A 57,396-nucleotide genomic window follows, 5' to 3' on the forward strand; every position below is an offset into this window, starting at 1 on the left:
CGATGGCGCGCTGGAGCGCGCGATCCGCGCCGGCGTGCGCAAGGATCGCATCGTGCTCGATCCCGGCATCGGCTTCGGCAAGACCTTCCCGCAGAATCTGGCCGCCATCGCCCGCCTGCCGGAATTGCGCGTGCTGGGCTATCCGCTGCTGCTCGGCACCTCGCGCAAATCGCTCATCGGCAAGGTCATCGACAGCCTACCGGCGGAGCGCGTGCCGGGAACCATCGCCTCCAACGTCATCGGCATCATGGCGGGGGTCGAGATCATCCGCGTGCATGACGTGGCCGCCCATGTCCAGGCGGCCCGCGTGGCGGAAGCGATCCGCGACGCGACATGAACCTCACCCGTGCCTATCTCTGCCTTGGCGCCAATGTGGGAATGCCGCGCGAGACGCTGGCCCTCGCGGTGGCGACGTTGGCGCGGGCGGGGCTGACCATCGTCGCGCGCTCGGCGCTCTATCGCACCCCGCCTTGGGGGCCGGTGCCCCAGCCGCCTTATCTCAACCAGGTCGTGGCGGTGGACTGTCCGCTCGACGCGCGCGGCCTGCTTTATCTCGCGCTGCTGGTCGAGCGCATGCTGGGGCGCGACCGCGCGCGGGAAGTGCGCTTCGGCCCACGCACCATCGATATCGATATCCTGGCGTTCGGCGATGCGCGGATCGAGGACAGCGATCTCCAACTGCCCCATCCGCGCCTGATGGAGCGCGCCTTCGCCTTGGTGCCGCTGGTGGAAATCGCGCCGGAGCTGCGGATCGCAGGCGTGCGGGCCGCCGACGCGCTGGCGCGGCTCGACGCGAGCGCGATCGTCAAGCTCGCCTGAGGCGCGCAATAAAAAGGCGCCGCGGCCCTGCGGCACGGCGCCCTTTCCAAACCATGCGGCGATGGACCAACCGGTCCGCGCGCCTCAATTCATGCGGCTGTTGTCGGCCCACGCATCCACCTGGCGCTTCACTTCATCCTTGGCGAGGCCGTAGCGCTCCTGGAGCTTGCCTTCCAAGATCTCGCGATTGCCCTTGATCTCGGCGAGATCGTCGTCGGTCAGCTTGCCCCATTGGCTCTTCACATTGCCGGTGAATTGCTTCCAATTGCCTTCGATGCGGTCCCAGTTCATGGGGGAACTCCTGTGTGGGGGAAGATGCCCCTACAACGCGACCCGGCCCGTGATGTTCCAGCTTCGCCCATTGAGCGCGGGTCGCGAAGCCGGCATGCTCGGCGCCGCAGCATCGCGCAAACGCGGGAATCACAATGACCGGGGCCGTCGAAGGGAACGTCATGACGCAGGTGAGGGACGACGACGCCATGCTCGCGGAAGGCGTCGTTCGCGGTGAGCGCGCCGCCCTGGCGCGGGCCATCACTCTGATCGAATCGCGTCGCCCGGATCATCGCCGCCGCGCTGAAATTCTTCTGCAAGGCCTGCTGCCGCGCACCGGCAACGCCTATCGCGTGGGCATTACCGGCGTGCCCGGGGTGGGCAAATCCACCACCATCGATGCGCTCGGCACCTATCTCACGCAGCAGGGCCACAAGGTGGCGGTGCTGGCGGTGGACCCCTCCTCCACGCGCACCGGCGGGTCCATCCTCGGCGACAAGACGCGCATGGCCCGCCTTTCGGTCGATCCCAACGCCTTCGTACGCCCCTCGCCCTCCAGTGGCACGCTCGGCGGCATCGCCGCCAAGACGCGCGAAACCATGCTTTTGTGCGAGGCCGCCGGTTTCGATGTGGTGCTGGTGGAAACGGTGGGCGTCGGCCAGTCGGAAACCGCGGTGGCGGATCTCACCGACACCTTCCTGGTGCTGATGCTGCCGGGCGCGGGAGACGAACTGCAAGGCATCAAGAAGGGCGTGCTGGAACTGGCGGACATCGTCGCCGTGAACAAAGCGGATGGCGACAATCTGATCCGCGCGCGCGCGGCGGCCGGGGAATATCGCGCGGCGCTGCATCTGCTGGGCGCACGCGCCGCCCATTGGTCGCCGCCGGTCCTTACCTATTCCGGCCTCACCGGCGAGGGCATCGAGCGGCTGTGGGCGGAGGTGATGAACCACCGTACGCGCTGCGAGGCCGCCGGTGCCTTCGCCGCAACGCGCCGCGCCCAGCAAGTGCGCTGGATGTGGACCCTGCTGCAGGAGAAGGTGGCGGAACGTGTCGCCAGCGATCCCGCCATCAAGGCGCGCGTGCCTGCGCTGGAAAAGGGCGTCGCCGAGGGCACCCTTTCCCCCACCTTGGCCGCGAACGAGATCGCGGCGCTGCTTGGGCTTTAGCGCACGTGCGCCAGGCTTTTGTTTTGACGCGTTTTTCTTATCGCAAAACCGGAATCCACATTTGCTGAAAAGGCTCTCGCGCATGGACCGGGCACAGCGGCGGATTCTGATCTGCGGCTTCGGGCCGTTTCCCGGCGTGCCGAAAAACCCCTCCGCGCAAGTTGCGCGCCGGCTCGGCCAGCTCGCCCGTCCCATCTTCGCGGACATGGAGCGGCATGTGGAGATCCTGCCCACGCGCTGGGCGGCTCTGGATCGGGCCGAGGCCCGCATTCGCGCGCTCAAGCCCGACGCCATCCTGTTGCTTGGCGTCGCATCCCGGCGGCGCGTGGTGTGCGTGGAAAGCCGGGCCGTGAACGCCGCCGGCTCCTTTCCCGACGCGAGCGGCGCGGCGATGACGACGCGTAAGCTCAGCGAAGGGCCTGCGGAAATCCGCAGCAGCGCGGATCTGCCCCGCCTGCTCGCCGCCATGCGCACGGCGGGCCTGCCGGTGGCGCTCTCCCGCGATGCCGGCCGCTATCTCTGCAATGGACTCTATTACCGCGTGCTCGCGCTCACGGCGGGGCGCGACGTGCCGGTGGTGTTCGTGCATCTGCCCGGAGGGCCCGGGACGCGCGGTCGCGGGTGGGAGGACCGGCTCGTGAACGGACTCGGGCAAGGCCTCGCGGTGCTAGCGAGCCGCCTCAGCCGTCGCGGCGGGGCGGCTTGGGCGGGGTGACGTCGATCATCTCGAAGTCGCCCGCGCGGAACTCGCCGGCCCGATAGGTCTGCCTGCGGACTTCCACTACCCCCTTGCCGGTGAGCAGATAGCGAATGCCACCGATCACCACCAAGGCGGTGACGAACAAGCCGACCGCGATCAGAAGGCTTCCGAGCAAGGTGAACAGCAACACCGCGCCGAGGGCGACGGCCAGGAGAATTCCAACGCTGCGGAAGGTCGAGAAGAAGCGGGTCATGGATCCAATCCTAGTAGGGTTCGGATCCTAGTCCAAGCTTTTGGCCGCGGTGTGGCGAAACAGCAACGGAGCGCGCGCCTGCGGCAAAGACGCCGCAGCATAGGCCTTGAGCCGCGCCGCAGGGAACTCAGGCGTGGCTTTGGCGTTGACCTTGAGACATCTCAAGGAGCTAGAAGCATGCCCCGCAGTGCCCTGTATGCCGTGATCCTCATTCTCGTGTTCGTTGTCGGCGCCGGCAGCTACTACGCCTACCAGGAATATGAGCGTAAACAGAATTCCACGGAAATCACCATCGGCCCCGGCGGCATCAAGGTCGATCCACCGGCACGGTGAGGGCGTCGGGGCGAGGGGCTGGAGCGAGGGCCACGCTCTTCACCCGCCCTACCTCGCTCCGGCACGCGGCACCGCGCCGCTGCGCTCCCTTCATGGTGAAGCGCAGCGGATCCCCTGATCTTCAGGCCGCACCCATCTCCTCGAACGCCGGTCGGCTTTCGGCAGCTTCCCGCGCGATCTGCGTGATGCGTTGATCGAAGAAGTCCTTGGCCGCCGCAAAGGCGAGAGGCAGGTCGTCGGCAATGAGGGTCAATACCTCGCTGGAGAGCACCTGCTTCTTCTCGGCTTCGCTCCACCCCTCGGCAGCATTGCGCTTGGCCAAGCCATAGACCACCGCGCGCCCGAGCCGCAGGACCAGGGCGTTCTCGGCGGCAGCCCGCGCGGCAGCCCCGACAAGCACGGGAGACGCCTTGAGCGGAGCCAAGACGACCAGTTGCTCGACGAGCTGCTGCACACTGGGATACAGCAGGTTCACATAGAGCTGGTGGGATTCGGGATAAAACCGCGCCGCCCGATACCGAAGATTGCGATCCGCCACCTCTTGCGGGCTCCGCAGCAGCAACAATTCCGGCATTTCCTCGAAATCCTCGACCTTCTCGAGCGATTCTTTCGGCGCGGGTGGCTCCTTGGCCTTGTCTTCAGGCGGTTTCGAAGCCGTGGGCTTGGTGTCGCTTTCCGCCTTTGGCTGAACCGGCGGCTGAACGGGGGCCGGAGCCTGCACCTTTTCGCTGACCGGTGCCGGTGGCTTGGGGGCCTGAGGCGGACTGCGGAACTGAGGCCGCAGCCGCTTGAGGCCGAGCGCCGCGATCAGCTTCTCCAGTTGCTGCCTGACGCTGCCGATGAGCGCCTGATCGGGCGAGGCGCTGCGCATCATCTCGCGCAGCCAATCGGGATGATTGGCCCGCACCATGGCGGCGAAATCCATCATCCGCACCTGATCCTGCGCGCCGTTCTTGTAGCGCAGGAATTGCCGATATCCCTCGGGCTGAACCGGATAATCGTCGGCCAGCTCGACGAGAAGCGATACGTGCCGGGCATGGGAGCTGATGCCATAGTTGGGCGCCTCGCTGGTCCAGCCTCCCCACATGCGCACTTCGTAGATTTCGTCGGCATAGAGCAATCCCGCCAAACTGATGCCGCGGCTGAAACTGTCCTTGAAGGAGGCGTTCACATCAGAACGCTCGGGATGGATCGGATCATGGCCGAAATGCACTTTCACACCGTCCGCGACCTGCACCGTATCCCAGCGGGCAAAGCTCTCGCCAACGATCCGGGCCATCGGAATGAATGAACGCACACCGGGAAGGTCATGCAGATCCGGCCCGATCAGAACGTCCACATCGCCATGGATCTGGAAGAAACGCAGTTGCAAGCCGAGTTGAAGCCACCATTTGGGCACCTTCGGGTTTCCGTCATAGGGATCGGCAACGGTGTCCTGGCTCTCGCGATTGCCGAGAAGCACCACCTCGGTCCAATCGCTTGCGGTTTCTCCCCCCTCGATCTTCACCGCGTCGGTCACGTCGACCACGGCCGACGGTTCCCCGGTGAGCGGATCGCGGCGCAGGACACGCCCGTAGACGCCATTGCGCTTGCCGAGCAGCACTTCGCTGACGCGGCCGTCGCGGCAGGAGCGATAGCGCACGCCGTGATGGTTGGAGGGCAGCGAGGCCACCTTCGCTCCCATGCCGAAATTTCCATCCAGCCCCTGCATCTTGCCGATGGAGGAGGCGATGTCGCACATGCGGAACAGCTCTTCCGCATTCATCCCAAGGCCCGTGTTCCAGATGCGCAGCTTGCGCACGCCGTTTACAAGGCAGGCATTGATCTCAACCCGCCGCGATCCGAGAGGGGCGGACGTGGCGGCTTCCAGTGCATTCTTGACCAACTCCCGCAGCATCATGCTCTTCGGGCAGCGTTCTATGGTACTCGCCACGAAAAAATCTTCGTTGTGAACGCGAATTTTCGTCACCAACTCATTCATGCCCGCCCCCGGAAATAGATGACTTACAGATCGTTTGAAAAATACTTAACTCACATTATTTCTATTATATGTTTAGAACTTATCTTGGTGCAGCGGGCGCGCCAGCGACGGAGATATTCGTAATATAATAATGCCCATGCCCCGCCCACCAGGTCCGCGCGATCCAGCTGGGCCATGCACAAACCAAGCCAGATGGGCGCCACACCTGCTTGTCACCTGACGGCCGGCTCCCTGGGCGCGCGGCGCCGGCATGCCCTCTTGCATGCGACAGGCAGGGACTGGAGACATTGCTCACGCGAGCCGCAGGACGATGGCTGGGGCGCCAGGATTCGAACCTGGGAATGGGGGAATCAAAATCCCCTGCCTTACCACTTGGCGACGCCCCATCGCGATGGGCGCGGACCATATCCGCTAAAGCGGGGCGAATGCAACGCCCTGGCGTGCCTTTTCCAAGTGCGAAAAGGCACGCCAGGGCGGCTCAATTGCCGCTGAAACGGGGCATGCGTTTTTCGGCGAAGGCGAGGCGCCCCTCGCGATAATCCGCGCTGGCATTGGCGAGCGTGGTCAGCCGGCGCGCTTCCGCCGCAACCCCGTGGCCTGCGCCTTCCGCCGCGCGGATCGAGGCTTTCGCGGCGCGCAGTGTGAGCGGTGCATTCTCGCCGATGCGCAGCGCCACTTTTTCCGCGAGCGCGTCCACCTCGGCGGCCGGGGCGATCTGGTCCACCGCGCCGGTCTCATAGGCGCGGGTCGCCTTCAGCCGCTCGGCACCGAAGAACAGCTGGCGCGCGCCCTGGCTGCCGAACACCCGCACGAAGCGCGCGACGCCGCGCGGATCATATCCAAGGCCGAGCCGGGCGGCGGGAATGGCGAAGAAGGCTTCTTCCGCGACCACCCGCAGATCGCAGCTCGCCGCCAGCGCGGCCCCGGCTCCCACGCACGCGCCATGGACCAAAGCGATGGTCGGAAAGGCCACCGCCTCGATGGCCGCGCAGGCGCCTTCCACCAGTTCGTCATAGGTTTGCGCACCCGAACTATCCGAGCGCGCCGCATCGAAATCGGAAATATCCGCGCCGCCGGAGAAGGCGAGCGTTCCCTCGCCGCGGATGATCGCGACGCGGATGTCGATCCGCTTGGCGGTATCGGACGCAAACGCGGCGAGGGCGCGCCACATGCCGCTGGAAATGGCATTGCGCCGTTCGGGATTGGACAAGGTGAGCCGCGCGATGCCGCCCTCGATGGAAACAGAAACATCACCCGAGGCCATGTGTCCCCCCATGCGCGCGAAACGCCGCCGCCCTGCATTGAAACGCAAGGATTGCCTAGCGCATCTCGAAGGCGTGCGCCAACCTTCTTGCGGTCGCCCCGCGCGTTCAGTCGCGCTTGAACAACAGGTTTGCGACGAGGCCCACCATCAGCGAGCCGATCGCAACCGCGAGGCCGTAGAACAGGGCGTGATCCTCGGCGAACCGGGCCAGTTGCTGCTCGAAACCGCCCTTCTCGACCACCACCGAGGTCGCGGCTGTCTGGAGCAACTGCCCGTCGGAAAACAGCTTCACGCTCACTTCATAGGTGCCGACCGGGGCACGGGCGGGAATGCGGAAGGCGGTGCGGAAGGCGGTGGCGGAGAGCAGGTTCACCCCGTTCGGCGCCTCGCCATAGAGCCCTTCGTCGGTCTTGATGCGCAGGAAGGCCAGGCGAAACGGATCGTCCGGCACGACGTCGGCAAAATCCGGCCCGACCCGCTGGACGAAAATATTGCGTTTCAACCCGATCTGCTCGCGCCGCAGCACTTGCGGCGGGGCGATCTCCTCCGCCGGGCGATTGGTGGCCACCGCCAGCACCGCCGGACAATCCACGAAGGTGCGGCTGTCGGTGTTCACATAAAGCCCGAGCACGCGCGACTTGCGCCAGGTGACGAAGGTTTCCTGCGGCCCGCGCACGGTCACCGCGAAATCATAGCGCGGCGGAGCATCCGCCTGCGGCACCCCCTCCACAACCCCGAACAGCACCAGGTCGGCGCCGGTGAAATTTGAATGGATGAGCACATGGGGCTCGGACACCGACAGGATCAGGCGTTCCGCCCGCGCGCCCGCGCAGGCCAGCAGGAACAGGCCGCAGGCGAGCAGGAGACGGGTCAATTCCCCCTCCCCTTCGCGGTGACGGCGAACGGGTCGGCCGGCGGGCGGGCGAGATCCACGCCCATGCGCAGCCCCACGGCGAGCACCAGCAGGCCGAGCAGCAGGCGCAGGTGCTCCGCCTTGAGGGATTGTCCCGCGCGCGCGCCGAACTGGGCGCCCATGGTCCCGCCCACCATCAGGATCAGCGCCAGCACCGCGTCCACGGTGCCGTTGGCCACCGCCTGGAGAATGGTCGCCGTCGTCATGGTGACGAGGGTCAGCACCAGCGAGGTGCCGACCGCCGTCTGGGTCGGCACGCGCAGCAGATAGATCAGCGCCGGCACTAGCAGGAACCCGCCGCCCACGCCCAGCAGCGCCCCGAGGAAGCCGATGCCGAAGCCGATCACCACCACAGGGATCGCCGAAACATAAATGCGCGACCGGCGAAAGCGCACCTTCAGGGGCAGGCGCAGCAGCCAGCCGTGGGTGCCGGGACGGCGGATGCTCACCCCCTCGCCGCGCCGCGACCGCACGATCGCCCGCACGCTCTCCACCAGCATCAGGGCGCCGACGCTGCCGAGCAGGGTCATGTAAGACAGGCCGATCACCAGATCGACCTGCCCATAGGCACGCAGCAGCGTGAAAGTCGCGACGCCCGCCGCCGTGCCCACCAGGCCGCCGGACAGCAGCACCCCGGACAACGGGAGGTCGATCAGCCCCTTGCGCAGATAGGACAGGGCACCGGAAAAGGACGAGGCGGCCATATGGGCCGAGACGCTCGCCACCGCTACCGCCGCCGGCACCCCGGTGAAGATCAGCAGCGGGGTCATGAGGAAGCCGCCGCCGACCCCGAACATGCCAGAAATGAACCCGACCGCGAGGCCCATCGCGAAGATCGCGAAAATGGCCACCGGCAGTTCGGCGATGGGGAGATAGATCGTCAAGGCGGTGGCGTCCGGTCTGCGAGGCCGCGCGCCGAGGCGGCCGTTCCCCGCCATCCCCGCGGGTTCCGCCCTCGCCTATAGCAGATTCCCCGCGCTGCGGACTCGTTTCCCGCCCCTATCCCTTTGGGGATATGGGCACCCTTGCCCCATGCTCGAACAATGCGCGCACGATCTGCCGCGGACGTGGACGCGGTGCGAGGAGGCAACCGGATGGGACAAGGATACACAGGCGAGCCGCGCGAAGCCGCGCGGGCGCGCAGGGCCGCCGGCCAAGCTCCGGCATGGCGCGTTTCCCGATGAGCGGGCGTCTTTCCGGGCGCGTCGCTTTGGTCAGCGGCGGCGCCGGGGGATGCGGGCGCGCCGCTTCCGAACTGTTCGCGCAGGAAGGCGCGAAGGTCGCCATCGTCGATCTGCCGGGCAGCGCGGGCGCGGCGCTGGCGCAGGAGATCAATGCCGCCGGCGGACAGGCCATGTTCGCCGCCGCCGACGTCTCGGACAGTGCGGCCGTGACGGCGGCGGTCGCCGAGGTGGAGGCGTCCTTCGGTGCCATCACCGCTTTGTTCAACCATGCCGGCACGCTGGTGGTGAAGCCCTTCCTCGACACGACGGAAGAGGAATGGGACCGCCTGATGGGCATCAACGTGCGCAGCATGTTCCTGATGACCAAGGCGGTGCTGCCGGGGATGATCGCGGCGGGCGGCGGCGCCATCGTCTGCACCTCGTCCATTTCGGCGGTGGCGGGCACGCCCATGGAAGTGCTGTACGACACCACCAAGGGCGCCTGCCACATGTTCGCCCGCGCCATCGCGGTGGAATTCCGCGACCGCAACATCCGCTGCAACGCCGTGTGCCCCGGCTTCATCCGCACGCCCCACGGCATCCGCGAGGTGGAGGAATTGACGCGCTACGGCATCGACGTCTCCGACGCCGCCCTCGCCGCCCAGCAGGGCCGGCTGTGCCGGCCGGACGAGGTGGCGAAAGCCGCCTTGTTCCTGCTGAGCGATGATGCAAGCTTCGTCAGCGGCACGCATCTTTTCGTGGACAATTGCTTTACCGCCATGTGAAGGGCGAAGTGAGGGGGAGATCATGGAACTCGGAACCGGCGGCCACTGGAACAATTGGGTCGGCAATCAATCGTTCATTTCCCAGCACGCCGCGGTGCCGGAGAGCGAGGACGAATTGTGCGCCCTCGTGGCGGAGGCGGGCCGGCGCGGTCTCAAGGTGCGGGTCGCCGGCTCGGGCCATTCCTTCACCCCCGTGGTGGCAACGCCGGGATTGCGTCTGTCGCTGGAAAAGCTGGCCGGCATCCGCAAGGTGGACATGGCGCGCAAGCGCGTCTCGCTCGCGGCGGGAACGCGGATCGGCGATGCCGGCCGCGCGCTGAAAGCGCTGGGTCTTTCGCTGACCAACCAGGGCGACATCGACACCCAGGCGTTTGCCGGCGCGCTCTCCACCGGCACCCACGGCACTGGGATCAAGCTCGGCAATCTCGCCTCGCAGGTGGTGGGCATGCGGCTGGTGCAGCCGTCGGGCGAGATCCTGGAAGTGACCGACGAGGATCCCGACCTGCTCAATGCGATGCGGGTTTCCATCGGCCTGTTCGGGGTGATCAGCGAAGTCACGCTGCAGGTGATGGACGCCTATAATCTGCGCGAGCGGCTGTGGCGCGACGATTTCGAGACGTGCCTTGCAAATCACGACGCGCTGGCGGCCGAGCATCGCCATTTCGGCTTCTTTTGGTGCCCGACGCCGGAGAGCCGCCATCTCTATTGTCTGCCCGATACCGCCCCGGTCTCAACCACGTCGAAACTCTCCGACGTGTGCGAGATGAAAGTGATGGACATCACCGACGAGCCGCCGGAAGCGGCCGAAGGCGAATTCGACCGCATCGCCTATTCCTCGGAAATCTACCCCATCGAATATGTGCCGAATTTCCACGAGCTGGAATATGCGGTGCCGCTGGAAAAGGGAAAGGACGCCCTGTGCGAGGTGCGCGCGCTGATGCAGGCCAAGCACCTCGACTGCATTTATCCTCTGGAATACCGTTTTACTGCCAGTGATAAAGGCTGGATCAGCCCATTTTATGAGCAGGACAGCGTGACCGTGTCCGTTTCAGGCGGGCCCGGCATCGCCTATTGGCCCTATCTGCGGGAGGTGGACGCGATTTTGCGCCAATATGCCTCCCGTCCCCATTGGGGCAAGCTGCACTTCATGAACCGGGAGGATGTGGACGCGCTCTATCCCAAGGCAAACGCCTTCCGCGACCTGCGCCGCAAGCTCGACCCGGACGGCATGTTCCTCAACGATCACTTGGCCTTGCTGTTCGCCTGACCCTCAGAGCCGCGCGGATGCCGCCCGCTGGACCACCATCGGGCGTCGGTTCATGTCCTGGATGAACAGGTTGAACAATTCGGTCTGGCTGGAGATGTTCAGCCGCCGATAAATGTTCTTGCGGTGGATCTTCACCGTGCCCTCCGACAATTCCAGGATCTCGGCGATCGAGGTGCTGGAATGCCCGCGCAGGATGAGCTGCACGATGCGCCGTTGCTGGTGCGTCAGGCTGCTCTCGCAGAACCGCTCGAACGCCGCTTCCATAAGGGTTTGCCGCGGTACCGGAAAATCTTCCAGCGAGCGGAAATGGCTCCGCAGCGTCTGCCGCACCACCGGTTCGGTGGCCCGCAGCATCTCCATCTCGGCATCGGAAAATGCCGCGTGCCCGCGCATGCGCATCAGCGAATAGACCGTCGAGCTGCCGCCCCGCAGCGGCACGATGAAGCCGATTTCCTCCACCAGCGCGCCCGGTTCCATGGACACGCAGGGATGGACCTCGGCTGAATTGAAGAAATCGGACGAAAAGAAATCGTCCGGCGCCAGTTCCGCCATGCGCCAGAGGCCGGACGTATGGCCATGCGTGCAAGCGGTATAAAAAGGGTCAAGCAAATAGGTGCCGCCGAGATAGGCATCGAGCGCCTGCGCGGAGGCGTAATGCTGGTATCCATCGTGCAGAAACAGCGGGCGACGCCCAAACGGATAAGCGAATATCGTCGAGAAATCAAAACTCACGACTTCGCAAAGCATCTCATCCAGAACCTGGATGAGGCTCTCTTCGCCGATATGCTCGATCAAACGCGCCGTCTTTTCGGGAGTGAACACGTTCTGCCCTCCGTTCACCTGGCCTTTCCGGCCTTGCAAGAACGGGGCCTTTTTGCGTGAGAAGAAAAAAATCTTCGCCCAAAGAGGGGGCGACATACCCCTTTAGGGATATGGCTCGCCTCCGATCGAGCGCGAACAATCCCCTTCAGAAGGCTCGAACCGGGGATTGGCAGGCCGTCAGAGCAGGCCGCCCGCCTCCCCCACACAACGGCCCAGGCATTGCATGGGCCATGTCGGCGAGCCTCGACGACCGTGAGCCGCGATAGCTCGCGTGGCATCCGACGATCTGAACCAAGGGGACAACAGATGCTGGGTAAATATGTGAAAGCTGCGGTCGTCGCCGGCGGGCTGGTGTCCGCCCTGGCGGGCGCACCTGCGGCCTATGCCGCCGATTCCAAGGACCCGATCATCATCGCCCTGCACGACTGGACCGGCCAGGCGATCACCTCCCACATCGCGGGCGAGATCGTGAAGTCCAAGGGCGACAAGGTCGAATACGTCACCATTGACTATCTCACCGGCCTCACCGCCATGGAAAATGGCGACATCACCTTCATGTCGGAGCTGTGGGCGACCACCGCGGGCGACGCCATGAAGGCATCGGATGCCACCGGCAAGACCGAGAATCTCGGCCCCCTCGGCCCCAAGGCCAAGGAGGAATGGTGGTACCCCATGTATATGAAGGAGAAGTGCCCCGGCCTGCCGGATTGGCACGCGCTGCTGAAGTGCGGCGAAGCCTTCGCCGTGCCCGAGACCGCGCCCAAGGGCCGCTACCTCGGCATGGAAGCCACCTGGGGCGGACACGACCCGGAGCGCATCAAGGCCCTCAAGCTGCCGTTCGTCGCCGTCGACGCCGGCACCGAGGCCGCCATGTTCGCCGAGCTGAAGTCCGCCTATGAGCGCAAAGCGCCGATCATCCTGTGGGTGTATTCGCCCCATTGGGTGCCCTCGGTGTTCGAGGGCGAATGGGTGCAGTTCCCCGAATATACCGACGCTTGCTACACCGACCCGAAATGGGGCGTGAATCCCGATCTCGCCTTCGACTGCGGCAAGCCGCACGGCGACATCTTCAAGTACATCTCCGCCAAGGCCAAGACCAAGTGGCCCGACGCCTACAAGGCCCTGAAGGACTTCAAGGTCGACGGTCCCGAGCTGAACCTGATGGTCAAGGCCGTGGACGTGGACGGCAAGTCGATCGACGACGTGGTCGCCAAGTGGATGGCCGATCACAAGGGCCAGTATTGAGCGCCCTCGCCTGAGGCAGTGAACCGCCGGCCCCGCGGGGCCGGCGTCTTTTCCCTTTTGATCTTGGAATGAGAGCTTATGGCCGCAGCCTCCCAGGCCGCCACCGTCGCGCCGCCCTTCGCAGCAAAGACCCTGGCCCCCGCCGAGCGCCCGGTGGCGCTCACCTGCCGCAACCTCTGGAAAGTCTATGGCGACGGCGCCGCGGCCTTCATGCAGGCGAACGAAACCCCGAGCGCCGAAGACATCCGCCAGGCAAGACTGTTCGCCGCCGTACGCGACGTGACGCTGGAAGTGGGACGCGGCGAGATTTTCATCATCATGGGCCTGTCCGGCTCGGGCAAATCCACGCTGGTGCGCTGCATGTCGCGCCTCGTGGAGCCCACCGCCGGCGGTGTGTTCTTCGAGCATAAGAGCCTGCTGCGCATGACCGACGAGGAGCTGATCCAGCTCCGCCGCCACAAGATGGGCATGGTGTTCCAGAATTTCGCCTTGCTGCCGCACCGCACCGTGCTGGGCAATGTGGCCTTCCCGCTGGAAGTGCAGGGCATGGGCAAGGCGGAGCGCGAGGCGCGGGCGCTCAAGGTGATCGAGCTGGTCGGGCTCGGGGAGAAATCCGGCCATTACCCGCGCGAACTCTCCGGTGGCCAGCAGCAGCGCGTGGGCATCGCCCGCAGCCTCGCCGTCGAGCCGGACCTGTGGTTCCTCGACGAGCCCTTCTCCGCCCTCGATCCCCTGATCCGCCATGAGATGCAGAACGAATTCCTGCGGCTGCAACGCCTGCTCTCCAAGACCATCGTCTTCATCACCCATGATTTCGACGAGGCGATCCGCCTCGGCGACCGGGTGGCCATCATGAAGGACGGCGCGGTGATCCAGGTCGGCACGCCCGAGCAACTCGTGATCTCCCCCGCGTCCGATTATGTCTCCGCCTTCACCAAGCACGTCTCGCGGGCCAAGGTGCTACGGGTCGGCAGCATTGCCGTGCCGGCGCGCGAAGGCGAGCATCTCGGCGGCGCGGTGAGCGCGAGCGCCCGCGTGGCCGAAGTCGCCGCCCTCTCCGTGGACAGCACCGCCCCGCTCGCGGTGGTGGACGAAGCCGGGGCGCTGGTCGGCAAGCTTCAGCGCGCCGACGTCATCGAGGTTCTGGTCAGCGGGGCGCGGGCATGAGCGATATCGCCGTCGCGCCCGCCCGCAGGGGCGTGCGTTTCTCGCCCGGCTGGCTGATCGCCATCGTCGTCACCGCTTTGCTGGTGGCGCCGCTTGCCGCGCCGGACAGCTTTCGCTGGGCGCTGAGCTATCCCACCGCCTGGGTAGTGCCGGTTTCCGACTGGCTGCGTGCCTTCCTCTATTGGCTGGTGCGGGATCTCAGCTTCGGCCTGTTCACCTTCAAGGACATGACGCGCTTCGTCGCGTCCCTCTTCGCCGCTGCGCTTCAGGTGCCGAAGGCGATCTTCTCCACCGGCTTCACGTTCGGCGAGAACGGTTTCCATATTCCCCGCCTGTCCTGGGCCGGCATCATCTGCGCCATGGGCATCTGGGGCTATATGCTCGGCGGAATGCGCCTCGCGGCGCTTGGGGCGCTCGGCTTCGGCTACATCGCTTTGTTCGGGCAATGGGACAGCGCCATGGTGACGCTCTCCCAGGTGGTCCTGGCGGTGGCGTTCGGCGTTTTCTCCGGCCTGATGCTGGGCATCTGGGCGTTCCGGACCCCGCGTGCGCAGCCCGCCGTGGTGGCGACGCTGGACTTCATGCAGACGGTGCCGACCTTCGCCTATCTGGTGCCGCTGATTTTCCTCGTGGGCGTCGGCCCGGTCTCCGGCCTCATGGCCACCATTCTTTATGCCATGCCGCCCATGGTGCGCGTGACCATGATGGCGCTGAAGGCCGTGCCGCCCGAACTGGACGAACTCGGCCGCATGACCGGCTGCACCACCCGCCAAGCGCTGTGGAAGGTGCTGGTGCCCTCGGCCCGGGACGACCTGCTGATCGGCGTCAACCAGGTGATCATGCTGACCCTCAACATGATCATCATCGCCGCCATGGTGGGCGCCGGCGGGCTCGGCTTCGACGTGCTCAACGCCCTGCGCCAGCCCAACGGTCTCGGCAAGGGCCTGGAAGCCGGCATGGCCGTGGTGGCGCTCGCCATCGTGCTCGACCGCATGAGCCGCGCGGTGGTGGAACTGCGGCCGGTGCACGGACATGCAGCTGTGGTCCGGCGCCGCTATGTCTGGGCCGGGCTCGCCGCTTTGCTCGGCTTCACCCTGCTGTCATTCGCCATACCTGAACTGGAGGTCCTGCCGCGCGACTGGCGCGTCTCCACCGGCAGCATGTGGTCGGAAGTGGTGAGTTTCGTGAACACCCATCTGTTCACCACCGCCGAGGCCTTCCGCACCTTCATCCTGCTGAACCTGCTGCTGCCGGTGAAGAAGGCACTCATCGGCATGCCCTGGCCTGCGCTGATCGCTTTGGTGGGCGCCGGCGCCTGGCGGCTCGGCGGCTGGCGCTTCGCCATCGGCATGATGGCGCTGATCGCCTTCATCCCGGTGGCCGGGCTCTGGGAGCGCGGCATGACCACCATCTATCTGTGCGGCATCTCGGCGATCATCGCCATTCTCATCGGCGTGCCACTGGGGGTGCTGGGCAGCCGCTCCGACCGGCTGCATAAGATGCTCGGCACTTTGTGCGACACGCTCCAGACCATGCCGGCCTTCGTGTATCTGCTGCCGGTGGTGATGCTGTTCCGCATCGGCGACGTCTCGGCCATGGTGGCGATCGTGCTTTATTCGCTGGTGCCGGCGATCCGCTTCACCGACCACGGCCTGCGCCGCGTGCCGCCCAGCCTCACCGAGGCCGGAACCATGGCCGGCTGCACCCCCATGCAGCGCCTGCTGAAGGTGGAGCTGCCCTATGCCCTGCCCGAGATCATGCTGGGGGTGAACCAGGTGATCATGATGGCGCTGAGCATGCTGGTGGTCTCCTCCTTCGTCGGCACCAATGATCTCGGCAAGCAGATCCAGGTGGCGATCTCCCAGGCCGACCCCGGCAAGGGCCTCTCGGCCGGCCTCGCCATCGCCTTCCTCGGCATATTGACGGACCGCATGATCGGCCGCTGGGTCGCCGCCCGCAAAGCCCAGATGGGGCTCTGAACCAAGATCATCGCCGCTCCCTTGGAGGGGCGATGATTCCACGTGCGGGATTTTGCGAAACTGCCCGCAGGCCCGCACAGCACGCCAAAATGTTTCACGTGAAACAATAGGTTAGCGCGGACGAACTGTGGTCTAGAGAGGCCTCACCGCGGGTCTTTGGGCGATGGCACCGCAGATTCTGCGAAATTCCGCACATGTTTTTCGGCCGCCGCGAGGCCCCGATGAAACCGGGCTGCCGCCGGCCGGCGCGCCCCGCTTTTCCCGTCCCGTCCTGAGGCTGTCCACCGCCATCAGTTCCCGGGCATTGAGCATCGGCGATTTCCGGCCACCCCAGCCTGCCCGGCGACAGCATCGCAAGGGAAAACGCGCCCGGCTCCAGCCACAAAAAAAACCGCCCGGAGGCGGCTTATCTTTAAAACTGGGTGGTGCCCAGGAGAGGACTCGAACCTCCACGACCGTTAAGCCACTGGCACCTGAAGCCAGCGCGTCTACCAATTCCGCCACCTGGGCTCGAAGGCCTTGGCCGTCGAGAGGAGGCGAGACATAAGGGGCGAGGTCCCGCCTTGTCAACGCCTTCCATGCAGCTGGCCAAGAAAGATTGCCGGATCAGCGTTCCTGCGGTGGATAACTTTCCAACGCCCGGCGCACCGGGCCGCCGCAATGCGCAGCGGCCGTTGATTCTCCGAGGCTGGGGCAAGACCCCTGCCGGGGCCGCGCCAAGCCGCCCGACGCGGGCGCCGGGCGGCACGTCACTGCCCCGCCCGGCGCAAACGTCTCAGCTATTGGTGAAATTAGGCGGCCGCTTCTCGGAAAAGGCCGCCATGCCTTCCTTCTGGTCCGCCAAGGCGAACTGGGCATGGAACACCCGGCGCTCGAAGCGGATGCCTTCCGAAAGCGTGGTCTCGTACGACCGGTTGACGCTTTCCTTGGTCATCATGGCCACCGGCAGCGACATGGCGGCGATGGTGGCGGCGACCTTCAGCGCCTCGTCCACCAGCTCGGCCGCCGGCACGATGCGCGAGACGAGGCCCGCGCGCTCGGCCTCCTCCGCGCCCATCATGCGGCCGGTGAGACACATTTCCATGGCCTTGGCCTTGCCCACGAAACGGGTGAGGCGCTGCGTGCCGCCCGCACCCGGCATGACACCGAGCTTGATTTCCGGCTGGCCGAACTTGGCCGTATCCGCCGCCAGGATGAAGTCGCAGCTCATGGCGAGTTCGCACCCGCCGCCGAGCGCGAAGCCGGCCACCGCCGCGATCACGGGCTTGCGGGCGCGCGAGAGGCGCTCCCAGGAGGTGATAAAATCATCCAGATACGTGGCGGGATAGGTGAAGTCCTTCATCTCCTTGATGTCGGCCCCGGCGGCAAACGCGCGCTCCGAGCCGGTCAGGACGATGCAGCCGATCTCGCGGTCCGCCTCGAACAAATCCACCGCCGTATTCAGCTCGCTGATGATCTGCGCATTGAGCGCGTTCAGGGCCTGCGGCCGGTTCAGACGGATCAGGCCGACACGGCCGTGGGTTTCCACCAGGATGGTCTCATACGCCATTCTTCATCCTCCCTCGCGCGCGAGCTTGAAGCGCACGCGGCGCCCCTGCTGTAGCACTCCAGCGCGAGGCGCCCAATGCCCGGAACGGCCCGCGCGCCTGACGGATTCGGTCAGGAGCGCGGGTGGTGCGCGCCGCTCAGCGCTGGCAGGAGGGGCAGAAGAAGGTCGAGCGGGCGCCCTGCACCATGCGCTGCACCGTGCCCTTGCAATGGCGCGTCGGGCACGGCTCGCCCTCCCGGTCGTAGACCCGGAAGGCATGCTGGAAATAACCCAGTTCGCCATTGACCTGCCGATGATCGCGCAGGCTCGATCCGCCGGCCTGGATGGCCTCGCGCAAGACATCGCGGATCGCCGTCACCAACCGCTCGCCGCGCACGGTCGGGCCGCCGGCCTTGGTCGCGAGGGTCGAGGCGAGGCGACGCGGCGACAGATGGGCGCGGTGCAGCGCCTCGCAGACATAGATATTGCCCAGCCCGGACACGATCTTCTGGTCCAGCAGCGTCGCCTTCAGATTGGACCGGCGGCCCGCGCAAACCCGCGCCAGATGGGTGGCGTGGAAGAAATTGCCCAGCGGCTCCGGACCGAGGTTGCGCAGCAGCGGGTGGCTCTCCAGCCGGTCATAGGGCACGAGCAGCATGGCGCCGAAGCGCCGGGGATCGTTGAAGGTCACCGTCGCGCCGCTGGAGAGGTGGAGCACAACGTGGTCGTGCGGCCCTGCTTCGCCGCGGGGATAATGGAAGCCGCCCGGGCGGCGCACATTGGGTCCGCCCTCGATGCGGATCGAACCCGACATGCCGAGATGCACCACCAGCACCTCACCGCCGTCGAGGTCCGCGAGGAGATATTTCGCCCGCCGCCCGACAGCCTCCACGCGGCGGCCCGCGAGGCGCTCGGCGAAGCTGTCCGGCAAGGGCCAGCGCAGGTCCGGCCGGCGCGCTTCCACGGATTCGATAACGGCCCCTTGCAACACCGGCATAAGACCGCGGCGGACGGTCTCCACCTCGGGTAATTCGGGCATTTTTTCCTTTGCACTCCGCGGGGCTGGTGGTCCAGACATCCGCCTCGATTCGTGACGCTCCGATGAAGCTACCTGCGCGGCACGGCGACGCAAGGTGCAATTATGGCCGCGCACACCCGCCCGCGTGCACTCATTCGGCGGCGCCGTGGAGGCCGAGGCGCAGCGAAGGCTGCGTTGACGCCGCGCCCGTGCCCGGACCTGCCCCGAGGATCGCGCCGGCGCCGTCCCCACCATTTTGCGCGGGGCTTGCGTGGGAGGGAACCGGCGGGACCTCGAATTCCAGCTGCTCGAGCCTATTGCCACGCTTGGCGATCTTGTCGGCGGAGATCAGCACTTTCGAGACATCCTCGCCCACCTGGCCGAAATGGCGCGACAGTTCGCCCACCCGCTCGCGCAGGCGCCCGACATCGGCCACCAGGGCGCCGACCTCGGCGCGGATGTGGTCCGCCTGCTCGCGCATGCGCGCATCCTTGGAGATCGCCTGAACCAGCTGGATCGCCAGCATGAGCAGCGAGGGCGAGACCAGCACCACCCGCACGCGGAAGGCGCGCTGGACGATATCGTCGAAATTCTCGTTGATCTCGGCATAGACGGATTCGGACGGCACGAAGATCAGCGCGATGTCCTGCGTCTCGCCCGGCACCAGATAGCGTTCGGCCACATCATTGACGTGCTTCATCATGTCCTGGGTGAGCCGCGCGGCGGCGTGCTTGCGCCGTTCGGGGGTCGGCGCCTCGCGGAAGGCGGTGACGGCTTCCAGGGGGAACTTGGAATCCACCAGCAGCGGACGGGTATCCCCGGGCAGGAAGATCGCGCAGTCCGGCCGCCGGCCGTTGGACAGCGTGTGCTGGAAGGCGAAGCTGCCCCGGGGCAGTCCGTCGGCGACGATCGCCTCCATGCGGGCCTGCCCGAAAGCGCCGCGCGCCTGTTTGTTGGAGAGCGTCTCACGCAGTGAAATGACCTGGGACGACAGATCCGTCAGGCTTTTTTCCGCCTTTTCCACCATTACCAGCCGCTCGGCGAGCTTCGTGAGGCTTTCGTGGGTGGCGCGGGCGGAGATGTTGAAGCTTTCGCCCAGACGATGGGAGGTGGAATCGAGTCGCTCGGAAACCGCCCGCGCCAGTTCGCTTTGGCGTTGGGCCAGCACTTCCGCCATGGTCTGGACCCGGCCGGAGGTTTCCGCCTGGATGCGGGCGAGATCGCGCAGCCGCGCTTCCATCTCCAACGCCCGCGCGGCGGCCTCATCCGCCTCGTCGGCGCGCTGGCGGGCGGTGCGCCTGGAGGCCAAGAGCATCAGTAACAGCAAGACGAAAACGCCGCCCGCGATGGCGGCGAGCGCGGCGCCGGCGGTTATGGCTTGACCTGCGAGAAAAAACAGCACTTCGCTCATCAGCTTCCATAACCCGATTCTTGCACCGAACAAAGCGCGAACATGTTGACGCCGCGCGGACCTTCGCCTATCTGCGTTTCATGTCCATACGCCCCATCCTCATCATCCCGGAACCCAAGCTGCGGCTCATCTCCGAACCGGTCGCCAAGATCGATCACGAGGTGAAGAAGCTGGTCGCCGACATGTTCGAGACCATGTACGACGCGCCCGGCATCGGGCTCGCGGCGGTGCAGGTGGGCGTGATGCGGCGCGTGGTGACCCTCGATGCCACGCGCGAAGGTGAGGAGAAGAAGCCTCTCGCCTTGATCAATCCGGAAATTATCGCCTTTTCGGACGAACTTTCGGTTTACAGCGAAGGCTGTCTCTCGATCCCGGAATATTATGAGGAGGTCGAGCGGCCGGCGCGGGTGACGGTGCGGTTCCAGACCCTTGAGGGCGCGACCGTCGAGACCGAGGCGGACGGCCTGTTCGCAACCTGCATCCAGCACGAGATCGACCATTTGAACGGCGTGCTGTTCATCGACCATCTGTCCAAGCTCAAGCGCGACCGTGTGACCAAGAAGTTCGCCAAGGCCGCCCGCCGGGAGGCCGAGGGGTAAGAATTCACCCAAGGGTTGCGCCCCTGCGTGCCGCACTCCTAGGGCTGCATTCTCGACCTTGGCACGGCGGTCGTCGCCATGGCCGCGCCCCGTCCCTTCCACCGCCCCTCCCGGGGTCGACCGCGACAGATGGGCCCATCCGCCGCAAGCGGGTGGACCCGAGAGTCCTTGACCGCCGCCGCGCATCCGTTCGCGCGAGGTCCCAACCACAGCCTGCCGCATCGCCCGGCGCGGGGCGGCGGCGGAGACGATACTGATGCGCATCGTGTTCATGGGCACGCCGGATTTCGCTGTGCCGACCCTTTCCGAGATCGTCGCGCGCGGCCATGAGGTGGTCGCCGTCTATAGCCGCGCGCCGGCGCCCGCCGGCCGGCGCGGGCTCGACCTCACCCCTTCCCCGGTCCATGCGGTGGCGGAAAAGTTCGGCCTGCCGGTGCTCACGCCCAAGACCCTGCGCACCGATGAGGCGGCGCAGCAGATGCGCGATCTGAAGGCCGACGTGGCGGTGGTGGTCGCCTATGGGCTGATCCTGCCCCAGCCGATCCTGGATGCCCCGGAACTCGGCTGCCTGAACCTGCACGCCTCCCTGCTGCCGCGCTGGCGCGGGGCGGCGCCGATCCAGCGCGCGGTGATGGCGGGGGACACGCAGACCGGCATCGCCGTCATGAAGATGGAAGCCGGGCTCGATACCGGCCCGGTCGGCCTGCTGGAGCGCGTCGCCATCGGCCCGGACATGACGTCCGGCGAATTGCACGACGCGCTGATGGTGCTTGGCGCCGACCTCATGGGGCGGGCGCTGGCGGCCCTGGAGCGGGGCGGGCTGCACTTCACGCCCCAGACCGAGGATGGTGTCCTCTATGCCGCCAAGATCGCCAAGAGCGAAGCGCGGATCGACTGGAGCCGGCCGGCACGCGAGGTGCACAACCAGATTCGCGGGCTTTCCCCCTTCCCCGGCGCCTGGTTCCCGCTGGGCGAGGAGGAAGCGCGGGTGAAGGTGCTGCGCTCCACCCTCGCCGAGGGGGTAGGCGCGCCGGGCGAGGTGCTGGACGATGGCCTCACCATCGCCTGTGGCGAAGGGGCGGTGCGGCTGGTGCAATTGCAGAAGGCCGGCAAGCAACCCATGGGCGCGGACACATTCTTGCGCGGCAACGCGCTGTCCGCCGGCACGCGGCTCGGCTGAGCACCGTGCCCCGCTACAAGCTCACCATCGAATATGACGGCACCGCATTCGCCGGCTGGCAGGTCCAGGCGAATCTTCCCACCGTCCAGGGCGTGCTGATGGAGGCGGTGGAGCGGCTGACGGGCACCCGCACCCATGTGGCCGGCGCCGGGCGCACCGATGCGGGCGTTCACGCCACGGGACAGGTGGCCCACGTCGATCTTGCCCGCGACTGGCGCACCGACGTGGTGCGCGATGCCCTCACCGCCCATCTGCGGCCCCATCCGGTGGCGGTGCTCGCCGCCGAGCGGGTGGGAGATGATTTCGACGCGCGCTTCTCGGCCACGAAGCGGCATTATCTTTATCGCATCGTGAACCGGCGGCCCGACCTTGCCCTGGAGCGCGACCGGGCGTGGCGCATTGCCCAGAAGCTCGATGCGCAGGCGATGCATGTCGCCGCCCAGCGCCTGCTGGGCAAGCATGATTTCACCACCTTCCGCGCCGCCGAGTGCCAGGCCGCCTCTCCGGTCAAAACCCTGGACCAGCTCGACGTGGCGCGGATCGGCGAGGAAATCCGCGTCACCACCTCCGCCCGCTCATTCCTGCACCACCAGGTGCGCTCCATGGTGGGCTCTCTCCTGCGGGTGGGCGAAGGACGCTGGAGCGCCGAGGATCTGGCGGACGCGCTCGCCGCCTGCGATCGCCGCCGGTGCGGCCCCATGGCGCCTGCCGCGGGGCTGTATCTCGCCGCCGTCAGCTATTGAACCCGGGGGGCAAGCCGCCGCGCCTGTGTGTGGCGCGGGGCTGGCCTGCAACCATGGCCTGAGCGGCAAGGGAACAGAATCGGTGCGCCGGCATTTATCTCGGTCAGAAGGCGGAAAAGTGCGTTTCGCCTCAGGTGCGTGAGACCATGATGAATTTCAGCCTGCCTCTTCTCGACCGGACCTTGCTGCGGCGCGCCGGCTTCCGCGCCCGCGCAACCGTGCGGGACACGGATTTCGTCGTCGCCCGCGTGGCCGATGCGGCGCCCTCCAGCTGGTTGTTCTTCGATGGCGAAGAGACGGTGGATACTTCGAAGGGCACGCCGGTCATCATCCCTGGCGCGGCCTTTTTCGTCGATGAGGCTTGGCCGTTCCGCGACGGTGCCGCCGCGCAGGCGCAGGCGAACCGGCTGAACACTTTCGCCCCCGGCCGTGGAGATCTGTGGCGCGCGCTGGCGGTGCGCACCCTCGCCGAGGTGTAAGCGCAAGCCTTATCGACGCTTTCGGTCAGCGATGGCCGCCTCGCGCGGCCATCGCGGCCATCGCCGCGACCACCAGGGCGCAGCCGAGCATCTGCATCGGCGCGAGGCGCTCGCCCAGCAGCAGCACCGCTCCGGCCACGCCGAACACCGGGATGAGGGCCAGGAACCCGCCCGCCACGGGTGCCGGCAGGTCGCGTAGCGCCGTGAGATAAAGCCACACGGCCATCGCATATTGGACCACGCCGGTCAGCACCGCGACCAGCACCGCCCCGAGCGGTGGCACCTGCCATTCTTCCCACCCCGTGGCGAGGGCCACCGTCAGCAGCCCCAGCGCGAACAGCAGCCCAAGCGTTTGCTGAAGGAGCGCGAGCGTGAGGGTCGGCAGGCCGGCGACCATGCGGCTCGACGCCACCACATACAACGCCGCAAACCCGGTGCCGACGAACACCAGCGCGTCGCCACGCAGGTCGCCCGTGCCCGGGTCGCCGGTGCCAAGGTCGCCGGTGCCGAACACGGTGACGAACAAGACTCCGAGGATGGCGAAAGCGGAACAGCCAAGCACCCAGGCGGAGGTCCGCACACCCAGCAGCAGGAACGCCAGCAGGCAGATCAGCACTGGCTCGGCCGTGCTGAGCACGGTCGCATTGGTGGCGCTGGTCAGCGCAAGGCCCGGCACGCTCACTCCATAGGCAAGGCCGGGTTCGAGCAGCCCGGGCCAGGCGACGGACAGCCCCGACCCGACCCCCGGCAGGCGGCCGCCCCGCGCGCGGAACACCGCCGCCAGGAAGCCGACGCTGCCCGCCAATTGGATCGCCAGCAGGGTGAAGGGCGCTATGGTGTGCAGCACGTCCTTCGACAGGACGGTTGCCAGCCCCCAACAGGCGGCGGACGCCACGACGGCGAGGATGCCGAACGCCGGCGTTCGGATGTGTGGGCGCGGCAGCGCCGCGTCGCCGCCCGTCATGGGGCGGGCGCACGGAGCGGGGACCCGATGCCGCTGATGCGCACTGCCTCGCATTCAACGGGACAACGCTCTCCAGGGCAGGCGTTTTCGTCGCACAGGCGGCACATGTGGTCGGCCTGCAACCGGCCGGTGGTGAGTCCCGTGAGCAATCTTGCCAGCATCGCGCCGAACTGAGCGACGTCCTGCGCATCCAACGGTGCCAGGGCCTGCGCCAGGGCAGCGCGGCGGGCCTCCAGGATGGCGGCATGGCGCGCGCGCCCCGCCGCGCTCAGACGCAGCACCACCTGCCGGCGGTCGCTGGGCGCGGCGGCGCGCTCCACCAATCCGTCCGCGGCGAGCCCTTCCACCAGGCGCACCACCACCGAATGGGTCAGCCCCAATATGCCCGCGAGCGTGCCGATACTGGTGTCGGGATAAAATCCGATCACCACCAGGGCCGCGGCCCCGCTCGGCCCGAGGCCTGCGGCCTTGCGCGCGGCCTCCTCCTGCGCCCCGGCCAGGGCCAGCGACATGGCGCCGAGGAGATTTTCGACTTGAGCTTGTTCCATATACATATGTATTCAGCATGAATGTAAATTGTCAAGCGGATCGAAGGCGGGCAACAAAAAAGGCCGGCGCAAGGCCGGCCTCTTTCAGGGACAGACAACCGCGCTCAGATGGCGGCGGTCATCCACTGCACCAGCTTCGCCTTGGGGGCAGCGCCCACCTGGCGGGACGCGATCTTGCCGTCCTTGAACAGAAGCAGGGTCGGAATCGACATGATTCCATACTTCGAAGCCGTCTCGGGATTCTCGTCCACGTTCAGCTTCACGATCTTCACCTTGCCGGTCAGCTCACCGGACACTTCATCGAGGATCGGGCCAACCATGCGGCAGGGGCCGCACCATTCGGCCCAGAAATCCACCACAACAGGCTCGCCGGATTTGAGGACGTCCTGTTCGAAACTCTGATCAGATACTTTTTCAACGGCCATGGCACACCTCGAAGGGGGCGAAGGGGGAATCCCGATATGGCTCCAACGTAGGTAGCCCCTCCCCCTCCCGTCAAGGCAAGTCGCGCCCTCGTGACCCTTGCCGGAGGGTCAAGGACCCGTGCTGCGCGCCAGGGCGGCGGCGAGCGTCTCGGGGGCGAGGGAATGAACCACCGGCCCGCGCGTATAGACCACCATCGCCTCCACCGCCCGGCCGGGAAAGGCGCGCCGCAGCACCTCGCCATAAATGGCAAGTTGGGAAACATAGGCGCCGCCGATCTCCGCGCTCAGGCGCGGCGGTGTCGAATCGGTCTTGAAGTCCGCCAGCAGGATGCGATCGGGCCGCACCGCCAGCCGGTCGATGCGCCCGGAGACCGAAATCAGCCTCTCCCCGGCCGCCATCCAGCGGCCGACAATGGGCACTTCCGCCACGCTGCCGGCGCCGAACAGCTCCGCGAGCCCGGCATGGTCGAACACACCCAGCGCCTCGGCTGCGAGAATGTCATGGGTCTCGGCCGGCAAGGCAGAGGCGACATGCCGCAGAAGCTGGTGCGCCGCATCGCGCCGCATCGCCGGTTCAAGACCCGCCAGCCCGGCCAGCAGGCGGTGGATGAGATCGCCCCGCAGGATCGGATCGAGCCCGCCGCTCTCCAAGGCAGGGCGCGGCCCCGGCGCGGCGGGGCGCGGCGCCTGCTCCTCCGCATGGGAGGGCCGAAGCTGCGCGGCGGTGACGGGGGGAGCGTGCAAGGGCGATATATGGACAGGCGCGGGCGCGGCGGCGCCCCCTGTGCTCTGCGCGCCCTCGACCACGGACTCCGACGGCGCGGCGTGGGCGGGCGCAAAACCCTCGCCCTTGCGCCAGCGCAGCACCGGGCCTTGCGCGTACGGCGCCTCCACCTCCACCGCCTCCTCGGCGAGCGCGTCGCGCACGAGGTCGTACCAGCAGCCCTCGGGGCGCGCATGTGCCTTGTCCTTGCCGGGAAGGCGGGTCTCGGCGCCGCAGACGATCACCGCATCCTCCGCCCGCGTCAGCGCCACATAGAGCAGCCGGCGATATTCCTCGCGCTCGCGCTCCAGCGCCGCGCCGCGCGCGAGCCCCAGCACCGCGGGGCCCTCGTCCTTGCGCCCGGCGAGGATGGGAACGATGCCGCCCGCCCCGTCCGGCACCGGCAACAGGCCGCCGGCGGTGCGCGACTTCGGCACGTCCACCGTATCGGCGAGGATCACGACCGGCGCCTCCAGGCCCTTGGCGCCGTGCACGGTCATGACGCGCACCTCGTCGCGCCCGCTTTCCATGTCGCGCTTGGTCTCCGCCCCGCCGCGCCGCAGGAAGGCGAGGAAACCGGCCAGCGTCGCCGGCTCGGTGCTCTCATAGGTGCGGGCGAGCGCCATGAATTCGTCCAGCACGTCCGCCGCCTCCGGCCCGAGGCGCGCGAGCATGGCGCGGCGCCCGCCGTCGCGGCCGAGCACGCGGGCATAGAAATCGAACGGCCGCAGCAGCGGGGCTTCCTCCCGCCATTGTTCGAGCCGCGCCGCCGCCACCGCCCAATGGGGAAACCGCGCCGCCGCGCCGGCGAGCGCATCACCGAGCCGCCCGGCGCGCGGTGGGCAGAGCAAAATCAGATCCTCGTCGGTGAAGCCGAACAAGGGACTTTTCAGCGCGCTGGCCAAGGCGAGATCATCGTCGGGCGAAAGCAGCGCATCGCCCAGCGCCATCAGATCCAGCGCGGCGATATGGTCGGCGATCACGAGGCGGTCGGCGCCGGCCACGTCCACGCCGGGACCGGCGGTCTTCAGCGCCCGGATCACCGCCTCGAACAGCCGCCCGCGCCGGCGCACCAGAACCAGCACGTCGCGCGCCTGCATGGCCCGCCCGGCGCGCGAGGGAATGGCGAGGCGCTCCGCGATGCCCGCGCGCACGAAAGCGGCGATGCGCTGGGCGAGCTGGTTCACCGGGTCGTCCGCCGGCACCGCATCGAGCGGCCGGCGCCAATCGTCCACCTTCGGCTTGGGGGCCGGCACGGTGGTGGGCCACACCTCCACCAAAGAGGGCGCATCGGCGCGGATGGCGGCATGGACGGGGGGCGCATTGTCGCCCGTGAGGCCGCGCCGTGCCGCCTCCGCGGCGAAGATGCGGTCCACCGCCTCCAGCACCCCGGGCGCCGAGCGGAAGGAATGCGGCAGGCGCACATTGCGGAAATCCTTGGGCCCCGCCGCGCCGGCAAAGCGCGCGTGCATGTCGCCGAAGGTGCGCGGATCGGCGCCCTGGAAGGAGAAGATGGACTGCTTCTCGTCGCCCACCACGAACAGGGTGCGCGTCAGCCCCTCGCGGGCGCCCTCGCCGGAGAAGAAATCGGCGATCAGGCCCTCGACCACCTTCCATTGCTCCGGGCTCGTGTCCTGCGCCTCGTCCACCAGCACATGGTCGATGCCGCGATCGAGCTTGAAATGCACCCAGGAGGCCGGCACCCGGTTCAGCAATTCGGCGGTGCGGCCGATCAGATCGTCGAAATCCAGCAGGCCACGCTGGGCCTTCTCGCGGGCATAGCGGCGGCAGGCTTCCGCGCCCAGGGTCAAGGCGGCGTCCGTGCGCGCCAGCGTCTCCGCCGCGCGCAGGCGATCCAGCAGGCCGGTGATGCGCTCCTTCTCCGCGTCGAGCCTCTCGCACAGCTCGGGATAGAGGCCGCGCAAGCCTTTCGTGAGAAAGCGCGAGGCGGCGCGCGGCTCGTATTTGTCGGTGAGGAACACGCCCAGATAGGCGGGCAGAGCCTCGGCCTCGGAGCTGGCGACGGCGGCGAGCGCGAGTTGTTCACCCAACGCCTGATCGGTCTTTGCCCCCTCGCGCAGGCAGGCGGCGATGCTCGCCCATTCGCTGCGGACCAGATGCGGGCTCGCCAGCATGTCCCGCCGGACGCGCTCCGGCGTCTCCTGCGGCGCCACGCCGAGCACCCGCGCCACCGCCGCGCGCCGCGCGTCCGCATCCCCGCCCAGCGGCTCGATGAGCGCGCGCGCATCCACCGCCGCTTCCAGCAGCGCATCGACGCCGGCATCCGACAGGGTTTCGATGAGCGCGGCGAGCGCCTGTCCCAGCCGGCCCGTGGGCGCGCCGGTCGCCTCGACGATCAGCTCGGCGCGAATGCGCGCCATCAGGTCCAGCCGGCCGGCATCGTCCAATTCGGAGAAGCCCGCCGCGACCCCGGCCTCGAAGGGAAAGCGATGCAGCAGCCCGCCGCAGAAGGCGTGGATGGTCTGGATCTTCAATCCGCCCGGCGTTTCCAGCGCCGCCGCGAACAGCCGCCGCGCGCGGGCCCGCAAATCGCCATTGGGCGGGCGGTCGTCGATGCGGACCAGTTCGGCGTTCAGCTCGGCGTCCGAAAGCCCCACCCAGCGGCCGAGAATATCGAGCACGCGGTTCGCCATATTGGCCGCCGCCGCCTTGGTATAAGTGAGGCACAGGATACGGCCCGGCGGCGTGCCTGAGAGCAGCAGGCGGATCACCCGCTGCGCCAGCACATGGGTCTTGCCCGACCCCGCATTGGCCGAAACCCAGGCCGAGCTTTGGGGATGGGACGCCTCACCCTGCCGGCGGGTGGCATCGGCCTTGGCGGCATTGGCGACCTGCGTGGCCGCGCCCGGACCGAGGCTGCTCATGCCTCGCCCTCCTCGCCGCCGCCGAGCGCCCATTCGCGCACCCGCGCCAGATGATCGTAAGCCCCGAAGCGTCCCCGCCATTGGGGCGCGGCGAGGGCGCGATAGCCCTGGTTGGGGTCCTCGAAGGCCAGCAGAAGCTCGGTCAGCCGCGCCAGCGCATCCTCGCCCATCTGGGTGGCCGTGGTCTCCTTGTGCACGCCCGGCTTCTCGCGGCCGGGCTCGGCGCCGCCCTTCAGCTCCACATAGCGGAAATCCTCCACCTCGGCCGCCGGCACATCCTTGAACGCGCCGCGCGCCGCCATGGCGGCTTCCAGTGGCAATTGGGGCGAGAAGGTCGCGCCCTGGCGGGTGCTCGGCACGGAGCCAGTCTTGTAGTCGAGAATGGCCAATCGCCCGTCCGTGCGCAGCTCGATGCGGTCGGCGCGGCCGGTGAGGCGGAACGGCCCGCGCGTCAGCGCGATGTCCAGCCGGCCGGAGACTTCCGGCACCACCCGGCGCAGCCCCGCGCGGCGCTCGCGCTCAAACGCCACCACCCAGCCGGCGACCCGCTCGAACCGGGTCCACCACACCGCATGCTCGGCGGGATAGACCGCGAGCGGCGCGAACGCCGCCCGGCCATGGGCCAGAAGCTGGTCGAGTGCGTCCGGCGGCAAATCCTCGGGAAAAGCGGCGGTGAAGGTGCCGAGCGCCTCATGCAACGCGCTGCCCCGCTCCGCCCCGCCCGGCGCCGCATCCAGCGGATCGAGCGGCCGCAGGCGCAGCACGTGGCGCGCGAAGATGGAATAGGGATCGCGCAGGAAGGTTTCGATCTCGGTGACGCTGAGCCGGCGCGGCCGCAGCTCCAGCGGCGGCGCGGGGGCCGGCTGCTCCGCACGCGGCACGCTCGCGCCCCGGTCGAGCGACGCCGCCGCAACCCGCCAGCCCTCGCCGCGCGCCCGCACCATGGCCCAGCGCTCCTTGCCCACCACGGTCGCGAGCCGTTGCAGGAAACGGGAGGCGACGGTCTGCGTGCCCGCGACCTTGCCGGGATAGGTCAGGATCACCTCGCGCGCGCCGAACCCCTGCACGAAATCATGGGCCGACAGGCCGATGCGCCGTTCCGGCAAATCGAGCCCCAATTCGCTGCGCATGGGCCGGCTCAGCCAGGGATCGGTGCGGGTCTGCGGCGGCCATGCGCCTTCCACCAGCCCTCCGAGGATGATCCGGTCCACATGGATCAACCGCGCTTCCAGCGGGCCGAGAATGCGCACCTGTTCCTGCGCCTGCCGGGGCGGACGCACCATCTGGTCGGCGAACAGAGCGGTGACGGTCTCGGCATAATCGGCAAGCCGCAGCGCCGGGCCGTCGGCGGCGCCGGCGGCGATCTCCTCGAAGGCCAGGGCGAGCGCCGCGCACGCGGGATCCGCGTCTTCGGCATCAAGCGGGCCGGCCATGGCCGAAAGGGCCGCGCGATGGGCGGCGACCAGATCCGGCAGTGGCGCCTTTCCGGTGCAGGCGAACAGCGGCGCCAGCGCCGCGCCGAGCCGCGCCACCAGATCGGACGCCGCCGCAATGCCCGCATCATCGACGCGGCGGCGTGGATCGCCATCGCGCAGGGTATCGGGCGCGAAAGCGGCGACCGTCGCCGCCAGCCCGGCGATTCCCGCGCGCGGGCGCGGACCGCGCAGGGCGATCAGCTCCAGCGCCGCCACCGCCGCGCGCTTTGCCTCCGCATCAAGCCCGAACCGCGCCATGGGATGGGTCAGAAGCGCGAACAGCGGCCCCGGCGCGCAGTCCTCCGCCGCCGCCCGCGCAACGAGGCGCGCCAGCCGGCCGGGGGCGGTCTCGGCCAGGGGCACGCCGGCGGAATCGTCGATGGACAGGCCGAAGCGGTTCAACTCGGCCGCGACCCGGCGCGCAAGGTCGCGGTCCGGAGTCACCAGCGCCGCCGTTTCGCCGGGACGCTCCAGCGTATCGCGCAGCACCAAGGCGATGGCGAGCGCCTCCTCGCGCGGATCGGCGGCGGCGACCAGGGCGAGCCCCTCCAGCGCGGCATCGCGCGCGGCGTCCGGCAGGCGGGCCGCGAGCGAGGTCCAGCGGTCGGTCGTTTCCGACTGCCGCATGGCCTCGCTGAGCAGCCGCTCGCGCCCGCTGGGTCCGCGCGGCCCCAGTTCCACCACATCGCGCCGGGCGACGCCGAGCAGCGGCAGCAGATGGGCAAGGCCGTATTGGGGATGGTCGGGCGCCAGCGTCGCCGGCGCGGTGAGCATCGCGAAGGCGTCGTCTTCCGCGTCGAGATCGAGGCCCGGCAGCACCACGGCGCCCTTCGGCAAGCGGGCGATGGCGGCCAGCAGCCGCGCGGTGGCCGGCAGCGAGCCGGTGGAGCCGGCGGCGATCACCGGCCCCGCCGCGCTCCCGAGCCGGGCGAGGCGCGCCGCCTCCGCCCCCACCAGCACATCGCGCCGCACCGCCGGTTCCACCAGCTCCAGCGCGTCCAGATGGGCGAGCCAGGCGCGGCGGGCGATGCGCAGAAAATCCAGGCTGATCTCGAAATAGCGGTCATGCTCCTCCGGCGCGAGGCCATCCAGGCGCGACCAGGCGACGCCGGCGGTGCTCATCTGGTCGAACAGGCGGCCGAGTTCATCGGCGAGCGCGACGGTCGCCGCCGGGCCCGCCGCCACCGCCGCCTGCCCCGCCCCTTCGGCCAAGGCATCGCGCCAGCGCTCCACCAGAGCGGCCAAAGCCACCCGCCGGTGCACGCTCGCCACCGCGCGCGGCGGCGCGAGCAAAGGCGCTTCCTCGGCGAACACGAGCGCGTCCTCGTCCACATCGCCGAGCGGCACGATGCGCGGCAGCAGCAGGGCGTCGGCGCCGCTCGCCTCCAGCAAGGCGTCCGCGAACATGCGTCCCGCGCGCCGGGTGGGCAGATAGAGCGTCGCCGACGCCAGCGCCAGCGGATCGCCGCGCGGCGCGAAACCGGGCACCAATTCCCCATCCAGCAAGGCGCGCGCCAGCGTGGGCAGGAACGGCGCCGAAGTGGGGATGGAGAAAACCTGCGTCATGACCACCCGAGGAAGGCGCGACGCTTGGCGCGCGCGCCGTTCCACCTTTCACGCTGGGCCAGCGAGTCGCAAGCGGCGACGGTCCGGCGGGGACGGCACAAGGCGGGGCGCGGAACCGCCGAAGCCGCTATCGCGCCGCGCTCATGGATTTCAGAACCGCCTCACTCGGCCAGCAATCCACCTTGAGCCCGGCGGATTTCTGGTAGGCGCCGAGCGCCGCGCGGGTCAGCATGCCGGCCTTGCCGTCGATCTTGTCGCCATAAAGACCGATCCGCGTCAGATGCTTCTGCATCGCCTCCACCGCGCTGGTGCGCATCTGCGTCGAAGCCGCCCAGGGGGTCACGAACGGCTGCGGGGTCACCATGCGATCGGAGAGATGGCCGACGAACAGCACATAGAGATCAGAGAAATTATACTGCTTGATCACGAAGTAATTCTTCGTGGTGAGGAACGAGGGGCCGTAGATCCCCTCCGGCTGGAGCAGCGAAGCCGGCTGCGCCAGTTCGGCGGGCGAAGGCGCCGCCCCGCCCACGGGCACGAACCCCGCGCGCAGCCATTCGCCGATCGGCCGCTGGACCTCCGGGACGCCGAGGGTGCAATCGGCATTGGCCGGCGCGCGCACCTCATAGGCCCAGCGCAGGCCCGGTTGCCAGCCCTTGTCGGCGAGCTGCTTGGCGGCGGAGGCCAGCGCATCCGGCGCCGAATGCCAGATATCGACCCGCCCGTCGCCATCGAGATCGACGCCATGCTGGTAATATTCCGACGGCAGGAATTGCGTGAGCCCGGTGGCGCCGGCCCAGGACGAGCGGAATTCCTTGCGCGTCACCGCGCCCTCGTCGAGGATTTTCAGCGCGAGGATGAAATCGGCGCGATACTGCTCCTTGCGGCGCCCCACATAGGCTTGCGTCGCCACCACGCGCAGCGCGTCATAGGGATCGGTATAGCGGCCGAAATCGCTCTCGCGGCCCCAGATCGCCAGCACCATGGTGGCCGGCACGCCGAACTGCCGTTCGATCTGGTCGAGCGCGGCGCGATGCTTTTGCATCAGCCGCCGCCCCTCGACGGCCAGCCGGGCGATGTTGGCTTCCTTCACATAAGCGGCCGGCACCTGCACGAACTCGGCCTGCGCCCGCGCGCCGGTCACGGGCCGTCCCGGCAAGGCGAGGTCGGGCAGCTTGTAGTCCGGTTCGAGGCCCCGCGTTTCACGCTCGAAGGTCGCGCGCGACACCCCGGCCGCCTGCGCCTCCGGCCAGAGCGAGGCGATGAATTGCGCAAACGCGGCGTCCGCCGCGCGGGCGGTGGAGGGCAGGCCCAGTGCCGCAAGCAGCAGGGCGAGAAGAAGGATGCGGCAGGCTGATCGCACGGAACCGCTCACGCTTCGAGATCCAGATAAGGCATGGGCAAGGTTAGCGCGTTTCCCGGTTTCAGGGAATCGGGCGACGGCGGCCGAAGCGCCCCGCGATCCTGCCTCCGCGATCGCGCGCAAACACGTCCCAGGGCATTTCATCGTTTCACGGAAACGCGGAAATCCCCTAACTTATTGCGTTGTCGCATTTTCTTCACGTGAACCGGTGTCCACTTCACTCGAAAATGCTCTAATCGCTCGACCGGTGGATGGCCTCTTCCGCTGCGGGAATAGCGTCCGGGGTGCCGACATGCATCCAGACGCCTTCCAGCCGCAGGCCAAACAGGCGCCCCGCCTCGCTGGCGCGATCGAAGATGGAATTGAGCGAGAACGGACCCTGCGGCGCATCGGCGAACAAGGCGGGGGAGAGAATGCAGGCCCCGGCATAGACGAAGGGCGACACCATGCGCTCGCCGCGCCGGGCCAGCCGGCCCTCGGCATCCATGGTGAAATCCCCGGTGCCGTCATAGCCGATGGAGAGCGCGCTTGCCGCCACCAGCAGCAGCGCGTCCATGCGGGCGGGATCGAATTGGGTCCGCAGGCGCACCAGGTTCGGCGTCACGCCCTCGATCCAGATGGTGTCGGAATTGATCACCAGGAACGGCGCATCCCCCAACAGCGGCAGCGCGTTCTTCACCCCGCCGCCGGTATCCAGAAGAAGGCCGCGCTCGTCGCGGATGTGCAGATGGGGCGGCGCGGTGCGGGTGGCGAGATGGGCTTCCAGCAGGTCGGCATGGTGGTGCACATTCACCACCGCCTCGCGCACCTCGGCCGCCTCCAGCCGATCGAGCACATGGTCGATCAGCGGGTGGCCGGCGACTTCCACCAGCGGCTTGGGAATGGTCTCGGTGAGCGGACGCATGCGCGTGCCCATGCCGGCGGCGAGCACCATGGCTTTTTGAACGGTCGTCACGTCTGAAGGTCCTTAGATGGCAGAACAGCCTCGTACCACATGCGCAACGAACCGAGTTCCTGATGCCCGAGACAACGCGCAAGATAGCGCCTAACCCGAGGAAGATGACGCAGATATTGCGGTTTCCCGTCGCGCTGGTGGAGACGGGTGAAAATTCCGAGAATCTTGGTCGCCCGCTGCGCGCCCATCAGCGCATAGAGATGGGTGAAGGCGCGCGCATCGAAGGTCGGATCGGCCGCGCGCCGCTGCGCCACATAATGGCCGACGAGGTGCAGTTCCAGGTTTTCCGGGATATCCACCCGCGCGTCCTGCGCCAGGGAAGCGACGTCATAGGCCGCCGGCCCCAATACTGCGTCCTGGAAATCGATCAGCCCCATGCGCTGGAGCCCCTCGCGCTGCGGCAGCCAGATCAGGTTCGGGGAATGATAGTCGCGCAGCACCCAAGTCTGCGGCTCGTTGAGCACCGGGCTCAGGGCATTGCGCCAGAGCATCAGGAATTCGTCGCGCACCACCGCGTCGGTGCGCACGTTGCGGAACGGCAAATACCAGTCGAGCATCAGTTCCAGCTCGATCAGGAAGGCTTCCACCCCATAGACCGGCAGCACATAATCGCTCTGCGGGGCGATGTGGAGCACATGCGGCAGGGATTGGGCATGCAAAGCGGCGAGCACCTCGGCCGCAACCTCGTAGCGCGCCTTGATGGGCTCGGGCGGATGACCCTCCAGCACCCCGCCATCGCCGAGATCCTCGATCACCAGCAGACCCCGGTCGAGATCGGCGGCATAGATCTGCGGCGCGGAGAACCCCTGCGCCCGCAGGCCGCGCGCCATGGCGACGAAGGCCCGTACATCCTCGGCGAGATGGGCAAGGCGGCTATAGGGCAGGCCGCGCCGGATCGGCGGGCCATCGGGCCGGCGCGGCGCGTTCATCAGCACCGCCGAGCGGTCGGGCAGCACCAGGCGGGCATAGGAGCGGCTTGAGGCATCGCCCTGCATGTAGCGCCGCTCCGCCGCGCCGAAGCCGGAGGCCTCGATCAGCAGTTCCGACACATGCAGCCGGTCGAGGCGCTCGATGAAGGCCCCGCTCCCGGAGAGGATCGCCCGCCGCCCCTCCGGCCCGAGATCGGGCGCGAGATCGAATGCGATGATGAGCCGGTCGGCGGCGAGGCGCTCGGCGGCCCGGTCGGGCCATTCCACGATGACGATGGAATCGGCGGAGAGTTCATCCCAGCCGAGTTCGTCCAGCTCGTCGGGGTCCTCCACGCGGTAAAGATCGGCGTGCACCACATTCACCCGGGCGAATTCATAGTCCACCAGGATGGAGAAGGTGGGGCTCGGCACTTCCAACAGCGGGTCGTCGGCGAGCACCCGCACCAGGGCACGGGCGAAGGCGGTCTTGCCGGCGCCGAGATCGCCGCGCAGCGCCACCAGATCCCCCGGCGCCAGCCAGGGCGCGAGCAGCGCCGCGAGCTGGCCGGTCGCCGCAAGGTCCGGCAGATCCATGCGGAACGCATTGGGAAGGCCGGGAACACGGGAAATCAGGGGGCTCATTCCGCAGCCTCGTCGCGGCGCGCCGCCGCAAGGGGAAACCGGCACACGGCCAGCGCGCCACCGCCCTCGGCCGTGCCGAGGGAGACGGAGCCGCCGTGCAATTCCATGAACGAGCGCACCAGCGAGAGGCCGAGGCCCACCCCGCCATGCTCGGCGCCCGCGCCGTGGGTTTCAAAGCGCTCGAACACCTTGCCGGCGATCTCGCCCGAAATGCCCGGCCCCTGGTCGCGCACCTCGACGCTGAGCGCGTCCTCGGCGCGGCGCGCGCTCAGCGTCACGACGCCCTGGGGCGGCGACACCGCGATGGCGTTGGAGAGCAGGTTGAACAGGATCTGCCGCACCCGCCGCCGGTCGGCCGTGAAGGCGCCGATCTCGGCCGGCGCGTCGATGTGCAGGCTCACCTGCCGCTCGGCCAGCAGATCGCGCACCGCCTCGCCCACCGCCTCCAGGGTGGCGCGCACATCCACCTCGCCGAGGTCGAGCGCCATGGCGCCGGCATCGATGCTGGCAAGGTCGAGGATGTCGTCGATCAGGGCGCGCAGCGCGTCCGAGGACTGGCGCACATGGTCCAGGAATTCCAGCTGCTTGCCGTTGAGCGGGCCGACGCTGGGCTCGCCGAGCATATGGGAATAGCCGATCAGCGTGTTGAGCGGCGTGCGCAGATGATAGGAGACATGCCCGACGAACGCATTCTTCAGCGCGTCGGCGGCTTCCAGCGCCTCGTTGCGCTCGATCAGCGCGCGCTCCACCTTCACGCTGTCGGTGACATCGCGGAAGGTCACGAGCGTGCCGCCGTCGGGCAAGGGCTGGGCGGCGCCGTCGAGCACCAGGCCGTCGGCACGCTCCATGCGCAGATGGGTGCCGCTGCGATGTTCCAGCGCGGTGACGACCGCGCGGATGCGCGCCCAGCTGTCGAGATCGGCATGCAGCGGCCGGCACATGGCGGCGACCGCGTCGATGTGCGGCTTGTCGCTCAGCGCCTGGGCGCTCAGCGACCAGAGCGAGAGAAAGGCATGGTTGTGCAGGCGCAGCTTGCCGTCGCTGCCGAACACGGCGACCGCCTCGGCCAGTTCATCCAGCGTCTCGCCCTGGATGCGAATGAGGCTGTTGTAGCGGCTCTCCAGCGCCATGTGCTCGGAGACGTCCTCGAACAGATAGGTGATGCCGCCTTCGGCATTGGGGGTCACCACCACGCGCAGCATCTGCCCGCCGGGCAGGTGCCACCAGTCGTGGATCGGCTCCAGCGCGCGATAGGCCTCCCGCAATTGCTCGCGCCAGGCACGGAAATCCGCCTGCTCGGGCACTTTGCGGGCGGTGCGCAGGGTTTCGAGCACCTCACTCTCGGTCGGGCGCGTGTCGAGGAACGCGGCATCGAGGCCGAACAGGCCCTCATAGGCGGAATTGTGGAAGGCCAGGCGCTCGTCGGCGCCGAACATCACAACGGCGGTGGCCAATTGGTCGAGCGTGCGGCGATGGGCGGCGATGGTATGCGCCACCTCGGCACGTGCCGCCTCCGCCTCCGTGATGTCGATGGCAAGGCCACCGGCACCGGCGGGATCGTCCACTTCCAGCACTTCGAGCACGCGGCGGCGCCCGCCCGCCACGAGCCGCGCCCGCGTCTGATAGGCCTTGCCCTCGCGCCGCACGGCAGCGGCGGCCTCGCGGGCGGACAGATCCAGCAATTCCATGCCGCGCCCCACCGCCTCCTCGGGCGAGGGCGCGCCCACCGCCTGGGCGAAGGCCGGGTTCGCCCGCATCAGGCCGCCGGCCGTGTCGCGCAGCCACATGGGGAACGGGGCGGCCGCGAACAAAGTGGCGAGGATGCCGCGCGCGACCGTCTCGGCCTGCACCCGCTCAACCTGCCCACGCTCCGATTGCGCAGCATCGGCCGCTTGCCCGCCCTCGGCCTGCAACCCGGAAGCGGGGGCGGCCCGCACGTTCAGCATGCGGCTGCCGTCCGTGGCGCGGCCCTCGGCGATCCAGTGCGCGCCGTCGGGTCCGGTGATGGGCAGGGTAAAGGCCCGCCCCTGCCCGCGCAAAGCCTCCAGCGGCCCGGCGAGCGCGGAGGCGGCGGGCGCGCCCAGCCAGAGCGCGAGATCGAGCTTCACCACGTCTTGCGGCGGCTTGGCTGCGGCGGGGATCTGGGCATCGAGCATCGCCGCCGCGCCCAGCAGATGGGGCAGCGGGTCACCCACCACCCAGAGCACGGTGCCGAGCGCATCGCCGGCGAGCAGGCTTTTCAGCGCATAGGCATCGGCCCGCGCATGGGCGGCGCTGCGCAGGGCCGCCTTCTCGTTGCGCGAAATCCGCCCGAGCCACAGGCTGCACGTGATCGCCATCACCACGGCGGCCGCGAGCCCGCCGATGCCGAGCGCGCTCCCGAGCAGGGTTCCGGACTGTGGAGCACCAAATCCCGCGGCCGAGGCCTCCGCCACGCCGCAGAGCAAAGCCGTGCCGCTCAGCAGGATCTGCGACAGGCCCCCCGCGTGCGCGCGGTGGGGGATCGCGCGGTAGGGGATATGGAGAAAAGCCGCGGGTCCGGGCACAGCCAGTCCAGGCACACGGATAGCCAGCCGCATGCTCGACCACGCGCCCGACCCCACGCGCGCGCAAGCAGCTCCGGTGGCCTTCGCGGCCCTGTCCGCAACCTCACCCTCCATGCGCCGCTGCGACCTCCTTCAGCCGGTGCCCGAAGCCGGGCGCCGTTCGGCCCACGCCGAATCACATTCGACTGTAGCGAAGCCGCCCGGCGCGGAGAAGAAGACCCCGCGCACGACGCCGGAGGCTCAGAGCCTGTTTGGGAAATCGGCGGCTGAGGGCCGTCGCGGGATTTTTGGCGATCCGGCAGAAGATCCGGAAAGAGAACCGGCAGGAGAAAACGCCGGCGCGATGCCGCGCATCGCGCCAAGTTTTCGACGAACCGGGCGCCGGAAAGACCCGGCGGACCGACCCGTCCGACTTTTCCAAACAGGCTCTCAGAGCCCTTCGAACAGCGCGGTCGACAGATAGCGCTCGGCGAAGGACGGCACGATGGCGACGATGACCTTGCCGGCATAGTCCGGGCGCGCGCCGAGTTCCAGCGCCGCCGCAATCGCCGCGCCGGAGGAGATGCCGCCGGGAATGCCCTCATAACGGGCGAGCGCGCGGGCGGTGTCGAAGGCGGTCTGGTTGCCTACCGTCACCACCTCGTCGATGATGCTGCGGTCCAGCACCTCGGGCACGAAGCCGGCACCGATGCCCTGGATCTTGTGCGGGCCGGGCTGGCCGCCGGACAGCACCGGGCTGTCCTCGGGCTCCACCGCCACCATGCGCAGCGAGGCCTTGCGCGGCTTCAGCACCTGGCCGATGCCGGTGATGGTGCCGCCGGTGCCGACGCCGGAGACCACAACGTCCACCGCGCCCTTGGTGTCGTTCCAGATTTCCTCGGCCGTGGTCTTGCGGTGGATGGCGGGGTTCGCCTTGTTCTTGAACTGCTGGGGCATCACCGCCTTGGGCAGGTCGCGGACCAATTCCTCGGCCTTGGCGACGGCGCCCTTCATGCCGAGCTGCGCCGGGGTCAGCACCAGTTCCGCGCCGAGCAGGGCAAGCATCTTGCGCCGCTCCACCGACATGGATTCCGGCATCACCAGGATCAGCCGGTAGCCGCGCGCGGCGGCGACGAAGGCGAGCGCGATGCCGGTATTGCCCGAGGTGGGCTCCACCATCACCGTGTCGGCATCGAGCGCGCCGGCGGCTTCCATGGCGTCCACCATGGCGACGCCGATCCGATCCTTGACGCTGGCGATGGGATTGAAAAACTCCAGCTTGGCGAGGATCTCGGCCTTCACGCCGCGCAATTGCGGCAGGCGCTGGAGCCGCACCAGGGGCGTGTCGCCGATGGTCTGAGTGATGGAATCATACACCCGGCCACGGCCCGGAACGATGTCGCCGGCCGGCTTGCTTGCCGATTCAGCCATTGGATTTCTCCCTCGATTGTCTCTTAGCGACTGTCTCTTGGCGTCGCGCCCTGCGGGGCGCCGCCGGGTTCAAATGGTAAAATCGATACGGTCGTGATCGGAGCCGTGGCCCTTGTCGTCGGCGGAGCGGCAGAGGTCTTCGAGCGTCACGGTGTCGAGCGCCTTGTCGAACGTGTCCTCGGCGGAGGCGACGGCGGGCTGCACCACTTCCAGCACCAGCGGGGGAAGGATGATCTCCTTCTCCTCTTCCGCGCCTTCCACCACACGCACGATCTCGGCCACCGAGACCCGGCGACGCTCGCGCGCCAGCTCATAGCCGCCGCGCGGACCGCGCACGCCTTTCAACACGCCGGCATGCACCAGCGCCTGCAACACCGGCTCCAGCCGGCGGGGCGGCAAACCATGGCGGGCGGCCAAGGCTTTCGCGGCAACGGGGACACCGCGGGCATGGACGGCGACATCCACGACGGCGGCGATGGCGAGCAGGCTTTTGTCGGATAAACGCGGCATGGGACTGTGGCTATCTCGATCCGTACGCCCCGTCGAGCCCTGTCGACCCAAAACCACCGGAGCCGCGTGCAGTTTCTCCCAATTTGCCGGATTCTTCCAGCAGAATATGCGTCACCGGGGCCACGACCATCTGGGCAATGCGCATGCCCCGGCTGATCTCGACCGGCGCATCTCCATGATTAATCAGCAGAACCAGGATTTCGCCGCGATAGTCGGCATCGATGGTTCCGGGCGCGTTGAGCACCGTGACGCCGAATTTCAGGGCGAGGCCCGAGCGCGGCCGCACCTGCGCTTCAAAGCCCGGCGGCAGGGCGAGCGCCAGCCCGGTGGGCACGGCGGCCCGCGCGCCGGGCTTGAGCACCAGCGGAGCATCGGCCGGCACGGCGGCCATCAGGTCGAGCCCGGCCGAGGCGGCGGTCGCATAAGCCGGCAGCGGCAAGTCTGCCCCATGGGGCAGACGCAGAACGGGAACGCCGAGCGCCATGCTTAAACCCCCTCGCCCGCCAGCGCGCCGCCGATGCGGGCGACGAGGCGGCGCGCCACCTCGGTCTTGCTGGCGGAGGGCCAATCCTCCACCCCGTCCGCGCTCACCAGATGCACGGTATTGAGGTCACCGCCCATGATGCCGGTTTCCGGCGACACATCATTGGCGACGATCCAATCGCATCCCTTGCGGGCCAGCTTGGCCTGGGCGTGGGGCACCACATTCTGCGTCTCGGCGGCAAACCCCACCACGAGGCGCGGACGCAGCGTGCCATGCTTCGCGATGGAGGCGAGAATGTCCGGGTTTTCCACCAGATCGAGCTCGGGCGCGCCCGCCTCGCCTTTCTTGATCTTCTGGCCTGCGGCATCGGCGACCCGCCAGTCGGCGACCGCGGCAGCGAACACGGCGGCGTCCACAGGGAGATTCTCCTCCACCGCCGCCAGCATTTCGCGCGCGCTCTCCACCTTCACCATGCGCACGCCACGCGGATCGGCAAGCGCCACCGGCCCGGAGATCAGCACCACCTCTGCCCCCGCAGCGGCGGCGGCGGCGGCGATGGCGTGGCCCTGCTTGCCGGAGGAGCGGTTGGCAATATAGCGCACCGGATCGATCGGCTCATGGGTGGGGCCGGAGGTGATGAGAATGCGCCGGCCCTTCAGCAGCACGGTCTGGTCGGAGAAGCGGGCCTCGATGGCGGCCAGCAGTTCCAGCGGCTCGGCCATGCGCCCTTCGCCGAATTCGCCGCGCTCGGCCATGGCGCCGGAATTGGGGCCGATGAGATAGACCCCGTCCTGCTTCAGCCGCGCCACATTGCGCCGGGTGGCGGGATGCGCCCACATGCGCGGGTTCATGGCGGGCGCCATCAGAACGCTCTTGTCGGTGGCGAGCAAAGCGGTGGTGGCGAGATCGTCCGCGAAGCCGTTGGCGGCCTTGGCCATGAGATCGGCGGTGGCGGGCGCGACCACGATCAGATCGGCATCGCGCGATAATTGGATGTGGCCGATGTCATGCTCGGCGGTGAGGTCGAACAAGTCGGTGAACACCCGTTCGCCAGTCAGCGCGCCGACCGAAAGCGGGGTCACGAAATGCTGGGCCGCTGGCGTCAGGATCGCCCGCACCGTGGCGCCGCGCTCTTTCAGGCGGCGGATGAGGTCCAGGCATTTGTACGCGGCAATCCCGCCGCCGATGATGAGCAGAATGCGTCGTTCGTGAAGCATGGCGGTCTCCGGGCGCGGGGTGGACTGGGATAGCAGGAAATGACCGGAAAGGGCACCGTGCATCGCCGATGCCGAGCCGTGTCCAACCCCCAGTCTGCGCCGTATCTTCCGTCCTGGCCTGCGTTCCCCGACCGGCTATTTCAGCGCGATCACCAGCAGCGACAGTGCGATCACCCACAGCGCTGCATTGCCCCAGAACGCGCGCCGCGCTTCCGCCTGGCCGATGCCTTCCAGCGTCTTGGGCGAGAGGCTGAGGCCGTCGCGGGTGGCTTCGTCCAGTTGCGTCACAACCCGCCCCGCGCGGCCCAGCAGGTCCGGCACATCGGCGAGGAAACTGCCCACTTCGCCGATCGCCCCGCCCGCTTCCTGGATCCGGCCGATCGGGCCGAGATTGCGGGCGATCCAATCCTCCACCACCGGGGCGGCGGTGGTCCACATGTTCAATTGCGGGTCGAGCGAGCGCGCGACGCCTTCCACCACCACCATGGTCTTCTGCAGCAGCAGCAGTTCCGGCCGGGTCTTCATGTCGAACAGGCCGGTCACCTCCAGCAGCAAGGACAGCAGCTTGGCCATGGAGATCTGCTCGGCGCTGCGGGAATGGATCGGCTCGCCGATGGCCCGGATCGCCTGGGCAAAATCCTCCACCGAATGGTGGCGCGGCACATATCCGGCATCAAAATGCACCTGGGCGGTGCGGCGCCAGTTGCGGGTGATGAAGCCGTAGAGGATTTCCGCCAGGAACCGCCGCTCGCGCGCGCCGAGCCGGCCCATGATGCCGCAATCGACGATCACGAGGCGCCCTTGCGCGTCCACGAACAGGTTTCCCGGATGCATGTCGGCATGGAAGAAGCCGTCGCGCATGGCCTGGCGCAGGAAGGATTGCATGACGATGCGCGCCAGCGCCTTCAGATCATGGCCCGCAGCCTCCAGCGCCGCGCGGTCGGACAATTTGATGCCGTCGATCCATTGGGTGGTGAGCACTTCCCGGCCGGAGCGCTCCCAATCCACGGCGGGGACATGGATCTCGGGATCGTCCTGAGTATTTTCGGCCAGTTCTGCATAAGCGGCGGCTTCCAGGCGCAGGTCCATCTCCATGTTCACGGAGCGAGCAAGGGTCTCGACCACCGCTTCCAGACGCAGCCGGCGCGCTTCGGGCGAGGCGCGCTCGGCGAAGGCGGCGATACGGCGGAAGGTCGCCATGTCGGAGCCGAAGCGGCGGCCGATGTCGGGCCGCAGGATCTTCACCGCCACGTCGCGGCGCGTCCCGTCCTGTTCCACCACCTCGGCCTTGTGAACCTCGGCGATGGAGGCGGCGGCGACCGCCGGGCCGAACACCGCGAACGCGGCCGAAACCGGCCGGTCCAGCGCTTCGGCGACCATGGCCTCGGCGATGTCCTGCCCGAACGCCGGCATGCGATCCTGGAGCACTTCGAGATCGCGGGCGATGGCCGTGCCCACCACATCCGGCCGGGTGGCCAAAAACTGGCCGAGCTTCACATAGGACGGGCCGAGCCGGCTCAGTGCCGCCGAGAGGCGGGCCGCGCGGGTGCCGGCGTCGGGCCGGGCGATCAGGCGCGCGAGCTTGAGCAAGGGCCGCGCCGGTGGCGGCAGCGCCAACGGCGGCACGAAGCTCAGCACCCCTTCGCGGGCGAGCACATAGGCGGCCCGCGCCAGGCGGGCGGCATCGGCGAGAAGAAAGATCACGCGCATATCCTTTGGTCCTTCCCGCTCCCGGAGGGAGGCGGAAGAACGAACCCGTTCAAATCCGGAAACCCGAATGCAGCGCCACGACGCCGCCGGTCATGAGCGTGAAATCCACGCGGCCGAACCCGGCCTCGCGCATCATCTGCGCGAAGGTTGCGGGCGGGGGGAAGCGGCGGATGGATTCCACGAGATATTGATAGGGCTCCGCCTCCCCCGCGACCCGGCGGCCGAGTTCGGGAATGACGCGGAAGGAATAGAAATCATAGATCTTGTCGAGCAAAGGCACGTCGACGCGGGAGAATTCCAGCACCAGAGCCCGCCCGCCCGGCTTCAGCACCCGCTTCATCTCGGACAGAGCGAGGGGAATGCGCGGCACGTTGCGGATGCCGAAGGCGATGGTGACGGCGTCAAAGCTCGCATCCGCGAAGGGGAGCGACTCGGCATTGGCGTCGACGAACTCGACCCTGTCGGAGAGGCTGCGCTTTTCGGCGCGCTCGCGGCCCACGGCCAGCATCTCGCGATTGATGTCGGCGACCACCGCTTGGGTCCCCGCCCCGCCAGCGCCGACCACGCGGAAGGAAACGTCGCCGGTGCCGCCGGCCAGATCCAGCAGGCGGAACGCACGCGCGCCCTGGGGCGGACGCACCTTGGAGACCATGGCGTCCTTCCAGGCCCGATGCAGCCCGCCGGACATGAAATCATTCATGATGTCGTAGCGCCGGGCGACCTTGTGGAACACCTCGTCCACCAGGGTCTGCTTCTCATCCAGCGGAACGGTGCGATATCCGAAATGGGTGTCCGGCTGGTCTTGGGGCGAGGCTTGCATCAGGGGATCCGGCGAACAGGGGGACGGCGATTGCGCCGAACCTTACCGGATCGTCCCGCCGGACGCCACGCGCCGCGCATGTGGCGACCCGCCTCAAGCGGCCACCCGCCGCAGCCCCCCGCCAAACCCGCGGGAGGCGAGGAAAATGCTAGCTGCCACGGCGGCGGCGCGCCTTGCGGCCGAGCAGATGGAGTTCGTCCACGGGCAACAATTCCAGCTCCAGGAAGCCGTCCTCGTCGCGCGAGCGAGCCTTCGGCGCGCCGGAGACGGACACCCCCGAGGTGCCGCCGCGCTGCTTGCGCAACATGATTTCCCGCCGCAAGGGAAAGATCGGAACATGAATCGTGAAGGTCATGGCGATCTCCAGGTACGTTAAGGGAACCGAAACGGTCTCAAACCTGCCCCGGCAAATATTTCCGAATGTTTCACACTTCTGTGCAAACACCCGCTTGCTGGGACACCCCAAGAACGCCTGCGGATCGGGGCGATTATTTGTCCGAGATGGGGGCGAAGCAAGATCATCCCATGGCGTCGTCCACCATTGGGGATATTCATCAAATATTAAGGATGAAATCTATTCTGCGGCGGCGCGCGACAAACGCCATTGCGCGAGGATTGCGCGCAACGCCGCCGGCTTCAACGGCTTGTGAAGCACCGCCATATCGACCGCCGCGGCGGCGTCGCGCACCTTGCGGCTGCGATCGGCGGTGATCAGGATCGCCGGCATCTTGCCGAGCTTCCAGCGCAGGCTCATCACGGCATCAATGCCGTGGCCGCCGTCGAGATGATAATCGATCAGGAACACGTCCGGGCGCGCCTTGGCGACCCGCACCTCGCGCAGGGCGGTCTGCACGTCCCCGGCCTTGATCACCTTGCAGCCCCAGCCGGTGAGCAGCAATTCCATGCCGTCCAGGATCGCCGGCTCGTTGTCGATGGCGAGGATGCACAATCCGTCGAGCGGCGCGGTGGCGCGGGCGGGACGCGATTGCTGGACGTCCTCCTCCGGCAGTGGCACCGCCACGGGCAGTTCCACCGTGAAGCTCGATCCGCGCCCGGCAGCCGAGCGGATCGCCACCGGATGGCCCAGCACGCGCGCGATACGCTCGACGATGGAAAGGCCGAGCCCGAGCCCGCGCGCCTCCCGCGCGCCCTGGTCGAGGCGCTGGAATTCCTGGAAGATCAGCTTGTGCTTGGTGCGCGGAATGCCAAGGCCGGTGTCGATGACCTCGATCCGCACCTTGCCCCTGCGCCGCCGGCACCCCACCAGGACCCGGCCCTTGGGCGTGTATTTGATCGCATTGGAAATGAGGTTCTGCAGCAGCCGGCGCAGCAGCCGCCGGTCCGAGCGCACGGCGAGCGAGGACGGCACGAAGGTGAGTTGCAATTGCTTCTCGGCGGCGAGGGGGGCGAACTCCAGCTCCAGTTGCTTCAGCACATCACCGATGCGGAACGCGGCGATCTCGGGGCGCATGGCGCCGCTGTCGAGGCGCGAGATGTCCAGCAGCGCGACCAGGATCTCTTCCACCGCCTCCAGCGAGGAATCGATATTGGCGGCAAGCCTGCTCTCCTCCGGGCCGCGCGCGCGTTCCACGAGGCTGGTCACATAGAGGCGCGCCGCGTTCAGGGGCTGGAGGATGTCGTGGCTCGCGGCGGCGAGGAACCGCGTCTTGGAAAGATTGGCGTCGTCGGCATTGGCCTTGGCCTTTGCCAGCGCCTGGTTGAGATCCTCCAATTCCTCGGTGCGCTCGCGCACGCGCCGTTCCAGCGTCTCGTTCGCGCGTTCGAGGGCCATTTCGGCATGTACCGAGGCGGTGATGTCGGTGAAGGTCACGACGACGCCGCCGTCGGGCAGAGGATCGGACCGTGCCTCGATCATCATGGCGCCGTGGCGCAGCCGCTCCTGGCAAGGGCCGCTCTGGGCGGCGTAGAGCACCAGGCGATGGTCGAGGTCGCTCGGCGCGTCCTCATCCTCCATCTGGGAATGGGTGAGAATCTCGCGCAGCGGCACGCCGACCGCATAGCATTCCGGCGGCAGGTCCAGCATCTCGCCGAACCTGCGGTTCCAGCACACCAGGCGCAATTCGCGATCGAACACGGCGATGCCCTGCCCCACATGATCAATGGCGGTCTGGAGCAATTCACGGTTGTATTGGATGGCGGCTGACGCATCGTCCAGCAGCCGCAGCGCGGCCTTGGTGGAGACCGCGCGCTTGCGCAGCAGAAGCGACAGCACGAGGCGCGAGGAAGCCGCGCCGATGGCGGAGGCAAGCAGATGCTCGGTCTGGCGGACTAATTGCGCATCGGCCTCGCGCTTGGGCTCCAGCGACAATCCCTGCTCGCGCGCGAAAGTCGCGAAGGCGGAGCGGGCGCGCTCCTCGCCCAGATAGCGTGCAACCGTGGCGATCAATTCCTCGACCGTGACCGAGGAGCGCCAGCGGCGGAAAGCCGGGCGCACCAACGTCTGGTCGCGCGCCATGAACAGGCCGGCCTGCACCTGCTCGATGGCCGAGGGCTTGGTCGCCAGCGACACCACGAACAGCAGCAGCGTGTTCAGCCCGAGGCTCCAGGCGACGCCATGGGCGAGCGGCGAGGCGGAAAGCCCGAGCAGGCTGGTGGGCCGCAGCAGCGCGATATCGAACGGCCCGTGCGTGATCAGCGCCTGCGAGAACAGCCCGGCATCCGCAAGACTCGGCACCAGCAGCGTATAGGCCCACACCACCATTCCCGCCACGATGCCCACGATCGCGCCCGCCGCCGTCGCCCGGCGCCAGAACAATGCGGCGGCAAACGCCGGCCCCACCTGGGCGATCGCCGCGAACGACAGCAGGCCGATCTGCGCCAGCTGCACGTCGCCGGTGGTGCGATAATAAAGATAGACCAGCAGCAGCAGCACGAAGATGGCGGCGCGGCGCACCAGCAGCAGCACCCCCACCATATCGTGCGGCGATTGCTGCGCCGAAGGACCGGACGCCCGGCGCCGCAGCAGCAGCGGCATGACGAGATCGTTCGAGATCATGATGGACAGCGCCACGGTCTCGACAATCACCATGGCGGTGGCAGCGGAAAGGCCGCCGACGAACGCCAGCATCGCCAGGAAATCGTGCCCCGCTGACAGCGGCACCGCGAGCACGAACACGTCGCGATCCACCGTGCCGAGGGGAAACAGCGTCATGCCCGCGAGCGCGATCGGCACCACGAACAGATTGATGAGGATGAGATAGAGCGGGAACAGCCAGCGGGCGCGGCGGATTTCGGCCACGCCCTTGTTTTCCACCACCGCGACATGGAACTGGCGCGGCAGCAGCAGGAAGGCGCCAGCCGAAAGCACCGTCATGGTCACCCAGTTTTCCAGGGAGATGCCGCGCTCGAAGGGCGCGGTGACGCCGCTTTCACGGGCCGCGTACCACAGCGCCATGGGTCCGTCGAAAATGATGAAGGTGACGGCGAAGCCGACCGTGAGAAAGGCCACCAGCTTGACGATGGATTCGGTCGCCACCGCCAGCATCAGCCCGTCCTGATGTTCGGTCGCGTCGGTGTGGCGGGTGCCGAACAGCACCGCGAAGGCGGCCATGGCGAAGGCCACGAACAGCGCCAGGTCGCCGCCCACCGGCAGCGCCAAAGGCGCGGTGCCGAGCGGCCCCATCACCGCCAGCAGCGAGGCCGAAACCGCCTTCAGCTGGAGCGAGATATAGGGGATGGAGCCGACGATCGCGACCACCGAGACCAGCGCCGCGATGCCCTGGTTCTTGCCGTAGCGGGCGGCCAGGAAATCGGCGATGGAGGTGATGTTGTGCGCCTTCGCCAACTCCACCACGCGGATCAGCAGCGGGCTGCACACGGCGATCACGAGGATCGGCCCGACATAAATGGTCAGGAAGTCGAAGCCCTGGAGGGTGGCGAGCCCCACCGAGCCGAAGAACGTCCAGGAGGTGCAATAGACCGCGAGCGACAGGGAATAGATGAGGGGCCGCACGCCGCGCGGCTTTCCCTGCCACAGCCGCAGGAACCGGCCGCCGGCGCTCCCCGGCGCCGCGCCGCCGCCCTCCGGCATCGCCGCGCCGGACAGCGCGCGGCTGCGCCGCCGGTCCCCGAAACTCGCCACAGCGAACAGGAAACCGATATAGCCAAGCGCCACCAGAACGACGACCCAGACCTGAAGCATATCCCCCATCCAACCGCGCTTATTCGTGTTGCGGCATTCTTATGTCTTAGAGCGTCTTGCGTATCGCGGCCGCAAGGCGGCGCGGATCCAGCCGCGGCAACCGGCCTGCCGAACCTAGCTGTAGGACGCCTCCTCGCGCTGCGCCTGCTTCTCACGCCGGCGCTGGACCGAGGAGGCGATGTTCATGCTCTCGCGATATTTCGCAACCGTGCGGCGGGCGATGTCGATGCCATCGGTCTTCAGCTTCTGCACCAGCGTATCGTCGGAGAGCACGTCGCTCGCGTTTTCCGCATCGATCAGGCTCTTGATGCGGTGGCGCACGGCCTCCGCCGAATGGGCTTCTCCCCCGCCCGAAGCGTTGATGGAGGAAGAGAAGAAGAATTTCAGCTCCAGCACGCCGCGCGGGGTGGAGATATATTTGTTCGACGTCACGCGCGAGACCGTGGATTCGTGCATGCCGATGGCATCGGCCACGGTGCGCAGGTTCAGCGGGCGCAGATGACGCACGCCGTGCACCAGGAAGGCATCCTGCTGGCGCACGATCTCGCTCGCCACCTTCAGGATGGTGCGGGCGCGCTGATCGAGCGAGCGCGTCAGCCAGCCGGCGCTTTGCAGGCAATCCGCGAGGAACGTCTTCTCCTCGGACGAGCGCACCGCCTTGGCCACGGAGGCATGATAGGTCTGGTTCACCAGCACGCGCGGCAAGGTGTCGGAATTCAACTCCACCAGCCAGGAGCCGTCGGACGCCTCCTTCACGAACACGTCCGGCACCAGCGGGTGCAGCACGCCGCTGCCGAAGATCAGGCCGGGCTTGGGATCGAGCGCGCGGATCTCGCCGATCATCTCGGCCAGGTCTTCCGCATCCACCCCGCAGATGCGCCGCAGGGCGTTGCGGTCATGGCGCGCGAGCAGTTCGAGATTGGCGAGCAGTGCCTCCATGGCCGGATCGCAGCGGTTGCGCTCGCGCAATTGCAGCGCCAGGCATTCGGACAGGGTGCGCGCGCCGACGCCGGTGGGCTCGAAGGTCTGGATCAGGCGGAGCACGCTTTCCACCTCTTTCGGCGAAACCTTCATCTGCTCGGCCAGCGCCGCCATATCCCCCACCAGATAGCCGGTCTCGTCGATCATGCCGATGAGATTAAGGCCGATGATGCGGCGGACCGGATCGGTCTCGGCCAGCGAAAGCTGGGCCTCCAGATGGTCGGCGAGCGTGCTCTCGCTGGCGAGAAACGCTTCGGGATTGTAGTCCTCGCCGCGCTCGCCACCGCCACCGCTGCCCCATTCCACCGCGCTGGAGGTGCCCGTCCCCACGCCGCGCTCGGCGGGAACGTCGTCGGGAAAGACATTGCCGAGGTCGGTGTCGAGCTGATTCTCCATCTTGGCGCGGCTCGGCTCGGCGTCACCGTCCAAAAAGTCGCCCGAAACCGGGATCTCGCGCTCCTCGGCCGCGGCGGCGGCGGGCGCCTCCGGCTCCGGCTCGGCAGCGCCGCCTTCCGGCTCCGCCACGCGCTCCAGCAGCGGGTTGCGCTCCAGCTCCGCCTCCACATAGGCGGTCAGTTCCAGGTTGGACAATTGCAGCAGCTTGATGGCTTGCATCAACTGCGGGGTCATCACCAGCGACTGACTCTGCCGGAATTCCAGTCGCGCCGAGAGGGCCATCAGCCGCACTCCCCGCCGCGGCGGGCGCCGCAGGGCGCCTTTTGTTCAGGCATGGGGCGCGACCGGTTCACAGGCGGAACTCCTCGCCGAGATAAAGCCGGCGCACCTCGGGGCTGTTGACGATGGAATCCGGGTCGCCCTCCATCAGCACCGCGCCGGTGTGGATGATATAGGCGCGGTCGATGAGGCCCAGAGTCTCGCGCACGTTGTGGTCGGTGATCAGCACGCCGATGCCGCGCGTGGTGAGGTGGCGCACCAGCGCCTGGATGTCGCCCACCGCGATCGGATCGATGCCCGCGAACGGCTCGTCCAAGAGCATGAAGGCCGGCCGGCTCGCCAATGCGCGCGCGATCTCAAGGCGCCGCCGCTCGCCGCCCGAGAGCGCGATCGAGGGCGACTTGCGCACATGGGTGATCTTGAATTCCTCAAGGAGCTTGTCGGTCTCCTCCCGCCACAGCTTGCGGTTGGGTTCGGTGACCTCCAGCACGGCGCGGATATTGTCCTCCACCGACAGGCCGCGAAAGATCGAGGCCTCCTGCGGCAGATAGCCGATGCCGAGGCGCGCGCGGCGGTACATGGGCATGGGGGTCACATCGTGCCCTTCCAGCTCGATGCGGCCGGCATCGGCCTTCACGAGGCCGGTGATCATGTAGAAGACGGTGGTCTTGCCGGCGCCGTTGGGGCCGAGCAGGCCGACCGCCTCGCCGCGCCGCACGTGCACGCTGACATCGCGCACCACCTTGCGCCCGCCATAGGATTTGGCGAGGCCGAACGCGGCGAGGGAGTGCTGAACCTGATCGGCGTGCGGGGTGCCGTAGCCGAGATGGGCACTGGCCTCCTCCTCGGCATCGTCGGCCGGGGCACCGCCGGCCGGGGCAGCTGAGGCGGGGGCAGCTGAGGCGGGGGCGGTGGAGGCGGCATAGGCCTCGTCGAGGACCGCGTCCTCGTCCCACGCGGCGTCCTCGTCGCCCTCAATCGTATCGTACGGCGCATCGGACCCGTGGTGCTGGTCCACCTGCTGGGCAGGACGCTGCCTGCTTTTGCCGAACATGGAAAAGACGTTCACCCGATACCTCCGAGACGGAGCCCCTCCGACCCGGCTAGTCTTCTCCCGTCAGCGCCGCAATGCAACATGCAAAATTCAGGCCGCGAACGAAACTTGCGTCAAAATGCTTGATATTCTCGCCCCCAAACTCTTAACGCTTTGGCGCAGCTGGCGTTTCCTGTTTGACGCTACCGGGCAGGATCAGGCTTTCCACGCGCCCACCATCGAAACGCGACACGCCTGTCGTCAAATCGACCGTCAGCTTCTGTCCACGAATGACATTGGGCCCCTGGGTCAGGATCACCGGCTTGCCGGTCAGCGTAACAGTATTGCTCTTCACGTCGAACACCCCGGTATCGCCGGTGGCGGTCTGGTCCTTGGTCTGCACCACCACCCCGCCGGTCGCCTCAAGCCGGCGAATCTGGTTCGACTTGCTCGGCTGGCCGTCCGCCGGCGCCGCCGAACCATCGTAGAAAACCAGCAATTGCGGGCTTCTCAAGGTCGTGTCGCCCTGGGTGACCACGACATTGCCGGCGAACACGGCGGTCTTTTCCTTGTCTCGCACTTCGAGCGTATTGGAATTGATCCGCACCGGCTCGTCGCGATTCTTGGCGAATCCCTGGAGCGCATTGGGAACGTTGCTGCCTTGTGCCATCACAATCTGTGATTGCATCATCAGCGCGGCGGCGCATGTCGCGGCCGCGACAATGACGCCGAAGAGGCGGGTGCGGATCATCGCTTCTGGGTCGCTACAGAGGGGGCGGGAGGGATGGCGGGGATGGCAGCGGACGACGCGCCAGCCGGCGCCCCCGGCGCTGCGGGATTGGACAGATTGGCCAAGCGGAAATCCAATTGCACATTCCCTTCAAAAAAGGCGCGGGTGCCGCGATCGAACACCTTCATGCGGTCGGCCACAAGGCGCCCGTCCATATAGGTCAGCAGCACCGGCTTGTCGGTTGTCAGCGAGCCGGCCTTCGCGTCCACATCCGCATCCTTGAGCAATCCGGCATAGCCGCCATTGGTGGCAAGGTCCACCCCGCCGCGCAGGGTGATGAACTGCCGTTTCATATCCACCGTGCCGGTCGCCGATTTCACCGTGGCCCACCCCTTGTTCGCCAGTTCCATGCGGGCGGAAACCTCGGTCAGGTCCAGCACGTCGGTGTTGGTCAGATCCTGCGAGGCGGTGGCGGCATTGACGCTATAAGCGCGATTGTCGTCGGTGAAGCCGGAGAGCTTCGGCTTTTCCATGGTGAGGCGCGTGCCGTTCAAATGCAGGGCGCCCACTTCGAACGGCAGGTCGATCTTCATGCCCAGCTGGGCGATCAGGGGAAAAGCGATCATCGCCGCCAGCGCGACGATGAGCCCCACGGGCAATGCGCGCTTCACGAACCGCACGAAGGCGCTATGGCGCTGGGCGCGGCGGAAGTCCGGCAGGGCGCGCGCCCCATAGGTGCTGATCTGCGGCTGCACGCGGCCGTGGGGCGTTGGCTGTTCGCTCATGTCTCGCATTCTAACCGGCCGGCGGACGAACGGCATACCCCGCCGGAGCGACCGGCGCGCAATGCCACACACCCCCCGGGATGCCGCGAAAGCCCCCGCTTCGCGCGCCCCATATGGGGGCACAATGGGGTGCCGGCAAGGCGGGCGAGATATGACACGGCTTCAGGAATGGGCGAAAATATCCTCTTCGGCCCAGCCAGCGAGGTCAAGCGCGGCGCGGGCCGGCAGAAAGGTGAAGCAGGCCTGCGCCAGATCCATCCGGCCGTCGCGGGTCAGCATGGCCTCCAGCTTCGCCTTGCATTCGTGCAGATACAGCACGTCGGAAGCGGCATAGGCCATCTGCGCTTCCGTGAGTTCGGCGGCTGCCCAGTCGGAACTCTGCTGCTGCTTGGAGAGATCCACGCCCACCAGTTCGCGCACCAGATCCTTCAGGCCATGCCGGTCGGTATAGGTGCGCGCGAGGCGCGAGGCGATCTTGGTACAGAACACCGGGGTGGTGGTGACGCCGAACGTATGCTTCAGCACGGCGATGTCGAACCGGCCGAAATGGAACAACTTGACCACCGCCGGATCGCTCAGCAGGCGCACCAGGTTGGGCGCGTTCGCGGCGGTGGCGCCGGCGGGGATCTGCACCAGGTCGGCGCTGCCGTCGCCATTGGAAAGCTGCACCAGGCACAGCCGGTCGCGATGCGGGTTGAGACCCAGCGTCTCGGTATCGATGGCGACGGTGGCGGCGGGACGGAACGAGTCCGGCAGGTCGCCGCGATGCAGGCGGATGGTCATGGATGCGGCTTTTCGGATTGACAGGAGCTGACGGCTTCTAGCCGACGCCGGGCCCGCCGTCCAATAGGGCCCAAGGTCGCCGCGCCCCTCTGGCGAAACCTAACGCGCGGCAGGACCGCCACAGGGGCGCGTCATTCGTGCGCGACGCCGGCTTTTTCCAGCGCCCTGTCAGGCCGGTGTAATATTTCATCGGAATGATGGACTTCGCACTGTCGCGACGTCGAATCTTAGTGTGAAAAGCACGGGGGCGGAGGCCGATCGCGGAAGGCGCCGGCCGGCCGTATCGTGATGGCCGCCCGGTGACCTTCCACGTACGACCATGGCGATTGATGGGAATGTGAGGAATCATGCGGGTGCGCGCGAAGATTTTCGGGATCGCGGCGGGGCTTCTGAGCCTTTCGGCCTTTTCCACCCTGGCCGAGGCCCAGCAGGTGCCGCCGGGCAGCTACCTGTACACTTGCCAGAAGGCGAAGATCGCCAACGGCATGCTCACGGCCTTCTGCCGCAACCAGCTCGGCGTTTCCGTGCCGGCGTTTCTCATGGTGGGAGGCTGCGTGCCGGGCTCCGACATCGCCAATTCCAATGGAACGCTCACCTGCCGGGTGAGAAGCGGCGGACCCGGCCCCGCGCCGGGACCTGGCTACAATCCAGGCTACAATCCCAGACCCGGCTATAATCCCGGTTACAATCCTGGACCCGGCTATAATCCTGGGCCGGGCTATAATCCCGGGCCCGGCTACAATGGCGGCGGCCGTGGGCCGGGGCCGGTGCCGCAGGGCTCCTATCTGGCCTCCTGTCGCGACGTGAACATGGCTGGAGGCACCCTGAATGCCCTCTGCCGGGATCAACGGGGACGGTGGCGCGAAACCAGCATCTTCCCAAGCCTCTGCCGGGGCCGCGACATCGCCAACATCAACGGGCAGTTCGCCTGCCGCTAGAGCCTGATCCGATCAGGCTGAAACAACCTGGGCGGTGAATCCGTCTCTGAACATTCGTTAGAGACCGCGTGATCCGATCAGCTTGCGATGCAGGCTGATCGGCGCGTGCTCTCGCGCAGCCGCACCCTTGCGCCGGTCAGCGCGTCTTGGCGCCGTCCGGCCTTTGCTCTGGATAAGGACGCAGACATGCCGATGCTTGTGCGGCTTTTCTCCGCCGCCATTCTGCTCGTCGCCACCGCGGCGGGGCCGGCCCTCGCGCAGGTTCGCCAGGGCAGTTATCTTGCCACCTGCACGAATGTGCGCGAAGAGGCCGGCTGGCTGAAGGCCACCTGCCAGAATGGGTATGGCGGCTGGGCCGAGGCCAGCACGGTGCCGGGCTGGTGTCCGCTCGGCAACGACATTGCGAACCAGAATGGAAGCCTGGTCTGCAAGACCGCATCCGCTGGATTCGGCAGCCCCTCCGCACCCTCCAGTTATGGCGAAAAGATCCCCTATGGATCCTACATGGCCACCTGCCGGGACATCCGCATGGTGGCCGGCTGGCTGAAGGCCAGTTGCCAGGATTCGCGCGGTCGCTGGGTGGATGCCACCACGGCGGCGAGCTGGTGCAGCGCCGGGCGCGACATCGCCAATATGGACGGGCGCCTCACCTGCCGGTGAGCCTACGTCCATCGCCTGCGCTCTAATTTATTGAATTAGGGGTAGATCCGGCTCTAGCGGCAGACGATGCTCCGATAGGTGTCGTCCGCCCTGCGCACGCCCTCGCAGGTGCGGGTGCCCGCCGGCAGGACGAAAGCGGCGGGCTCGCTGACACTTTTGTAGCGGCAGACAAGGGTGGTGGGGCGGTCGCTCTTGTCGAGGTCCGCCCACACATCGGTGCGCCCGCGCCCATCCGGGCGCAGGTCCACCATCTCCGAAGGCGGCCCGTCGAACACGGACACCCGCTCCAGCGGGTGACCGTCCAGGGATGCGGGGCATTCCACCGCGCCCCAAGCGGTGGTAGCACCCATCAGGACACCGACGAGCGCCCCGAAAAATGCTGCAGCCGCGCGAAGCATGGCGCGCCGCCGCTCAGCGGCGCAGCGCCTTCACGTCGCGCACCGCGCCGCGCGCGGCGGAGGTGGTGAGCGCCGCATAGGCCTGGAGCGCCTGGGAGACGACGCGGGTGCGTGCCGCCGGCTTCCAGGCCGCATCGCCCTTGGCCTCCATGGCGGCGCGGCGATGGGCGAGCACCTCCTCCGACACGGCCAGATGGATGCGGCGGTTGGGGATGTCGATCTCGATGACATCGCCGTCCTCGACCAGCCCGATGGCGCCGCCCTCGGCCGCTTCCGGCGAGACATGGCCGATGGACAGGCCGGAGGACCCGCCCGAGAAGCGCCCGTCGGTGACCAGCGCGCACACCTTCCCGAGGCCCTTCGACTTCAGATAGGAGGTCGGATAAAGCATCTCCTGCATGCCCGGACCGCCGCGCGGCCCCTCATAGCGGATCAGCACGATATCGCCGGCCACAACCTTGCCGTTGGCGAGAATGACTTCCACCGCCGCGTCCTGGCTCTCGAAGATGCGCGCCGGCCCGGAGAAGGTGAGCGAGGCGGCATCGACGCCTGCGGTCTTCACGATGCAGCCTTCTTCCGCGATGTTGCCATAGAGCACCGCAAGGCCGCCATCCTTGGAATAGGCGTGCTCGAAATTGCGGATCACACCCTTTTCCCGGTCGATGTCGAGATCATCCCACCGCCGCGACTGGCTGAACGCCACCTGCGTCGGGACGCCGCCGGGCGCCGCGCGATAGAAGGTCTGCACGCTTTCCGAGCTGGTGCGCATCACGTCCCAGCGGTCCAAGGCATCGCCCAGGGTCGGGGCATGCACGGTCGCCTGGTCGGCGTGGATCAGGCCGGCACGATCCAGTTCGCCGAGAATGGCCATGATGCCGCCGGCGCGGTGCACGTCCTCCACATGGATATTTGCGACCGCCGGGGCCACCTTGCACAGCACCGGAACGCCGCGCGAGAGGCGGTCGATGTCGGCCATGGTAAAGGGCACCTCGCCTTCATTGGCGGCGGCGAGCAGATGCAGCACCGTGTTGGTGGAACCGCCCATGGAGATGTCCAGCGTCATGGCGTTTTCGAACGCCTTGAAGGTGGCGATGTTGCGCGGCAGGACGCCGGCGTCCTCCTGCTCGTAATAGCGGCGTGCGAGATCGACGATGAGATGACCGGCTTCCACGAACAGGCGCTCGCGGTCCGAATGGGTGGCGAGCACGGAGCCGTTGCCCGGCAGCGCCAGGCCCAGCGCTTCGGTGAGGCAGTTCATGGAATTTGCGGTGAACATGCCGGAGCAGGAGCCGCAGGTGGGGCACGCCGAGCGCTCCATCACCTTCACGTCCTCGTCGGAGACACGCTCGTCCGCCGCGTAGACCATGGCGTCGATGAGGTCGACCGACTTCTTCTCGCCGGTGGAGAGGATCACCTTGCCGGCTTCCATCGGGCCGCCGGAGACGAACACCACCGGGATGTTGAGGCGCATGGCGGCCATCAGCATGCCCGGGGTGATCTTGTCGCAATTGGAGATGCAGACCATGGCGTCGGCGCAATGGGCGTTCACCATATACTCGACGCTATCGGCGATGATTTCGCGCGAGGGCAGCGAATAGAGCATGCCGTCATGGCCCATGGCGATGCCGTCGTCCACCGCGATGGTGTTGAACTCCTTGGCGACGCCGCCGGCCTTCTCGATCTCGCGCGCCACCAGCTGGCCGAGGTCCTTCAGATGGACGTGGCCGGGCACGAACTGCGTGAAGGAATTCACCACCGCGATGATGGGCTTGCCGAAATCGCCGTCCTTCATGCCGGTGGCGCGCCAGAGGCCCCGTGCGCCGGCCATGTTGCGGCCATGGGTGGAGGTGCGGGAACGATAGGCAGGCATGTCCTCTTACCTTTTATATTCGCGTCAGGGGTGTCCTGCGCAACATTGTGACCGCTCTCTTAGAGCGAATTTAGGCTGAACGGAATTCTTTCGGCGCGAGGG

The 57,396-nt window shown here is 67.7% G+C and carries 50 protein-coding genes and 2 tRNA genes (1 of these 52 only partly in view); 16 read left to right on the plus strand and 36 right to left on the minus strand.

Features of this window, described 5'->3' with window-relative positions:
- Positions 1-337, plus strand: partial view of a dihydropteroate synthase gene (gene folP / locus V5G24_RS16415; RefSeq protein WP_394081072.1) — the end only. 503 nt of this gene lie to the left of the window's left edge; 337 of the gene's 840 nt are visible here — the last part of the coding sequence; its start codon lies beyond the left edge, outside the window; it ends in the stop codon at positions 335-337.
- Positions 334-819, plus strand: a complete 486-nt coding sequence (gene folK, locus V5G24_RS16420; protein WP_394081070.1) for a 2-amino-4-hydroxy-6-hydroxymethyldihydropteridine diphosphokinase — start codon at positions 334-336, stop codon at positions 817-819. The genes folP and folK overlap by 4 nt, the downstream gene beginning before the upstream one ends.
- 84 nt (positions 820-903) lie before the next feature.
- Here folK and V5G24_RS16425 read toward each other — a convergent pair whose 3' ends face one another.
- Positions 904-1,110 (minus strand): CsbD family protein, encoded by a 207-nt coding sequence (locus V5G24_RS16425; protein ID WP_394066145.1) that lies wholly within the window; start codon positions 1,108-1,110, stop codon positions 904-906.
- Between the two features lie 161 nt (positions 1,111-1,271).
- Here V5G24_RS16425 and meaB point away from each other — a divergent pair, with 161 nt between their 5' ends.
- Together meaB and V5G24_RS16435 are read left to right on the plus strand one after the other, a co-directional pair.
- Positions 1,272-2,258: a methylmalonyl Co-A mutase-associated GTPase MeaB gene (gene meaB, locus V5G24_RS16430; RefSeq protein WP_509292250.1), complete on the plus strand. Its 987-nt coding sequence runs from the start codon at positions 1,272-1,274 to the stop codon at positions 2,256-2,258.
- 82 nt (positions 2,259-2,340) lie between these two features.
- On the plus strand, positions 2,341-2,973 hold the full coding sequence (locus tag V5G24_RS16435; RefSeq protein ID WP_394081066.1) for a pyroglutamyl-peptidase I: 633 nt from the start codon (positions 2,341-2,343) through the stop codon (positions 2,971-2,973).
- Here the strand turns inward: V5G24_RS16435 and V5G24_RS16440 are convergent.
- Positions 2,939-3,211 carry a hypothetical protein gene (locus tag V5G24_RS16440; RefSeq protein ID WP_394081064.1) on the minus strand — a complete coding sequence of 91 codons (273 nt, stop codon included), beginning with the start codon at positions 3,209-3,211 and terminating at the stop codon, positions 2,939-2,941. The genes V5G24_RS16435 and V5G24_RS16440 overlap by 35 nt on opposite strands.
- A 177-nt stretch (positions 3,212-3,388) precedes the next feature.
- On the opposite strand from V5G24_RS16440, the gene V5G24_RS16445 reads away from it, so the two are divergent.
- Positions 3,389-3,544, plus strand: a complete 156-nt coding sequence (locus tag V5G24_RS16445; RefSeq protein ID WP_394081062.1) for a hypothetical protein — start codon at positions 3,389-3,391, stop codon at positions 3,542-3,544.
- A 121-nt stretch (positions 3,545-3,665) separates the two neighbouring features.
- On the opposite strand, the gene V5G24_RS16450 is transcribed toward V5G24_RS16445, so the two are convergent.
- The 5 genes from V5G24_RS16450 to V5G24_RS16470 form a co-directional block, all read right to left on the minus strand.
- Positions 3,666-5,477, minus strand: a complete 1,812-nt coding sequence (locus tag V5G24_RS16450; protein ID WP_394081060.1) for an ATP-binding protein — start codon at positions 5,475-5,477, stop codon at positions 3,666-3,668.
- 359 nt (positions 5,478-5,836) lie between these two features.
- Positions 5,837-5,911, minus strand: a tRNA-Gln gene (locus V5G24_RS16455).
- A gap of 92 nt (positions 5,912-6,003) precedes the next feature.
- Complete coding sequence (locus tag V5G24_RS16460) at positions 6,004-6,789, minus strand: enoyl-CoA hydratase-related protein (RefSeq protein WP_394081058.1); 786 nt, start codon at positions 6,787-6,789, stop codon at positions 6,004-6,006.
- A 106-nt stretch (positions 6,790-6,895) separates the two neighbouring features.
- A complete protein-coding gene (locus V5G24_RS16465; protein ID WP_394081056.1) occupies positions 6,896-7,663 on the minus strand; it encodes a TIGR02186 family protein in 768 nt (255 codons plus the stop codon).
- A complete protein-coding gene (locus V5G24_RS16470) occupies positions 7,660-8,586 on the minus strand; it encodes a sulfite exporter TauE/SafE family protein (RefSeq protein ID WP_394081054.1) in 927 nt (308 codons plus the stop codon). The genes V5G24_RS16465 and V5G24_RS16470 overlap by 4 nt, the downstream gene beginning before the upstream one ends.
- Before the next feature lie 296 nt (positions 8,587-8,882).
- On the opposite strand from V5G24_RS16470, the gene V5G24_RS16475 reads away from it, so the two are divergent.
- The gene (locus V5G24_RS16475; RefSeq protein WP_394081052.1) at positions 8,883-9,650 is read left to right on the plus strand and encodes an SDR family NAD(P)-dependent oxidoreductase; all 768 of its coding nucleotides are present in this window, start codon (positions 8,883-8,885) and stop codon (positions 9,648-9,650) included.
- Between the two features lie 22 nt (positions 9,651-9,672).
- Positions 9,673-10,917, plus strand: a complete 1,245-nt coding sequence (locus V5G24_RS16480; protein WP_394081050.1) for a D-arabinono-1,4-lactone oxidase — start codon at positions 9,673-9,675, stop codon at positions 10,915-10,917.
- 3 nt (positions 10,918-10,920) lie between these two features.
- Here V5G24_RS16480 and V5G24_RS16485 read toward each other — a convergent pair whose 3' ends face one another.
- On the minus strand, positions 10,921-11,739 hold the full coding sequence (locus tag V5G24_RS16485; protein ID WP_394081048.1) for a helix-turn-helix transcriptional regulator: 819 nt from the start codon (positions 11,737-11,739) through the stop codon (positions 10,921-10,923).
- A 306-nt stretch (positions 11,740-12,045) separates the two neighbouring features.
- On the opposite strand from V5G24_RS16485, the gene V5G24_RS16490 reads away from it, so the two are divergent.
- The 3 genes from V5G24_RS16490 to V5G24_RS16500 all read left to right on the plus strand — a co-directional run bounded on the left by V5G24_RS16490 (position 12,046) and on the right by V5G24_RS16500 (position 16,130).
- Complete coding sequence (locus V5G24_RS16490) at positions 12,046-12,984, plus strand: ABC transporter substrate-binding protein (RefSeq protein WP_394081046.1); 939 nt, start codon at positions 12,046-12,048, stop codon at positions 12,982-12,984.
- A gap of 78 nt (positions 12,985-13,062) precedes the next feature.
- On the plus strand, positions 13,063-14,151 hold the full coding sequence (locus V5G24_RS16495) for a quaternary amine ABC transporter ATP-binding protein (RefSeq protein WP_394081044.1): 1,089 nt from the start codon (positions 13,063-13,065) through the stop codon (positions 14,149-14,151).
- Positions 14,148-16,130: an ABC transporter permease gene (locus V5G24_RS16500; RefSeq protein ID WP_394081042.1), complete on the plus strand. Its 1,983-nt coding sequence runs from the start codon at positions 14,148-14,150 to the stop codon at positions 16,128-16,130. The genes V5G24_RS16495 and V5G24_RS16500 overlap by 4 nt, the downstream gene beginning before the upstream one ends.
- A gap of 423 nt (positions 16,131-16,553) precedes the next feature.
- On the opposite strand, the gene V5G24_RS16505 is transcribed toward V5G24_RS16500, so the two are convergent.
- From V5G24_RS16505 to V5G24_RS16520, 4 genes are all read right to left on the minus strand, one after another.
- Positions 16,554-16,640, minus strand: a tRNA-Leu gene (locus V5G24_RS16505).
- Positions 16,641-16,905: 265 nt separating this feature from the next.
- Positions 16,906-17,679: an enoyl-CoA hydratase gene (locus V5G24_RS16510; protein WP_394081040.1), complete on the minus strand. Its 774-nt coding sequence runs from the start codon at positions 17,677-17,679 to the stop codon at positions 16,906-16,908.
- Between the two features lie 136 nt (positions 17,680-17,815).
- Positions 17,816-18,697, minus strand: coding sequence for a bifunctional DNA-formamidopyrimidine glycosylase/DNA-(apurinic or apyrimidinic site) lyase (gene mutM / locus V5G24_RS16515; RefSeq protein WP_394081038.1), 882 nt, complete (start codon positions 18,695-18,697; stop codon positions 17,816-17,818).
- A gap of 130 nt (positions 18,698-18,827) precedes the next feature.
- Positions 18,828-20,087 carry a DNA recombination protein RmuC gene (locus V5G24_RS16520; protein ID WP_394081036.1) on the minus strand — a complete coding sequence of 420 codons (1,260 nt, stop codon included), beginning with the start codon at positions 20,085-20,087 and terminating at the stop codon, positions 18,828-18,830.
- Positions 20,088-20,167: 80 nt separating this feature from the next.
- On the opposite strand from V5G24_RS16520, the gene def reads away from it, so the two are divergent.
- The 4 genes from def (at position 20,168) to V5G24_RS16540 (ending at position 23,088) form a co-directional block, all read left to right on the plus strand.
- Positions 20,168-20,686 carry a peptide deformylase gene (def, locus tag V5G24_RS16525; RefSeq protein ID WP_394081034.1) on the plus strand — a complete coding sequence of 173 codons (519 nt, stop codon included), beginning with the start codon at positions 20,168-20,170 and terminating at the stop codon, positions 20,684-20,686.
- A 256-nt stretch (positions 20,687-20,942) separates the two neighbouring features.
- Positions 20,943-21,866, plus strand: coding sequence for a methionyl-tRNA formyltransferase (fmt, locus tag V5G24_RS16530; RefSeq protein ID WP_394081032.1), 924 nt, complete (start codon positions 20,943-20,945; stop codon positions 21,864-21,866).
- A 5-nt stretch (positions 21,867-21,871) separates the two neighbouring features.
- Positions 21,872-22,609, plus strand: coding sequence for a tRNA pseudouridine(38-40) synthase TruA (truA, locus tag V5G24_RS16535; RefSeq protein WP_394081030.1), 738 nt, complete (start codon positions 21,872-21,874; stop codon positions 22,607-22,609).
- Between the two features lie 146 nt (positions 22,610-22,755).
- Positions 22,756-23,088 (plus strand): hypothetical protein, encoded by a 333-nt coding sequence (locus V5G24_RS16540; RefSeq protein ID WP_394081028.1) that lies wholly within the window; start codon positions 22,756-22,758, stop codon positions 23,086-23,088.
- 25 nt (positions 23,089-23,113) lie between these two features.
- On the opposite strand, the gene V5G24_RS16545 is transcribed toward V5G24_RS16540, so the two are convergent.
- From V5G24_RS16545 to V5G24_RS16650, 22 genes are all read right to left on the minus strand, one after another.
- Positions 23,114-24,052 (minus strand): DMT family transporter, encoded by a 939-nt coding sequence (locus V5G24_RS16545; RefSeq protein ID WP_394081026.1) that lies wholly within the window; start codon positions 24,050-24,052, stop codon positions 23,114-23,116.
- Entirely contained in the window at positions 24,049-24,600 is a 552-nt protein-coding gene (locus V5G24_RS16550) for a MarR family winged helix-turn-helix transcriptional regulator (RefSeq protein WP_394081024.1), read from the minus strand. The genes V5G24_RS16545 and V5G24_RS16550 overlap by 4 nt, the downstream gene beginning before the upstream one ends.
- Positions 24,601-24,704: 104 nt before the next feature.
- Positions 24,705-25,025 (minus strand): thioredoxin, encoded by a 321-nt coding sequence (trxA, locus tag V5G24_RS16555; protein ID WP_348847818.1) that lies wholly within the window; start codon positions 25,023-25,025, stop codon positions 24,705-24,707.
- Between the two features lie 108 nt (positions 25,026-25,133).
- Positions 25,134-28,673 (minus strand): double-strand break repair helicase AddA, encoded by a 3,540-nt coding sequence (gene addA / locus V5G24_RS16560; RefSeq protein ID WP_394081022.1) that lies wholly within the window; start codon positions 28,671-28,673, stop codon positions 25,134-25,136.
- Entirely contained in the window at positions 28,670-31,714 is a 3,045-nt protein-coding gene (addB, locus tag V5G24_RS16565; RefSeq protein WP_394081020.1) for a double-strand break repair protein AddB, read from the minus strand. The genes addA and addB overlap by 4 nt, the downstream gene beginning before the upstream one ends.
- Before the next feature lie 127 nt (positions 31,715-31,841).
- A complete protein-coding gene (locus tag V5G24_RS16570; RefSeq protein ID WP_394082074.1) occupies positions 31,842-33,059 on the minus strand; it encodes a lytic murein transglycosylase in 1,218 nt (405 codons plus the stop codon).
- Positions 33,060-33,309: 250 nt separating this feature from the next.
- Positions 33,310-34,011 carry a nucleotidyltransferase family protein gene (locus V5G24_RS16575; RefSeq protein WP_394082072.1) on the minus strand — a complete coding sequence of 234 codons (702 nt, stop codon included), beginning with the start codon at positions 34,009-34,011 and terminating at the stop codon, positions 33,310-33,312.
- 17 nt (positions 34,012-34,028) lie between these two features.
- A complete protein-coding gene (tsaE, locus tag V5G24_RS16580) occupies positions 34,029-35,582 on the minus strand; it encodes a tRNA (adenosine(37)-N6)-threonylcarbamoyltransferase complex ATPase subunit type 1 TsaE (RefSeq protein ID WP_394081018.1) in 1,554 nt (517 codons plus the stop codon).
- A complete protein-coding gene (locus V5G24_RS16585) occupies positions 35,579-38,128 on the minus strand; it encodes a PAS domain-containing sensor histidine kinase (protein ID WP_394081016.1) in 2,550 nt (849 codons plus the stop codon). The genes tsaE and V5G24_RS16585 overlap by 4 nt, the downstream gene beginning before the upstream one ends.
- 429 nt (positions 38,129-38,557) lie before the next feature.
- Positions 38,558-39,538: a cysteine synthase A gene (cysK, locus tag V5G24_RS16590; protein ID WP_394081014.1), complete on the minus strand. Its 981-nt coding sequence runs from the start codon at positions 39,536-39,538 to the stop codon at positions 38,558-38,560.
- A 69-nt stretch (positions 39,539-39,607) separates the two neighbouring features.
- Positions 39,608-40,048 carry an RrF2 family transcriptional regulator gene (locus V5G24_RS16595; RefSeq protein ID WP_394081012.1) on the minus strand — a complete coding sequence of 147 codons (441 nt, stop codon included), beginning with the start codon at positions 40,046-40,048 and terminating at the stop codon, positions 39,608-39,610.
- Between the two features lie 10 nt (positions 40,049-40,058).
- The gene (dut, locus tag V5G24_RS16600; protein WP_394081010.1) at positions 40,059-40,532 is read right to left on the minus strand and encodes a dUTP diphosphatase; all 474 of its coding nucleotides are present in this window, start codon (positions 40,530-40,532) and stop codon (positions 40,059-40,061) included.
- 2 nt (positions 40,533-40,534) lie between these two features.
- Positions 40,535-41,749 (minus strand): bifunctional phosphopantothenoylcysteine decarboxylase/phosphopantothenate--cysteine ligase CoaBC, encoded by a 1,215-nt coding sequence (gene coaBC / locus V5G24_RS16605; RefSeq protein ID WP_394081008.1) that lies wholly within the window; start codon positions 41,747-41,749, stop codon positions 40,535-40,537.
- Positions 41,750-41,884: 135 nt separating this feature from the next.
- Entirely contained in the window at positions 41,885-43,453 is a 1,569-nt protein-coding gene (ubiB, locus tag V5G24_RS16610) for a 2-polyprenylphenol 6-hydroxylase (RefSeq protein ID WP_394081006.1), read from the minus strand.
- A gap of 55 nt (positions 43,454-43,508) precedes the next feature.
- Positions 43,509-44,279 (minus strand): bifunctional demethylmenaquinone methyltransferase/2-methoxy-6-polyprenyl-1,4-benzoquinol methylase UbiE, encoded by a 771-nt coding sequence (ubiE, locus tag V5G24_RS16615; protein ID WP_394081004.1) that lies wholly within the window; start codon positions 44,277-44,279, stop codon positions 43,509-43,511.
- Between the two features lie 148 nt (positions 44,280-44,427).
- Complete coding sequence (locus V5G24_RS16620; RefSeq protein ID WP_394081002.1) at positions 44,428-44,634, minus strand: hypothetical protein; 207 nt, start codon at positions 44,632-44,634, stop codon at positions 44,428-44,430.
- Positions 44,635-44,853: 219 nt separating this feature from the next.
- On the minus strand, positions 44,854-48,441 hold the full coding sequence (locus V5G24_RS16625; RefSeq protein WP_394081000.1) for a PAS domain-containing hybrid sensor histidine kinase/response regulator: 3,588 nt from the start codon (positions 48,439-48,441) through the stop codon (positions 44,854-44,856).
- A 114-nt stretch (positions 48,442-48,555) separates the two neighbouring features.
- Positions 48,556-50,100, minus strand: a complete 1,545-nt coding sequence (gene rpoN, locus V5G24_RS16630; RefSeq protein ID WP_394080998.1) for an RNA polymerase factor sigma-54 — start codon at positions 50,098-50,100, stop codon at positions 48,556-48,558.
- Positions 50,101-50,167: 67 nt separating this feature from the next.
- Entirely contained in the window at positions 50,168-51,166 is a 999-nt protein-coding gene (gene lptB / locus V5G24_RS16635) for an LPS export ABC transporter ATP-binding protein (RefSeq protein WP_394080996.1), read from the minus strand.
- Between the two features lie 130 nt (positions 51,167-51,296).
- Positions 51,297-51,881 (minus strand): LptA/OstA family protein, encoded by a 585-nt coding sequence (locus V5G24_RS16640; protein ID WP_394080994.1) that lies wholly within the window; start codon positions 51,879-51,881, stop codon positions 51,297-51,299.
- The gene (locus tag V5G24_RS16645) at positions 51,878-52,645 is read right to left on the minus strand and encodes a hypothetical protein (protein WP_394080992.1); all 768 of its coding nucleotides are present in this window, start codon (positions 52,643-52,645) and stop codon (positions 51,878-51,880) included. The genes V5G24_RS16640 and V5G24_RS16645 overlap by 4 nt, the downstream gene beginning before the upstream one ends.
- Before the next feature lie 162 nt (positions 52,646-52,807).
- Positions 52,808-53,428, minus strand: a complete 621-nt coding sequence (locus V5G24_RS16650; RefSeq protein ID WP_394080990.1) for a ribonuclease D — start codon at positions 53,426-53,428, stop codon at positions 52,808-52,810.
- 353 nt (positions 53,429-53,781) lie between these two features.
- Here V5G24_RS16650 and V5G24_RS16655 point away from each other — a divergent pair, with 353 nt between their 5' ends.
- Both V5G24_RS16655 and V5G24_RS16660 read left to right on the plus strand, forming a co-directional pair.
- Entirely contained in the window at positions 53,782-54,366 is a 585-nt protein-coding gene (locus tag V5G24_RS16655; protein ID WP_394080988.1) for a hypothetical protein, read from the plus strand.
- A gap of 186 nt (positions 54,367-54,552) precedes the next feature.
- Positions 54,553-55,026, plus strand: coding sequence for a CVNH domain-containing protein (locus V5G24_RS16660; RefSeq protein WP_394080986.1), 474 nt, complete (start codon positions 54,553-54,555; stop codon positions 55,024-55,026).
- A 53-nt stretch (positions 55,027-55,079) separates the two neighbouring features.
- Here the strand turns inward: V5G24_RS16660 and V5G24_RS16665 are convergent, their stop codons facing one another.
- Entirely contained in the window at positions 55,080-55,376 is a 297-nt protein-coding gene (locus V5G24_RS16665) for an STY0301 family protein (RefSeq protein WP_394080984.1), read from the minus strand.
- 61 nt (positions 55,377-55,437) lie between these two features.
- Entirely contained in the window at positions 55,438-57,294 is a 1,857-nt protein-coding gene (gene ilvD / locus V5G24_RS16670) for a dihydroxy-acid dehydratase (protein ID WP_394080982.1), read from the minus strand.
- Positions 57,295-57,396: the final 102 nt, after the last annotated feature.

This window comes from Roseixanthobacter finlandensis (assembly GCF_043195105.2).
Lineage (GTDB): Bacteria > Pseudomonadota > Alphaproteobacteria > Rhizobiales > Xanthobacteraceae > NCEH01.

Bases quoted from the DNA above. Each gene is read 5' to 3' on its own strand.
- V5G24_RS16625 (WP_394081000.1), bottom strand. From the start codon at position 48,441: ATGCTTCAGGTCTGGGTCGTCGTTCTGGTGGCGCTTGGCTATATCGGT.
- V5G24_RS16575 (WP_394082072.1), bottom strand. From the start codon at position 34,011: ATGGTGCTCGCCGCCGGCATGGGCACGCGCATGCGTCCGCTCACCGAG.
- ubiE (WP_394081004.1), bottom strand. From the start codon at position 44,279: ATGCAAGCCTCGCCCCAAGACCAGCCGGACACCCATTTCGGATATCGC.
- folK (WP_394081070.1), top strand. From the start codon at position 334: ATGAACCTCACCCGTGCCTATCTCTGCCTTGGCGCCAATGTGGGAATG.
- V5G24_RS16475 (WP_394081052.1), top strand. From the start codon at position 8,883: ATGAGCGGGCGTCTTTCCGGGCGCGTCGCTTTGGTCAGCGGCGGCGCC.
- V5G24_RS16480 (WP_394081050.1), top strand. From the start codon at position 9,673: ATGGAACTCGGAACCGGCGGCCACTGGAACAATTGGGTCGGCAATCAA.
- V5G24_RS16435 (WP_394081066.1), top strand. From the start codon at position 2,341: ATGGACCGGGCACAGCGGCGGATTCTGATCTGCGGCTTCGGGCCGTTT.
- V5G24_RS16640 (WP_394080994.1), bottom strand. From the start codon at position 51,881: ATGATCCGCACCCGCCTCTTCGGCGTCATTGTCGCGGCCGCGACATGC.
- addB (WP_394081020.1), bottom strand. From the start codon at position 31,714: ATGACGCAGGTTTTCTCCATCCCCACTTCGGCGCCGTTCCTGCCCACG.
- rpoN (WP_394080998.1), bottom strand. From the start codon at position 50,100: ATGGCCCTCTCGGCGCGACTGGAATTCCGGCAGAGTCAGTCGCTGGTG.
- V5G24_RS16550 (WP_394081024.1), bottom strand. From the start codon at position 24,600: ATGGAACAAGCTCAAGTCGAAAATCTCCTCGGCGCCATGTCGCTGGCC.
- trxA (WP_348847818.1), bottom strand. From the start codon at position 25,025: ATGGCCGTTGAAAAAGTATCTGATCAGAGTTTCGAACAGGACGTCCTC.
- V5G24_RS16460 (WP_394081058.1), bottom strand. From the start codon at position 6,789: ATGGCCTCGGGTGATGTTTCTGTTTCCATCGAGGGCGGCATCGCGCGG.
- V5G24_RS16425 (WP_394066145.1), bottom strand. From the start codon at position 1,110: ATGAACTGGGACCGCATCGAAGGCAATTGGAAGCAATTCACCGGCAAT.
- tsaE (WP_394081018.1), bottom strand. From the start codon at position 35,582: ATGAGCCCCCTGATTTCCCGTGTTCCCGGCCTTCCCAATGCGTTCCGC.
- V5G24_RS16510 (WP_394081040.1), bottom strand. From the start codon at position 17,679: ATGGCGTATGAGACCATCCTGGTGGAAACCCACGGCCGTGTCGGCCTG.
- V5G24_RS16490 (WP_394081046.1), top strand. From the start codon at position 12,046: ATGCTGGGTAAATATGTGAAAGCTGCGGTCGTCGCCGGCGGGCTGGTG.
- V5G24_RS16620 (WP_394081002.1), bottom strand. From the start codon at position 44,634: ATGACCTTCACGATTCATGTTCCGATCTTTCCCTTGCGGCGGGAAATC.
- V5G24_RS16665 (WP_394080984.1), bottom strand. From the start codon at position 55,376: ATGGGTGCTACCACCGCTTGGGGCGCGGTGGAATGCCCCGCATCCCTG.
- addA (WP_394081022.1), bottom strand. From the start codon at position 28,673: ATGAGCAGCCTCGGTCCGGGCGCGGCCACGCAGGTCGCCAATGCCGCC.
- V5G24_RS16500 (WP_394081042.1), top strand. From the start codon at position 14,148: ATGAGCGATATCGCCGTCGCGCCCGCCCGCAGGGGCGTGCGTTTCTCG.
- V5G24_RS16645 (WP_394080992.1), bottom strand. From the start codon at position 52,645: ATGAGCGAACAGCCAACGCCCCACGGCCGCGTGCAGCCGCAGATCAGC.
- V5G24_RS16545 (WP_394081026.1), bottom strand. From the start codon at position 24,052: ATGACGGGCGGCGACGCGGCGCTGCCGCGCCCACACATCCGAACGCCG.
- dut (WP_394081010.1), bottom strand. From the start codon at position 40,532: ATGGCGCTCGGCGTTCCCGTTCTGCGTCTGCCCCATGGGGCAGACTTG.
- V5G24_RS16440 (WP_394081064.1), bottom strand. From the start codon at position 3,211: ATGACCCGCTTCTTCTCGACCTTCCGCAGCGTTGGAATTCTCCTGGCC.
- V5G24_RS16595 (WP_394081012.1), bottom strand. From the start codon at position 40,048: ATGCCGCGTTTATCCGACAAAAGCCTGCTCGCCATCGCCGCCGTCGTG.
- V5G24_RS16660 (WP_394080986.1), top strand. From the start codon at position 54,553: ATGCCGATGCTTGTGCGGCTTTTCTCCGCCGCCATTCTGCTCGTCGCC.
- cysK (WP_394081014.1), bottom strand. From the start codon at position 39,538: ATGGCTGAATCGGCAAGCAAGCCGGCCGGCGACATCGTTCCGGGCCGT.
- fmt (WP_394081032.1), top strand. From the start codon at position 20,943: ATGCGCATCGTGTTCATGGGCACGCCGGATTTCGCTGTGCCGACCCTT.
- V5G24_RS16445 (WP_394081062.1), top strand. From the start codon at position 3,389: ATGCCCCGCAGTGCCCTGTATGCCGTGATCCTCATTCTCGTGTTCGTT.
- meaB (WP_509292250.1), top strand. From the start codon at position 1,272: ATGACGCAGGTGAGGGACGACGACGCCATGCTCGCGGAAGGCGTCGTT.
- coaBC (WP_394081008.1), bottom strand. From the start codon at position 41,749: ATGCTTCACGAACGACGCATTCTGCTCATCATCGGCGGCGGGATTGCC.
- V5G24_RS16540 (WP_394081028.1), top strand. From the start codon at position 22,756: ATGATGAATTTCAGCCTGCCTCTTCTCGACCGGACCTTGCTGCGGCGC.
- def (WP_394081034.1), top strand. From the start codon at position 20,168: ATGTCCATACGCCCCATCCTCATCATCCCGGAACCCAAGCTGCGGCTC.
- mutM (WP_394081038.1), bottom strand. From the start codon at position 18,697: ATGCCCGAATTACCCGAGGTGGAGACCGTCCGCCGCGGTCTTATGCCG.
- ilvD (WP_394080982.1), bottom strand. From the start codon at position 57,294: ATGCCTGCCTATCGTTCCCGCACCTCCACCCATGGCCGCAACATGGCC.
- V5G24_RS16520 (WP_394081036.1), bottom strand. From the start codon at position 20,087: ATGAGCGAAGTGCTGTTTTTTCTCGCAGGTCAAGCCATAACCGCCGGC.
- V5G24_RS16495 (WP_394081044.1), top strand. From the start codon at position 13,063: ATGGCCGCAGCCTCCCAGGCCGCCACCGTCGCGCCGCCCTTCGCAGCA.
- V5G24_RS16650 (WP_394080990.1), bottom strand. From the start codon at position 53,428: ATGACCATCCGCCTGCATCGCGGCGACCTGCCGGACTCGTTCCGTCCC.